This window comes from Streptomyces sp. NPDC041713, from assembly GCF_055591085.1.
On sequence record NZ_JBVIZY010000013.1, the window covers coordinates 55514 to 112518 of the forward strand.

At 71.8% G+C, this 57005-nt stretch carries 51 protein-coding genes and 2 pseudogenes (2 of these 53 running past the window's edge); 33 read left to right on the forward strand and 20 right to left on the reverse strand.

Annotated elements, in window-relative coordinates; genetic code table 11:
- The 8 genes from ACZ6CV_RS30830 to ACZ6CV_RS30865 form a co-directional block, all read left to right on the forward strand.
- On the forward strand, positions 1 to 1948 hold the 3' portion of the coding sequence (locus ACZ6CV_RS30830; RefSeq protein ID WP_469254296.1) for an NHLP family bacteriocin export ABC transporter peptidase/permease/ATPase subunit. It extends 338 nt beyond the left edge of the window; 1948 of the gene's 2286 nt are visible here — the last part of the coding sequence; the start codon falls outside the window, past its left edge; the stop codon is at positions 1946 to 1948.
- 1 nt (position 1949) lies between these two features.
- Positions 1950 to 4811 (forward strand): NHLP bacteriocin export ABC transporter permease/ATPase subunit, encoded by a 2862-nt coding sequence (locus tag ACZ6CV_RS30835; protein ID WP_469254297.1) that lies wholly within the window; start codon positions 1950 to 1952, stop codon positions 4809 to 4811.
- Positions 4812 to 5345: 534 nt separating this feature from the next.
- Positions 5346 to 6731, forward strand: a complete 1386-nt coding sequence (locus ACZ6CV_RS30840) for an ATP-binding protein (RefSeq protein ID WP_469254299.1) — start codon at positions 5346 to 5348, stop codon at positions 6729 to 6731.
- Between the two features lie 2 nt (positions 6732 to 6733).
- Entirely contained in the window at positions 6734 to 7150 is a 417-nt protein-coding gene (locus ACZ6CV_RS30845; RefSeq protein ID WP_362370573.1) for a roadblock/LC7 domain-containing protein, read from the forward strand.
- Positions 7147 to 7503: a DUF742 domain-containing protein gene (locus ACZ6CV_RS30850; protein WP_355814953.1), complete on the forward strand. Its 357-nt coding sequence runs from the start codon at positions 7147 to 7149 to the stop codon at positions 7501 to 7503. The genes ACZ6CV_RS30845 and ACZ6CV_RS30850 overlap by 4 nt, the downstream gene beginning before the upstream one ends.
- The gene (locus ACZ6CV_RS30855) at positions 7481 to 8092 is read left to right on the forward strand and encodes a GTP-binding protein (protein ID WP_469254301.1); all 612 of its coding nucleotides are present in this window, start codon (positions 7481 to 7483) and stop codon (positions 8090 to 8092) included. Before ACZ6CV_RS30850 ends, ACZ6CV_RS30855 begins: the two co-directional genes overlap by 23 nt.
- Complete coding sequence (locus ACZ6CV_RS30860) at positions 8089 to 9297, forward strand: cytochrome P450 (RefSeq protein WP_469254303.1); 1209 nt, start codon at positions 8089 to 8091, stop codon at positions 9295 to 9297. Before ACZ6CV_RS30855 ends, ACZ6CV_RS30860 begins: the two co-directional genes overlap by 4 nt.
- 13 nt (positions 9298 to 9310) lie before the next feature.
- The gene (locus ACZ6CV_RS30865) at positions 9311 to 10543 is read left to right on the forward strand and encodes a cytochrome P450 family protein (RefSeq protein WP_469254304.1); all 1233 of its coding nucleotides are present in this window, start codon (positions 9311 to 9313) and stop codon (positions 10541 to 10543) included.
- 81 nt (positions 10544 to 10624) lie between these two features.
- Here the strand turns inward: ACZ6CV_RS30865 and ACZ6CV_RS30870 are convergent, their stop codons facing one another.
- A complete protein-coding gene (locus tag ACZ6CV_RS30870) occupies positions 10625 to 10804 on the reverse strand; it encodes a hypothetical protein (protein WP_355814962.1) in 180 nt (59 codons plus the stop codon).
- A gap of 154 nt (positions 10805 to 10958) precedes the next feature.
- Between ACZ6CV_RS30870 and ACZ6CV_RS30875 the strand changes: the two genes are divergently transcribed.
- On the forward strand, positions 10959 to 11036 hold the full coding sequence (locus ACZ6CV_RS30875) for a 50S ribosomal protein bL37 (RefSeq protein WP_466231358.1): 78 nt from the start codon (positions 10959 to 10961) through the stop codon (positions 11034 to 11036).
- A gap of 119 nt (positions 11037 to 11155) precedes the next feature.
- On the opposite strand, the gene ACZ6CV_RS30880 is transcribed toward ACZ6CV_RS30875, so the two are convergent.
- Positions 11156 to 12004, reverse strand: coding sequence for a helix-turn-helix transcriptional regulator (locus ACZ6CV_RS30880; protein ID WP_469254306.1), 849 nt, complete (start codon positions 12002 to 12004; stop codon positions 11156 to 11158).
- A 210-nt stretch (positions 12005 to 12214) separates the two neighbouring features.
- Between ACZ6CV_RS30880 and ACZ6CV_RS30885 the strand changes: the two genes are divergently transcribed.
- Entirely contained in the window at positions 12215 to 12928 is a 714-nt protein-coding gene (locus tag ACZ6CV_RS30885; protein WP_469254492.1) for an SDR family oxidoreductase, read from the forward strand.
- A gap of 232 nt (positions 12929 to 13160) precedes the next feature.
- Positions 13161 to 13508 carry an STAS domain-containing protein gene (locus ACZ6CV_RS30890; protein WP_469254308.1) on the forward strand — a complete coding sequence of 116 codons (348 nt, stop codon included), beginning with the start codon at positions 13161 to 13163 and terminating at the stop codon, positions 13506 to 13508.
- Here the strand turns inward: ACZ6CV_RS30890 and ACZ6CV_RS30895 are convergent.
- The 6 genes from ACZ6CV_RS30895 to ACZ6CV_RS30920 form a co-directional block, all read right to left on the reverse strand.
- Positions 13466 to 14161, reverse strand: coding sequence for a hypothetical protein (locus ACZ6CV_RS30895; RefSeq protein ID WP_469254310.1), 696 nt, complete (start codon positions 14159 to 14161; stop codon positions 13466 to 13468). The genes ACZ6CV_RS30890 and ACZ6CV_RS30895 overlap by 43 nt on opposite strands.
- A 24-nt stretch (positions 14162 to 14185) precedes the next feature.
- Positions 14186 to 14872: a hypothetical protein gene (locus tag ACZ6CV_RS30900; protein ID WP_469254312.1), complete on the reverse strand. Its 687-nt coding sequence runs from the start codon at positions 14870 to 14872 to the stop codon at positions 14186 to 14188.
- 100 nt (positions 14873 to 14972) lie between these two features.
- Entirely contained in the window at positions 14973 to 16031 is a 1059-nt protein-coding gene (locus ACZ6CV_RS30905) for a vWA domain-containing protein (protein ID WP_362370550.1), read from the reverse strand.
- A 111-nt stretch (positions 16032 to 16142) separates the two neighbouring features.
- Positions 16143 to 16367 (reverse strand): hypothetical protein, encoded by a 225-nt coding sequence (locus tag ACZ6CV_RS30910; RefSeq protein WP_469254314.1) that lies wholly within the window; start codon positions 16365 to 16367, stop codon positions 16143 to 16145.
- Positions 16345 to 17481, reverse strand: coding sequence for an ACR3 family arsenite efflux transporter (arsB, locus tag ACZ6CV_RS30915; protein WP_469254315.1), 1137 nt, complete (start codon positions 17479 to 17481; stop codon positions 16345 to 16347). Before arsB ends, ACZ6CV_RS30910 begins: the two co-directional genes overlap by 23 nt.
- Entirely contained in the window at positions 17478 to 17891 is a 414-nt protein-coding gene (locus ACZ6CV_RS30920; protein WP_469254317.1) for an ArsR/SmtB family transcription factor, read from the reverse strand. Before ACZ6CV_RS30920 ends, arsB begins: the two co-directional genes overlap by 4 nt.
- Positions 17892 to 18012: 121 nt before the next feature.
- On the opposite strand from ACZ6CV_RS30920, the gene arsM reads away from it, so the two are divergent.
- Positions 18013 to 18819: an arsenite methyltransferase gene (arsM, locus tag ACZ6CV_RS30925; RefSeq protein ID WP_469254319.1), complete on the forward strand. Its 807-nt coding sequence runs from the start codon at positions 18013 to 18015 to the stop codon at positions 18817 to 18819.
- A gap of 131 nt (positions 18820 to 18950) precedes the next feature.
- Positions 18951 to 19871, forward strand: a complete 921-nt coding sequence (locus ACZ6CV_RS30930) for an NADP-dependent oxidoreductase (RefSeq protein ID WP_469254321.1) — start codon at positions 18951 to 18953, stop codon at positions 19869 to 19871.
- Positions 19872 to 19906: 35 nt separating this feature from the next.
- On the opposite strand, the pseudogene ACZ6CV_RS30935 reads toward ACZ6CV_RS30930, so the two are convergent.
- From ACZ6CV_RS30935 to ACZ6CV_RS30945, 3 genes and pseudogenes are all read right to left on the reverse strand, one after another.
- Positions 19907 to 20134: pseudogene (locus tag ACZ6CV_RS30935) on the reverse strand (LysR family transcriptional regulator); the annotation flags it as partial.
- 339 nt (positions 20135 to 20473) lie between these two features.
- Positions 20474 to 21346: an undecaprenyl-diphosphate phosphatase gene (locus ACZ6CV_RS30940; protein WP_362370536.1), complete on the reverse strand. Its 873-nt coding sequence runs from the start codon at positions 21344 to 21346 to the stop codon at positions 20474 to 20476.
- 240 nt (positions 21347 to 21586) lie between these two features.
- Positions 21587 to 22387 carry a TVP38/TMEM64 family protein gene (locus ACZ6CV_RS30945; RefSeq protein WP_469254323.1) on the reverse strand — a complete coding sequence of 267 codons (801 nt, stop codon included), beginning with the start codon at positions 22385 to 22387 and terminating at the stop codon, positions 21587 to 21589.
- 49 nt (positions 22388 to 22436) lie between these two features.
- Here ACZ6CV_RS30945 and ACZ6CV_RS30950 point away from each other — a divergent pair, with 49 nt between their 5' ends.
- The 3 genes from ACZ6CV_RS30950 (at position 22437) to ACZ6CV_RS30960 (ending at position 25815) form a co-directional block, all read left to right on the forward strand.
- Positions 22437 to 23147, forward strand: coding sequence for a DNA alkylation repair protein (locus ACZ6CV_RS30950; RefSeq protein WP_469254325.1), 711 nt, complete (start codon positions 22437 to 22439; stop codon positions 23145 to 23147).
- 387 nt (positions 23148 to 23534) lie between these two features.
- Positions 23535 to 24713 carry an elongation factor Tu gene (gene tuf / locus ACZ6CV_RS30955; protein ID WP_469254327.1) on the forward strand — a complete coding sequence of 393 codons (1179 nt, stop codon included), beginning with the start codon at positions 23535 to 23537 and terminating at the stop codon, positions 24711 to 24713.
- A 256-nt stretch (positions 24714 to 24969) separates the two neighbouring features.
- Entirely contained in the window at positions 24970 to 25815 is an 846-nt protein-coding gene (locus ACZ6CV_RS30960; RefSeq protein ID WP_469254494.1) for a spermidine synthase, read from the forward strand.
- Positions 25816 to 25893: 78 nt separating this feature from the next.
- On the opposite strand, the gene ACZ6CV_RS30965 is transcribed toward ACZ6CV_RS30960, so the two are convergent.
- The 3 genes from ACZ6CV_RS30965 to ACZ6CV_RS30975 all read right to left on the reverse strand — a co-directional run bounded on the left by ACZ6CV_RS30965 (position 25894) and on the right by ACZ6CV_RS30975 (position 29192).
- Entirely contained in the window at positions 25894 to 26988 is a 1095-nt protein-coding gene (locus ACZ6CV_RS30965; RefSeq protein ID WP_469254329.1) for a DUF8017 domain-containing protein, read from the reverse strand.
- Between the two features lie 110 nt (positions 26989 to 27098).
- Positions 27099 to 28112: a DUF8017 domain-containing protein gene (locus ACZ6CV_RS30970; RefSeq protein ID WP_469254331.1), complete on the reverse strand. Its 1014-nt coding sequence runs from the start codon at positions 28110 to 28112 to the stop codon at positions 27099 to 27101.
- A 57-nt stretch (positions 28113 to 28169) separates the two neighbouring features.
- Positions 28170 to 29192, reverse strand: coding sequence for a DUF8017 domain-containing protein (locus tag ACZ6CV_RS30975; RefSeq protein ID WP_469254333.1), 1023 nt, complete (start codon positions 29190 to 29192; stop codon positions 28170 to 28172).
- 96 nt (positions 29193 to 29288) lie between these two features.
- Here ACZ6CV_RS30975 and ACZ6CV_RS30980 point away from each other — a divergent pair, with 96 nt between their 5' ends.
- The 4 genes from ACZ6CV_RS30980 (at position 29289) to ACZ6CV_RS30995 (ending at position 35015) form a co-directional block, all read left to right on the forward strand.
- A complete protein-coding gene (locus ACZ6CV_RS30980) occupies positions 29289 to 29732 on the forward strand; it encodes a DUF4442 domain-containing protein (RefSeq protein WP_358708112.1) in 444 nt (147 codons plus the stop codon).
- Positions 29733 to 30102: 370 nt separating this feature from the next.
- On the forward strand, positions 30103 to 32589 hold the full coding sequence (locus tag ACZ6CV_RS30985) for a beta-glucosidase (RefSeq protein WP_469254334.1): 2487 nt from the start codon (positions 30103 to 30105) through the stop codon (positions 32587 to 32589).
- On the forward strand, positions 32586 to 34262 hold the full coding sequence (locus ACZ6CV_RS30990; RefSeq protein WP_469254336.1) for a carboxylesterase/lipase family protein: 1677 nt from the start codon (positions 32586 to 32588) through the stop codon (positions 34260 to 34262). Before ACZ6CV_RS30985 ends, ACZ6CV_RS30990 begins: the two co-directional genes overlap by 4 nt.
- Before the next feature lie 87 nt (positions 34263 to 34349).
- Positions 34350 to 35015, forward strand: coding sequence for a DedA family protein (locus ACZ6CV_RS30995; RefSeq protein ID WP_469254338.1), 666 nt, complete (start codon positions 34350 to 34352; stop codon positions 35013 to 35015).
- A 35-nt stretch (positions 35016 to 35050) separates the two neighbouring features.
- Here ACZ6CV_RS30995 and ACZ6CV_RS31000 read toward each other — a convergent pair whose 3' ends face one another.
- Entirely contained in the window at positions 35051 to 35584 is a 534-nt protein-coding gene (locus ACZ6CV_RS31000; protein ID WP_362370507.1) for a gamma carbonic anhydrase family protein, read from the reverse strand.
- 142 nt (positions 35585 to 35726) lie between these two features.
- On the opposite strand from ACZ6CV_RS31000, the gene ACZ6CV_RS31005 reads away from it, so the two are divergent.
- From ACZ6CV_RS31005 to ACZ6CV_RS31015, 3 genes are all read left to right on the forward strand, one after another.
- The gene (locus ACZ6CV_RS31005) at positions 35727 to 36464 is read left to right on the forward strand and encodes an acyltransferase (protein ID WP_362370504.1); all 738 of its coding nucleotides are present in this window, start codon (positions 35727 to 35729) and stop codon (positions 36462 to 36464) included.
- A 141-nt stretch (positions 36465 to 36605) separates the two neighbouring features.
- Complete coding sequence (locus tag ACZ6CV_RS31010; RefSeq protein WP_355815030.1) at positions 36606 to 37190, forward strand: helix-turn-helix domain-containing protein; 585 nt, start codon at positions 36606 to 36608, stop codon at positions 37188 to 37190.
- Positions 37191 to 37250: 60 nt separating this feature from the next.
- On the forward strand, positions 37251 to 37817 hold the full coding sequence (locus ACZ6CV_RS31015; RefSeq protein WP_469254340.1) for a YbaK/EbsC family protein: 567 nt from the start codon (positions 37251 to 37253) through the stop codon (positions 37815 to 37817).
- Between the two features lie 29 nt (positions 37818 to 37846).
- Here the strand turns inward: ACZ6CV_RS31015 and ACZ6CV_RS31020 are convergent, their stop codons facing one another.
- From ACZ6CV_RS31020 to ACZ6CV_RS31030, 3 genes are all read right to left on the reverse strand, one after another.
- Positions 37847 to 39019 carry an acyl-CoA dehydrogenase family protein gene (locus tag ACZ6CV_RS31020; protein ID WP_469254342.1) on the reverse strand — a complete coding sequence of 391 codons (1173 nt, stop codon included), beginning with the start codon at positions 39017 to 39019 and terminating at the stop codon, positions 37847 to 37849.
- Positions 39016 to 40218 carry a CaiB/BaiF CoA transferase family protein gene (locus ACZ6CV_RS31025; protein ID WP_469254343.1) on the reverse strand — a complete coding sequence of 401 codons (1203 nt, stop codon included), beginning with the start codon at positions 40216 to 40218 and terminating at the stop codon, positions 39016 to 39018. The genes ACZ6CV_RS31020 and ACZ6CV_RS31025 overlap by 4 nt, the downstream gene beginning before the upstream one ends.
- A 120-nt stretch (positions 40219 to 40338) precedes the next feature.
- Positions 40339 to 41397, reverse strand: coding sequence for a LacI family DNA-binding transcriptional regulator (locus ACZ6CV_RS31030; protein ID WP_469254345.1), 1059 nt, complete (start codon positions 41395 to 41397; stop codon positions 40339 to 40341).
- Positions 41398 to 41756: 359 nt separating this feature from the next.
- Between ACZ6CV_RS31030 and ACZ6CV_RS31035 the strand changes: the two genes are divergently transcribed.
- From ACZ6CV_RS31035 to ACZ6CV_RS31070, 8 genes and pseudogenes are all read left to right on the forward strand, one after another.
- Positions 41757 to 43031 (forward strand): extracellular solute-binding protein, encoded by a 1275-nt coding sequence (locus ACZ6CV_RS31035; protein ID WP_469254347.1) that lies wholly within the window; start codon positions 41757 to 41759, stop codon positions 43029 to 43031.
- Between the two features lie 20 nt (positions 43032 to 43051).
- A complete protein-coding gene (locus tag ACZ6CV_RS31040; protein WP_362370487.1) occupies positions 43052 to 44062 on the forward strand; it encodes a carbohydrate ABC transporter permease in 1011 nt (336 codons plus the stop codon).
- Complete coding sequence (locus tag ACZ6CV_RS31045) at positions 44059 to 44934, forward strand: sugar ABC transporter permease (RefSeq protein WP_469254349.1); 876 nt, start codon at positions 44059 to 44061, stop codon at positions 44932 to 44934. Before ACZ6CV_RS31040 ends, ACZ6CV_RS31045 begins: the two co-directional genes overlap by 4 nt.
- 57 nt (positions 44935 to 44991) lie before the next feature.
- Positions 44992 to 46641 carry a glycoside hydrolase family 13 protein gene (locus tag ACZ6CV_RS31050; RefSeq protein ID WP_469254351.1) on the forward strand — a complete coding sequence of 550 codons (1650 nt, stop codon included), beginning with the start codon at positions 44992 to 44994 and terminating at the stop codon, positions 46639 to 46641.
- Complete coding sequence (locus ACZ6CV_RS31055; RefSeq protein ID WP_469254495.1) at positions 46626 to 47693, forward strand: LacI family DNA-binding transcriptional regulator; 1068 nt, start codon at positions 46626 to 46628, stop codon at positions 47691 to 47693. Before ACZ6CV_RS31050 ends, ACZ6CV_RS31055 begins: the two co-directional genes overlap by 16 nt.
- Positions 47694 to 47791: 98 nt before the next feature.
- Positions 47792 to 49189: pseudogene (locus ACZ6CV_RS31060) on the forward strand (alpha-amylase); the annotation flags it as partial.
- 63 nt (positions 49190 to 49252) lie between these two features.
- Positions 49253 to 51979 carry a pullulanase-type alpha-1,6-glucosidase gene (pulA, locus tag ACZ6CV_RS31065; protein WP_469254353.1) on the forward strand — a complete coding sequence of 909 codons (2727 nt, stop codon included), beginning with the start codon at positions 49253 to 49255 and terminating at the stop codon, positions 51977 to 51979.
- Positions 51980 to 52148: 169 nt separating this feature from the next.
- Positions 52149 to 52289, forward strand: coding sequence for a hypothetical protein (locus ACZ6CV_RS31070; protein WP_469254354.1), 141 nt, complete (start codon positions 52149 to 52151; stop codon positions 52287 to 52289).
- Between the two features lie 286 nt (positions 52290 to 52575).
- Here the strand turns inward: ACZ6CV_RS31070 and ACZ6CV_RS31075 are convergent, their stop codons facing one another.
- Positions 52576 to 53625, reverse strand: a complete 1050-nt coding sequence (locus tag ACZ6CV_RS31075; RefSeq protein WP_469254355.1) for a chitinase — start codon at positions 53623 to 53625, stop codon at positions 52576 to 52578.
- Between the two features lie 219 nt (positions 53626 to 53844).
- Positions 53845 to 54300, reverse strand: coding sequence for an Lrp/AsnC family transcriptional regulator (locus ACZ6CV_RS31080; protein WP_469254356.1), 456 nt, complete (start codon positions 54298 to 54300; stop codon positions 53845 to 53847).
- A 141-nt stretch (positions 54301 to 54441) separates the two neighbouring features.
- Here ACZ6CV_RS31080 and ACZ6CV_RS31085 point away from each other — a divergent pair, with 141 nt between their 5' ends.
- Both ACZ6CV_RS31085 and aspA read left to right on the forward strand, forming a co-directional pair.
- Positions 54442 to 55479 carry an asparaginase gene (locus ACZ6CV_RS31085; protein ID WP_362370462.1) on the forward strand — a complete coding sequence of 346 codons (1038 nt, stop codon included), beginning with the start codon at positions 54442 to 54444 and terminating at the stop codon, positions 55477 to 55479.
- A 120-nt stretch (positions 55480 to 55599) separates the two neighbouring features.
- A protein-coding gene (gene aspA / locus ACZ6CV_RS31090) for an aspartate ammonia-lyase (protein WP_469254357.1) crosses the window boundary here: on the forward strand, positions 55600 to 57005 show its 5' portion. It continues 34 nt past the right edge of the window; the window shows 1406 of its 1440 coding nt (coding positions 1–1406); it begins with the start codon at positions 55600 to 55602; the stop codon falls past the right edge of the window.

The following is a 57005-nucleotide window of genomic DNA, read 5'->3' on the forward strand; positions in this document are numbered from 1 at the left end:
GCAGATGGAGCCCGCCGCGCTCGCCGAGGTCAAGGCGCCCGCGATCCTGTTCTGGGAGTTCAACCACTACGTCGTGTACGACGGCACGGGGCGCCGCCTCGGCCGCCGCGGCGTCTACATCAACGACCCGGACAAGGGCCGCCGCTTCGTGCCCGCGGAGGACTTCGACACCAGCTTCACCGGCGTCGTCCTGGTCCTCGAACCGGGCGAGGACTTCCGCCCCGGCGGCCGCAGGCCCGGCGTCATGAAGGCCCTACCGGCCCGGCTGCGCGGCACCACCGGCACGATGCTCGCCGCACTCCTGGCCAGCCTGCTGCTCGTGGCCGTCGGCGCGGCGCTGCCCGCGCTGAGCCGGACGTACATCGACCTGTTCCTGGTCGGCCATCAGACCTCGCTCCTCGGTGCGCTGTTCACCTCGATGGGCGCGATGGTGGCGCTCACCGTGGTGCTGACCTGGCTGCAACAGGCGAACCTGCTGCGCGGCCGCATCATCTCCTCCACCCTCGGCAGCGCCCGCTTCCTGCGCCATCTGCTGCGCCTGCCCGTCACGTTCTACGCCCAGCGCAGCCCCGCCGACCTGGTGCAGCGCCTCGCCTCCAACGACGCCGTCGCCGAGACCCTGGCCCGCGACCTCACGGCCGCCGGCGTCGACGGCGTCGTCGTGCTGCTCTACGCGGCGCTGCTGTGGACGTACGATCCGCAGCTCACCCTCGTCGGCGTCGGCATCGCCCTGCTGAACATCGTGGCGATGCGCGTCGTCATCCGGCTGCGCGCCACCGGCACCCAGAAGCTCCGCGCGGACAGCGCCAAGCTCACCAACACCTCGTACACCGGCCTGCAGTTGATCGAGACCATGAAGGCCACCGGCGGCGAGAACGGCTACTTCCGGCGCTGGGCCGGGCAGCACGCCACCACCCTGGAGGAGCAGCAGCGCCTCGGCGTGCCGAGCGCCTGGCTCGGGGTGGTCGCGCCGACCCTGGCCACCCTGAACAGCGCCCTGATCCTGTGGATCGGCGGCCTGCGCGCGGTCGAGGGCCACCTCTCCATCGGTCTGCTCGTCGCCTTCCAGGCGCTGGTCACCCGCTTCACCGCACCGATCACCCGCCTCAACGGCGTCGCCGGACGCATCCAGGACTTCGCCGCCGACGTCGCCCGCCTCAAGGACGTCGAGAACTTCCCCGTCGACACGCTGTACTCCCGCCCCGAACCGGCCGCGAGCACCCGCCGCCTCAAGGGTCACGTCACCCTGGAGGACATCACCTTCGGCTACAGCCCCCTCGACAAGCCGCTCCTGACCGGCTTCTCGCTGTCGGTCGGACCAGGACAGCAGGTGGCGCTCGTCGGCGGCTCGGGCAGCGGCAAGTCGACGGTCTCCCGGCTGATCTCGGGGCTCTACAGCCCCTGGGAGGGCACGATCCGCATCGACGGGCAGCGCCTGGAGGACATCCCGCGCGGCGCGCTCGCCGCCTCCGTCTCCTTCGTCGACCAGGATGTCTTCCTCTTCGAGGGCACCGTCCGCGACAACGTCGCCCTCTGGGACCCCTCGATCACCGACGACGCCGTGGTGGCCGCCCTCAAAGACGCCTGCCTGTACGAGGTGGTGGCCCGCAGACCCGGCGGCATCCACGGCCGCGTCGAGCAGGACGGGCAGAACTTCTCCGGCGGGCAGCGCCAGCGCCTGGAGATCGCCCGCGCCCTGGTCCGCCGCCCGAGCATCCTCGTCCTCGACGAGGTCACCAGCGCCCTGGACGCCGAGACCGAGCAGGTCATCATCGACAACCTGCGCCGCCGCGGCTGCGCCTGCGTCGTCATCGCCCACCGCCTGAGCACCGTGCGCGACAGCGACGAGATCGTCGTCCTGGACCACGGCCAGGTCGTGGAGCGGGGACGCCACGAGCACCTCGTCGCCGCCGGCGGTCCCTACGCCGACCTGGTCAAGGAGCACTGAGGTGACCTCGCCACCGGAGAGCCACGGATACTCCCACGACACGGCCGACACGGTCGCCGCCGCGTTCGGCGCCCTCGGCACACCGGTGGACTGCGCGGGGCTGCGCAGCGTGCACCTGGAGGGCCCGCAGGTGCTGTGGCTCGTGGTGGCCGGGGCCCTCGACCTGTTCGCCGTCGACGCCGTGCAGCAGGGCCACTGGCACTACCTCGGCCGCCTGGAACCCGGCACCCTGCTCCTCGGCCCGGTCGAGGGCCCGCAGCACACCCTCGTCGGCCGCCCCCTGCAGGGCTGCGTGCTGCGCCGCGTCCCGCTGCGCGAGCTGTACCGCCCCGACTACGGCGACACCTGGTCGTACGAGCAGCAGCACCCCAGCCAGTACGACACCCAGGACGCCGCCCTCAGCATCCTGGAGCACGCCTTCGCGCTCGGCATCGGCCGCGGCCACCGAGTCCTGTTCGAGGCGCCGCTGGACGGCCGCACCGTGGGCGACGAGGTGGTGGCCGACGACGACATCCTCTGGATGCCGGTGGCGCCGGGCAGCGTGCAGTACGGGTCCGCCTACAGCGCGGAGGCCGCCGGCGACCTGCTCGTCGACGCCGCCATGTGGCAGCGGATGGTCAACCAGCAGTACCGGCTGCTCGCCACCCTCGACCGCTGGATCGAACGCCTGGAGCGGGCCCACGAGGACCGTACGGCGGCCGGCATCAAGGCGGGCGAGAGCGTCCGCGAGCAGGCCGACCGGACCCTGATCGCCTCCATCGGCCGCTCCGGCAGGCGTGGCCCGCGGCGCGCGGAGGCCGCGGGACACGACGCGACGTACGCCGCGTGCCGACTGGTCGCCGAGGCGGCGGGCATCACCCTGGCCGGCCCGTCGGCGGGCGGCGCGGTGAGCGAGCGCATCGATCCGGTGGAGCAGGTGGCGGTGGCCTCACGGGTCCGCAGCCGCGCCGTCCGGCTCGACGGCCGGTGGTGGCGCGAGAACGCGGGCCCGCTGGTCGGGCACCGTGCCGCGAGCGGCGCGCCGGTCGCACTGCTGTGGCGGCGCGGCGGTTACGAGTCGGTGCACCCCACGTCCGGGCGGCGCACCCGCGTCGACGCCTCCAACGCCGACGAGTTCGAACCACAGGCCGTCATGTTCTACCGGCCGCTGCCCGACCGGCCGTTGACGCCGTGGCGGCTGTTCCGCTTCAGCCTGCGGGGCACCGGCGGCGACGTGCGCAACCTCGTGCTCGCCGGTCTGGTGACGGTCGCGATCGGCGCCCTGGTGCCGATCGCGACGGGGCAGGTGCTCGGGGTGTTCGTGCCGAACGCAGAGAAGAGCCTCATCGTCCAGGTCTCCCTGGCCGTCATGATCACCAGCATCGTCTCCGCGGCGTTCATGCTGCTGCAGAACCTCACCGTCCTGCGGATGGAGGGCCGCATGGAGAGCGCCCTGCAACCCGCCGTCTGGGACCGCCTGTTGCGGCTTCCCACCCGCTTCTTCGCGTCCCGTTCGACCGGCGAGCTGGCGAGCGCGGCCATGGGGGTCAGCGCCATCCGCCGGGTCCTCTCGGGGATCGGCCCCGTGGCGCTGCAGGCCGGTTCGGTGGGCGCGATGAACCTGGTCCTGCTCATGGTCTACAGCGTCCCGCTGGCGCTGGCCGCGCTCGGCATGCTGGCCGTCATCGCCGCCGTGTTCCTCTCTCTCGGGCTGTGGGAACTGCGCTGGCAGCGGCGGCTCGTGGAGCTCGGCAACAAGCTCAACAACCAGGCGTTCCAGACCCTGCGCGGCCTGCCCAAGCTCCGGGTGGCCGGGGCGGAGAGCTTCGCGTACGCGGCCTGGGCGGGGGAGTTCGCGCGCAGCAGGGAGCTGCAGCAGCGGGCCGGCCGCGTCAAGAACCTCACGACCGTCCTCAACTCCGTCTATCTGCCGCTCTGCACGCTCGTCATGTTCGTCCTGCTCGCGGGCCCGGCCCGGGGCAGCCTGACCGCAGGCGAGTTCCTCACCTTCTCCACCGCCGTGACCATGCTCCTGACCTCCGTCACCCAGCTGACCGGAGCGCTCATCTCGGCGGCCGCGGTGCTCCCGATGTTCGAACAGATCAAGCCCGTCCTCGACGAGGCGCCGGAGGTGCGCGCGGGCAGCACCCAGCCGGGCGAGCTGCAGGGCGAGATCGAGGCCCGCTCCCTGTCCTTCCGCTACACCGACGACGGCCCGCTGGTCCTCGACGACGTGTCGCTGGCCATCCGGCCGGGCGAGTTCGTGGCGGTCGTCGGCCCCAGCGGCTGCGGCAAGTCGACGCTCCTGCGCCTGCTGATCGGCTTCGACGAGCCGGTCTCGGGCAGCGTCCTCTACGACGGCCAGGACCTGTCGGCCCTGGACCAGTCGGCGGTGCGCCGCCAGTGCGGCGTCGTCCTGCAGAACGCGCAGCCGCTCACCGGCTCGATCCTGGACTGCATCTGCGGCGCCGAGTCGTTCACCCAGGAGGAGGCGTGGGAGGCCGCCGCGATGGCGGGCCTCGCCGAGGACATCAAGCGCATGCCGATGGGCCTGCACACGATGATCTCCGGCGGCGGAGCGGTCTCCGGCGGCCAGCGCCAGCGCCTGATGATCGCCCAGGCGCTGATCCGCCGCCCCCGCGTCCTCTTCTTCGACGAGGCGACGAGCGCCCTGGACAACGAGACGCAGCGCACGGTCATCGACAGCACCCGCGCCCTGAACGCCACCCGCGTCGTGATCGCCCACCGCCTCTCCACCGTCATGGACGCCGACCGGGTGATCGTGATGTCGGAGGGCCGCGTCGTCCAACAGGGCCCGCCCGCGCAACTGTTGGCGGACACGGGCGGCCGGCTGCACGAGCTGGTGCGGCGCCAGATGAGCTGAGGAACCGGACGGCCCGGAGCGGCTGATTCCGGCCGACTCGTCGGGCCGGTGGACGCGGTTCCCAGCGCTTTCCGGCTATTTCACCGACGGATAAACGGACGCGCGGCCTCGGGCGGTGGACACGACAAGATATCGTTGACGAGCCGTAACCAACTGGCTTCTTTCCGATGCCAGTTGGCCGAAAGTGTGCCATGCAAGCTCGTCGTGAACCGAGGGAAGCCAGAAGTGCTGATGCGTACGGTCAGACAGGTCGGGCCTCGCGGGCTGCCCCGACGCGCCCACCGGCGCGGCGCCCCCGCGACGCCCCGTCCCCGGGCCCACGGCGTCCTCCGCCGCCCACCCGTGCGGCACCTCCCCTAGCCGGCGCGGGACCGCGCCGCGGCGGATCCCCCCCCCCCGCCGATCGCGCGCGACCCACGCGCCACCCCGGACGGACGGGCGGCCGCACCGCGGCCCGCCCGCTCCCGCCGCAGTCACCCCGTCCAGCCGGCGGCACCAGCCGCCTCGCCCCCTTTGACACCTGTAGAGGACGTGATGACAGACCTGATACAGGCCACCAGCGTGGTGCCCTCGGTTCTGGCCCTGGCCGCCGGCGGTGCCGCCTGGCGGTTCTGGGACCAGTACCGCGGTGAGCGCGCCACCAGCGGCCGCCTCCGTGCCCAGGCCGAGGAGATCGCCGTCCGGCAGCGCGCCACCGAGGCCGTACTGGCGCAGCTCGCCGAGGGCGTGATCCCCCGCCTCGGCGCCGAGGCCGAGCGCCAGGGCACCGGCCACGGCGTCGACATCGAACTCCCCGAAGCCCTGGCCGACACGGCGCTCGCGGGGCGGCTCGCGCAGCTCGCCGACTCCGCCGCGCACACCGTGCGCAAGGCCCAGTACGACACCCAGGCCACCATGACCGCCCAGGTCACCGAGGCACGCGAAGCCGCGGCCGAGGAGGGCGCCCGCGCCCGGCAGGCCGCCGAGGAGTCCACCCGTGCGGCCGTCCGTGCCGTCTCCTCCGCGATGGTCGGCATGGCCTCCAAGCTGAGCCAGCGGGTCAGCCAGGGCGTACGGCGGCACGAGGGCGACGAGGCGTACGAGACGCTGGTCGGCATCGACCACCCCACCCAGCAGATGCTGCTCGTCGCCCAGAACTACGTGGTCCTGTCCGGCGGCAAGCTGTCGCGCCGGTGGCCCGCCACCCCGCTGACCGACGTGGTGCGGGCGGCCATGGGCAGCATCGAGGAGTACGAGCGGGTCGAGCACCAGGAACTCGGTGTCACGGTGACCAGCCGGGCGGTCGGACCCATCGTCCACGCCCTGGCGGTGCTCCTGGACAACGCGGTCCGCTACTCGCCGTCCTCCGCCCGGGTGCACGTGGCCTTCCAGGAGGGCCACCACGGCGTCTCGGTCATCGTGGACGACGCCGGACTGCGCATGAACGAGGAGCAACTGACCTGGGCCCGGCGCATCCTGACGGGCGACCAGCGCGACGACATCAACCAGCTCGGCGCGCACCCGCAGACCGGCCTGCGGGCGGCCGCCGCCCTCGCCGGCGACTACGGGTTCCGCATCGACCTGGAGGCCCCGAACCCGTTCGGCGGCACCCGTGTCTACATGTTCATCCCCAAGAGCCTGCTGACGGCGTCGGCGCCGACGCCCGCCCCCCGGTCCGTCCCGGCGCCCGCCCCGACCCAGGCCCAGGCCCCGGCTCCGGCCGCCGAGCCGGCCCCCGCACGGCGCACCACCGCCAGCGGACTGACGGTCCGTTCGCGGGCGACCGCGGGCGCCCCGCCGGCCGGCCGGGCACCGGCGGCCCGCACCCCGGCCGCCGACGGCCAGGCCGCGCCGGGCCGCCCCTCGATCGCCGCCGCCTGGGCCAAGGGGACGCGCAGCGCCCGTACCGAAGACCCGACCACCCCGCACGAAGGAGCCTGACCGTGACCACCGGCAACGAACTTGGCTGGCTGCTGGACCAGTCACTGGGGTCCCTCGACGGCGTCCGGCACGCGGTGCTGATGAGCTCCGACGGTCTGCTGCACTCCCGTACGGCCGGGATCGGACAGGACGACGCGGAGAAGTTCGCCGCGATCACCGCGGCCGTACGGGCCGCCGCCCTCGCCTACGACGAGGAGACCGGCGGCGGGGGCACCCGGCAGGCCCTGATCGAACTCACCAACCACGTGGGCCTGATCACCCAGGCCGGCGGCAACACCATGCTGTCGGTGCAGACCACGGGCCCCGACGCGGACATCGGCCTGATCACCCATCACATGCTGGAGCTGGCGCAGCGCGTCGGCCATGAGATGAAGGTCGCCCCGCGGCAGCCTTCCGGTCTCGGCCTGCCGACGACGTGAGCGGGCCGCGGCGAGACCCGGACCTGGTCAGACCCTACGTCCGTACCGACGGGCGGGTCCGCGCCGACCCGGACGTGCGCCTGGAGACCGTGGTGCTCGCCGCGAGCGGCCCGACCGAGGGCCTGGGCGCGGACGCCCGGCGCGTCATGGGCCTGTTCACCCACGCCCAGGGCGGCGGACTGGCGGTCGCGGACATCGCGGCCGCCCTGGAGTTCCCTCCCTCCACGGTGCGCATCCTCGTCTCCTCCCTCATCGACGAGGGCCTGCTGGCCCGCCCGGTCGCCGCCGGTGACGACCAACCCCAAACCGATCTGCTCCAGGAGGTACTGCGTGGTCTCCGCGCCCTCGTCTGACGGCCTCATCTATGTGCCACCCGGCGTCACCCGGTCCGCGAAGATCGTGATCTCCGGGAGCTTCGGCGTCGGCAAGACGACGTTCGTCGGCAGCGCCTCCCAGATCCCGCCGCTGCGCATGGAGGAGCGGATCACCCAGGCCAGCGCGGGCGTCGACGACCTGGCGCGCACCCCGCGCAAGACCACCACGACCGTCGGCATGGACTTCGGGCGCCTGCACCTCAGCGACGCCCTCGTGCTCTACCTCTTCGGCACCCCCGGCCAGGGCAGGTTCCGCCCCATGTGGGCGGGGCTGACCGAGGGGGCGCTCGGCGCGCTGGTCCTGGTCGACACCCGCAACCTGGAGGCGTCCTTCGAGATCCTCGCGCTGCACGAGGAACAGGGCACCCCGTACGCGGTGGCGGTCAACCTCTTCGACGGGGCACCCCGCTACGACCTCGGCGAGATCCGCCAGGCCCTCGACCTGGACGCGCACACGCCGCTGACGACCTGTGACGCCCGTGAGGGCACCTCCAGCGTCCTGGCCCTGATCACCCTCTGCGAGTACCTGTCCGACCTGCACGCACCCGTCTTGGAGCCCCGCCCGTGACCAGCCCGACCACGACCGACGCGACCCCCGAGCACCGGGTCGCCCTGTACGAAGCCGAGTTCGCGGCCGACCCGCACGCCGCCTACGCGCGGATGCGGGCCACGTACGGCCCGTTCGTCCCGGTGGACCTCATCCCCGACGTCCCGGCGACCCTCGTCATCGGATACGCCCAGGCCCGGCGCATCCTCAACGACCCGTTGCGGTTCCCCGCCGACCCGCGCACGTGGGAGCAGTCCGTCCCCGAGAGCTGCCCGGTCCGCCCGATGATGGAGTACCGCCCCAACGCGCTGCGCTCGGCGGGCCCCGCGCACACCCGCTACCGCTCGGCGAACACCGCCGCGATCGACGGCGTGGACCAGCACGCGCTGCGCACGGTCGTCGAGCAGGTGGCCGACGCGACCATCGCCGAGTTCCGCGACGCCGAGGGCGCCGACCTGCTCACCCAGTACGCCTGGCCCATCGCCTTCCGCGTCCTGAGCGCCCTGCTCGGCTGCCCGGACGAGATGGGCCGCCGGATCGCCGACGGCATGGCGAAGATCTTCGAGGGTGTGGACGCGGCCAGCGGCAACCAGATCCTCTCGCAGGCCGTCGCCGACCTGGTGGCCCTGCGGCAGCGCCGGCCCGGCGACGACGTCACATCCCGGCTCCTCGCGCACACGGCGGCCCTCGACGATGTGGAGATGGCCCACCAGCTCGTCACGCTCTACGGCGCCGGCATCGAACCGCTGACCAACCTCATCGCCAACACGGTCCTGCGGATCCTCACCGACGACCAGTTCTCCGGCGACCTGCACGCGGGCGGCTCCTCGGTCCGCGAAGCGCTCGACACGGTGCTCTACACCGACCCGCCGCTGGCCAACTACTGCATCAGCTACCCGCCGCACCCCGTCGACGTCGACGGATTCCTGCTGCCCGCGCACCAGCCGGTCGTCATCTCCATGGCCGGCTGCAACAACGACCCCGCCCTCGGGGACCAGCGCATCGCCAGCAACCGCGCCCACCTGTCGTGGAGCACGGGACCGCACGCCTGCCCCGCCCGGCCGCACGCGTATCTCATCGCCGAGACGGCCATCACCCACCTGCTCGACGCGCTGCCCGAGATGGATCTCGCCACCGCCCCCGAGGACCTGGTCTGGCGCCCCGGACCCTTCCACCGCGCGCTGACCGCTCTGCCCGTCCAGTTCCCCACCGCCGCGTCCGTCTGAAGGGACCCGCACCATGGACCTGTCCACGAAGCCGATCATCCTCGACCCCACCGGCGCCCGCGCCCACGACGAAGACCGCCGGCTGCGGGAGCACGGGCAGGCGGTCCGTGTCGACATCCTCGGCGTGACCGCCTGGTCCGTCACCGACCCCGTCCTCCTCAAGGAGCTGCTGACCAGCCCGAGCGTCTCCAAGGACGCCCGCGCCCACTGGCCGGAGTTCGCCGACGCGGTCCAGCGCTGGCCGCTCGCCCTGTGGGTCGCGGTGGAGAACATGTTCACGGCGTACGGCGCCGACCACCGGCGGCTGCGGCGCATGGTCGCCCCCGCCTTCAGCCACCGCCGCGTCACCGCGCTGCGGGCGAGCATAGACACGGTCGTCACCGACATCCTCGACCGGCTCGACGCCCTCCCGCCGGGCGAGACCGTGGACCTGCGCGAGCACCTCGCCTATCCGCTGCCCATCGCCGTCATCAGCCGGCTCATGGGCGTGCCCGCCGAGCGGCAGGAATCCTTCCGCCGGGTCGTCGACGGAGTCTTCGACACCACGCTGACCGCCGAGCAGTCCGAGGCCAACACCAAGGCGCTGTACGCGGCCCTGCACCAGCTCATCGCCGACAAGCGCACCGAGCCCGGCGACGACATGACCTCGCTCCTCATCACCTCGCGCGACGAGGACGAGGAGGGCGGCCTGACCGAGGACGAGCTCCGCGACACCCTGCTGCTGATGATCAGCGCGGGATACGAGACCACCGTCAACGTCATCGACCAGGCGATCACGCAGCTGCTCACCCACCCCGAACAGCTCGCGCTGCTGCGCTCGGGCGAGGTGGACTGGGCCGACGCCGTCGAGGAGACGCTGCGCCTCGAACCGGCCGTACGGCATCTGCCGCTGCGGTTCGCGGTCACCGACATCAAGCTGGCGGACGGCCAGACCATCGCCCAGGGGGAGGCGATCCTCGCCTCCTACGCGGCCGCCAACCGCCACCCCGACTGGCACGGCGAGAGCGCGGACGCCTTCGACGTCACCCGCACGGTCAAGGAGCACCTCGCCTTCGGTCACGGGGTGCACTTCTGCCTCGGCGCGCCGCTGGCCCGCCTCGAGGTCAGCACGGCCCTGAGCCTGCTCTTCGATCGTTTCCCGCAGATGGAACTCGGGGTGCCCGCAGGGGAGTTGCAGCCGTTCGGCTCGCTGCTCAGCAACGGTCACCGGACCCTGCCGGTGCGTCTGCGGCCCGAGTCCGCCTGAGGGAGACCGGGGCTGGCCGAGGGGCCCCGGGGGCTGTTCGAGGTGCCCCCGGTAGTCCCCGGCCTTCGTGGAAAGCCGCGGTTACGCGGCTTTCACCATCTCCTCGCGGACCGCGGCGGCCCACTCCGTCACCAGGTGCTCGTACTCCCGGCGTTGTTCAGGAGTGAGCCGGCCGCCGGTGCGCAGCCACAGGTCGCGGATCCGCTCGTTCAGTTCGACCGAAGACCGCGCGGAACCAGGGGGTGGAGGGGTTAAGGGCATGCCTCAACCCTAGGGGATGCCCACGACAATCGGAACTGTCAGCTACCACACACCTCCGCCACGTGATCACCGCGCCCGGTCGCCGGGCGCGGGCCCCTGTGGAACGGTGGAAACCGGCAGGAATCGCCTGTTCTCCACAGAAAGGGGTGGCGGCATGTCCTCGAAGCGACGCCGCAAGAAGAAGGCGCGCCGCAAGCACGCGGCCAACCACGGAAGCCGTCCGCAGTCCTGAGGCGGGGCCGTGGGGGCGCCGGGAGGCGCCGCCCGGCACGCACGCTGGACACCGGCACGCACGCCGGACACCGGCACGCACGCCGGACACCGACACGCACGCCGGACACCGGCGCGCGGCTACGAGGCCGCCGCCGGTGTTCCGCATGTCCCGCCGTCGCTCCGGCCCTCTTGGCCCGTGCCGACCTCGGTGTAGACGACGAGCGTCAGCTCCGGCTGTTCGGCCAGGTGGAACGCGGTGTAGGTGTACTCGGTGACCGCGCGCCCCGGTGGCCGCAGCCGTTTGCGTCCGCTCTGCCGGACCTGCACGTCGTACCGCGGCCACCAGTCACGTACGTACGCGCTGCCCGCGTGCAGCTCGTCGATCAGCCGCGCCCAGCGGGCGTCGCCCGGGTGGCGTCCGTGCAGCGTGCGCAGCCGGGCGAGCAGGCCGCGCGCCTCCGGCTCCCAGTCGACCACGACGTCCCGGGCGGCGGGTTCGAGGAACACCCAGCGGGCGAGGTTCGCGGGCCGGTCGGCGGTCGGGGCGAGGTCCGGGAACAGGGCGCTTGCCGCCTCGTTGCAGCTGAGCATGTCGTAGTCGCCGGCGATGAGGTAGGCGGGCCGCGGGTGGAGCAGGTGCGGGATCTCCGCCACCTCGGCGGCGAGCGGGGCGGGCTCGTGCGGCGCGGGCGCGGGGGCGTGGCCGGCGAGCCGGAGGAGGTGCTCGCGTTCGTGGCGGTCGAGACGCAACGCCGACGCGAGCGCGCCGAGCACCTGCGGTGACGCGCGGATGTCCCGCCCCTGTTCGAGATACGTGTACCAGGTGGCGCTGATCCCGGCGATCAGTGCGAGCTCCTCCCGGCGCAGGCCCGGGGTCCGGCGGCGGCCGGTCGTCGGCAGCCCCACCTGCTCGGGTGTGAGCAGGGCCCTGCGGCTGCGCAGGAAGGCGCCCAGTTCGCGGCGCTGCTCGGCGGTGTGCTGCGGCACGGGGTACCACCTTCAGTTCCAGAATAAACCGTCTCTGTATACCAGGCTGAGATTCCCGCAGGCTGGATCGGCAGGCCGCACGGGGAATCCCGGCGCGGCCGGTGCGACAGGTACGCCAGCGAGGGAGAACGAGCCGTGACGCAGACCGATGAGGCGAAGAAGAAGACGACGACGGACGGGGCGGGGGAGACCGGGACCGTCCGCGGCAAGGTGGTCGCCGTGACCGGCGCGAGCAGCGGCATCGGCAGGGCCACCGCGCTGGCCCTGGCGGAACGCGGTGCGCGCGTCGTCCTCGGCGCACGGCGGCAGGACCGTGTGGAGGCGGTGGCCGCCGGGATACGAGAACGGGGCGGCGAAGCCCTCGCCGTACCGACCGACGTACGGCGCCGCGCGGACCTGGTCCGGCTCCTCGACGCGGCGGTCACCGCGTTCGGCCGACTCGACGTGCTGGTCAACAACGCCGGCATCGGCCCCATCTCCCCTCTGGAGGAACTGCGGGTCGAGGAGTGGGACGACATGATCGACGTCAATCTGCGCGGCGTCCTGTACGGCGTCGCCGCGGCGCTGCCCGTCTTCCGCGGGCAGGGGGCCGGGCACCTGGTCACGGTGGGGTCGACCGCCGCGTACCGCACCGTCCCCGGGCAGGCGGTGTACGCGGCGACGAAGACGGCGGTGCGCACCGTCTGCGAAGGGTTGCGGCAGGAGGCGGGCGACGTGCGCGTCACCGTCGTGTCGCCGGGCTTCGTGCACACGGACTTCGTCGAGGCAGTGCCCGACCCCGAGGCTCGCGCGGCGCTGCGGGCCCGCCGCGACGCCATGGCGTTGGACCCCGAAAGGATCGCGGACGCCGTCGTGTACGCCATCGGCCAGCCGGACTCGGTGGACGTCAACGAGATCGTGGTCCGGCCCACGGCGCGGCGCTGACGGCGACGGGCGGGTGCGGGCGGCGTAGCGGCTCCGCGGCGTCAGTGGCGGGGCGCGGGACGCACCCCGTCCTGTGACGTCCCGGGGGCCCGACGGCCGCCTTTCGCGGGGCCGTTGAGACGATGGGGTGGCCGTCGCGCTTCCGGTCGTCCGCCGGGCGGCGGACGACCGGCGTCCGCGCGGGCGGTAACAATATGCGGGTGCCCTGCCCCCGTACGCCAGGAGTTGTTCAATGTCCGACAGTGCCCGCAGCCCCGACCCCTACGTGGAGCAGTATTCCAGGGACGGCAGTTGGGTCGTCGTCGCGCGCGGCGACCTCGACATGCACACCGTGCCGCCCCTGCGCCGCGCCATGGAGACGGCGGCAGTGGCCCTTCCGGTCCTGGTCCTGGACGTCGCCGAGGTGACCTTCGCCGACTCGTCCGCGCTGAACCTGCTTCTGGTGATCCATCAGTCCACGACGCTGCGCATCGCCGCCCCCCAACCGCAGCTGCTGCGCCTGTTCGAGACCACGGGTGCCGACGAGATCCTCAACATCTACCCCTCCACGGACCACGCCTGCGCCGCGACGGCTTCGTGACCCCGCTCGGCCCGGTCTTCCGTGGCCCACCGGCTCTGTGCCAGGTCGATCAGCCGGCGCATCGCTTTCGGGGGCAGTGCAGGGTTGCCCGCGGCGGCGGACGCGCTGTGCGGGAGAGTGAGCCGGCGCAGCAACTCGGCCCCGGGCAGCCGCGGGTCGCGTACCGCCCACTCCGTCACCTCCGGATCGTCGGCCAGCCGCAGCACCAACTCCGGGCCGGCGTCCGGGTCGTCCAACGCGGCACGGCGCAGCCGGGGGTTGGGGTCGTCCGCGTACCGGGCCAGGCCGGGCACGGCGAAGTTCCGGTGCAGCCGCGCCGCGGACCAGTCGCGGTCCTGCGCCGTCGCGTACCGCTCCAGGAGCAGCGCGTGCGGCGCGTCCGCGCAGAAGTCGCACAGGGCGCGCCGCACGCCCGGATCCTCGTCCGCGGCCAGCCGCGTCACCACGTCGGCCGGCAGGCGGGGTTGCGCGGCGAGGGCCCGCCGCAGTCCGGCGTGCGCCGACGCGGCGATCCGTCGTGCCGTCGCCGGATCCGTCGCGGTCCGCCGGATCCAGGGCGGCCACTGAATCGCGCCCGGCACCTCGTCCGCGTGCCGGACGGACGCGCGCTGCTCCTCGGTCAGGTCCTCCCGCAGGGAGAGGGCGAGCCGCACGGCGCCGTCGGGATCGTCGGCGAGCTACAGGGCGAGTGAGAGCGGTACGGACGGGTCCTCGGCGGCCCCGCGCCTGACGCGCGGATCGGTGTGCCGCACCCGCGCCTCGGCGTGCAGGGTCTCCGGCTCGGTCTCGGCGCGACACGGCTCGGTGAGTTGGGCGCGCACCTCGGGCGACGGATCGGCGCGCAACCGCTCCCTGACCGGCTCCGCGAGCCGCTCCCACAGGGCGGGGCCGAGCACGCGGGCCCGAACGCCCGGATCCTCGTCGCGAAGAAGACGGTCCTGCGTGGCCCGCGACAGCTCCGGCCGACCCGCGACCCCACGCCTCACCTTCGCGCCGGCGTCCCGCGCCAACACCTCTGCCACCCCGTCGGGGACCCGCCGCCCGAACTCCCCGAGCAGCACCGCGTACACGGACCGCACCCGTGGTTCCACGTCGTGCGCGAGGGCCGCGAGCACCTCGACGTCGGCGGTCGGATTCTCCGCGACGTCCATCCGGTACCGCATCCGCGACGACGCCACCGCGACGGCCGTCGCCTCCGCGTCGAGCTTCCGCCAGACGAGCCACGATCCGTGCACGGGCAACTCCGGGAGGGAGAGCAGCCGTTGCAACACCGGCGCCGGAAGGCCCGGATTGCTCGCCAGCCCCCGCAGCCACTCCCGTACGACACCCTCATCCGCACCGGCTCGCGCCAACCCGTCGTCCACGCCGGGTATCCGACCATCGAGATCACGACCGGTCAAGCGGACCGGGGGTGCGGTTGGCCCCGGTTTCGTACCCGGCGCCGAATCCGTCCCCGCGCCAAACTCACAACATGATGAGCAACCGCGTATTCGGCTTGAGTTTCCTGTTCACCGAGCGGCTCTGCACGTAGACCTCCAGCTTGGGATTGTTTCCCGCCTTTACCGAGACCGTGCCCTGAATTCCCGTACCGAAAAGGAGACTCCGTGCCGCGTCGCCCGTGTAGGCGCGGTCGGTGTCCTTTTCGACCACGATGACTTCCTTGTTGGGCTGGACCTGGGCGCGGGCGCCCAATTGGTAGTAGCAGGAGCCGCGTTCGTACGTCACGCCCGGGTGGGAATCGACGAAGGGGCGGATCTCGGCCTCCTTGTCGACCTTCAGGAGCCGGTACATGTTCGCCGGAATCGGTTCGAGATTTGCCCGCACCTCGTCGATGGATATGTCCTGGCCGACGGCGAACAGATTCTTCGTGCCGCGCACGCCCTGCTCGCGGGCGCGCAGGAAACTGGTGGCCGCGGCACGCACCGTGCCGATGGCCTCCTCGACGCCCTCCTGGGAGTCCGCGTCCCAGATGGCGATGTTGCCCGCCGGGAAGCCGTAGTTCTGGGCGGTGCGCTTGGCCAGGGAGTTCGGCACGAGGATCGCGGACGTCCAGTGGCCGGGGAGGCCGCCCATCTTCGCCGTGATCCGGTCGAGCCAGGGGCCGAGGATGGTCATGTCGCCGTCGTGCCTGCGGTCGCCGCCGGAGGCGTTCTCCTCGCCGTCCGTCACGACGATCTGCAGGAAGCTGTGCTCGCCGTACTCCTCCCATATGTGTCCCAGGTCGTCCAGGGACTTCAGGGAGGCCTCGATGAGAGCGGTCGCGCCGTTGTTGACCTGATACAGGCCCCGCATGGACGGGAGGTGTTTCACGTCCATGTCCCACACCAGGTTCTCCACCCGGTGGTCGAAGGAGTAGAGGCTTATCCGGGTCTCGTGGCCGAGGCTGTCCGATTCGGCTTTGAGACCCGCCACGAACTCGTCCACGACACGCACGAGTTGATGCTGATGCGGACGCATGGAACCCGAACAGTCCACTACCAGCGCGACGTGATTCACCTTGTGCTGGATCCTTTTGGCGGACATGCTGCTGCTCCTTCTCCCGAGACTTGCCGAGTGATTTCACTCTATGGGGAGGCACTGACAACGGCCCTTGATGAGCCGTCACCGGCGCCTCCCCACCCGGCAGAAGCCGCGCTAGGCGCGGTCGGAGTGGGACCCCGGCTGCAGGATCTCGTCGAGGACGACGCAGATCGAGCGGAAGACCCGGGCGTCCACGTCCGCGTCACCCGCCTCGGTCTGCCGGTCCTCGCTCCGCAGGGTCCGGGTCAGGTCGGTCTTCCGCTCCGCCTCGCGCGCCGCCCAGTCGCGGGCTCCGCGCATGCGGGTCAACAGTTCGTCAGCGTCCACAGGTTGCGTCATGCGCGCTGTCTACCCCGACGTTCCCCGCCGCACCCTCGGCGACTTGCCCCTGGTCCCCGAAGCAACGGCGGGCGGCGAGGGCGACATGGACCAGGCCGATCAGCACCGGCACCTCGATCAGCGGACCGACGACACCGGCCAGGGCCTGTCCGGAGGAGGCGCCGAACGTCGCGACGGCGACCGCGATGGCGAGCTCGAAGTTGTTGCCCGCGGCGGTGAACGCGAGGGTGGTGGCCCGGGGATGGTCCAGGCCGACGGCCCTGCCCAGGGCCATGGAGCCGGTCCACATGACGGCGAAGTACACCAGCAGCGGCAGCGCGATCCGCAGGACGTCCAGGGGCCGTGACGTGATCGCGTCGCCCTGCAGGGCGAACAGCACGACGACGGTGAACAGCAGTCCGTAGAGGGCGAACGGGCCGATCCTGGGGATCAGTTCCGCCTCGTACCAGGTGCGGCCCTTGGCCCTCTCGCCCAGTCTGCGGGTGAGGAACCCGGCGGCCAGGGGGATGCCGAGGAAGATCAGCACGCTGCGGGCGATCTCCCACACCGACACGTTCAGGCCGGTCGTCTCCAGGCCGAGCCGGCCGGGCAGGACGGAGAGATAGAACCAGCCGAGCAGGCTGAACGCGACGACCTGGAACAGGGAGTTGAGGGCGACCAGGACGGCCGCGGCTTCGCGGTCGCCGCAGGCCAGGTCGTTCCAGATGATCACCATGGCGATGCAGCGGGCGAGCCCGACGATGATCAGGCCGGTCCGGTATTCCGGCAGGTCCGGGAGGAGGAGCCAGGCCAGCGCGAACATGAGGGCAGGCCCAAGGACCCAGTTCAGGACCAGGGAGGGGATCAGCAGGCGGCGGTCGCGGGTGACGGAGTCGAGCCGGTCGTAGCGGACCTTGGCCAGCACCGGATACATCATCACCAGCAGGCCCAGCGCGATCGGCAGCGAGACGCCGGTGACCGTCACCTTCGCCAGCGCGTCCCCGAGCCCAGGAATGAGACGGCCCAGGCCGAGACCGGCGGTCATCGCGACGAGGATCCACACCGCGAGGAACCGGTCCACGAGCGAGAGCCGGCCCGCGACCGGCCCCGTCGCGGCGGAGGTCGTTTCGCTCACGAGGCCGTCCCCGCCGGAGTCTCCACGGACGCATCGGGTCGGACATCCGGGGCGCCCGGGCGGGTCAGGGCCTGGGCCAGCCCGTCGGTCATCGCGGGCAGCAGCCGGTAGTACACCCACGTCCCGCGCCGTTCGGAGGCGATCAGCCCGGCCTGCCTGAGCAGCTTGAGGTGGTGGGAGATCGTGGGCTGGGACAGGTCGAAGGCCGGGGTCAGGTCGCACACGCAGATCTCCCCGCCCTCCCGCGAAGCGATCATCGACAGCAGCCGCAGCCGCACCGGATCACCCAGGGCCTTGAACACCTTCGCCAGCTCGACGGCCCGGTCCTCGTCCATGGGGGCGGTCAGCAGGGTCGGGCAGCACCCCTCGGCGCCGTCCTGGCCGAGCACGACCAGCTCTTGTTTCGACATGCGTCTATGTTGACATTCTTCGATTCAGGTCGCAACGTTGCATCGATAAACGTCAATGCAAGAAGCATGGACGCAAGTCGATCCGGGCCCCGCCGGGCCCTGTCATCGAGAGGTGAAGGTCATGACCGAGCAGACAGACGACCTGCGCGAAACCGTCCGTAGGCGCTATGCCGCGGCCGCCGTCCAGGTCACCGCGGGCGGCACCACCTGTTGCGGACCGGCCGCGATCGAGGTCGACGAGAACTTCGGCGGCACCCTCTACGCCGCCGACGAGCGCGACCAGCTGCCCGCCGAGGCGGTCGCCGCCTCACTGGGCTGCGGCAACCCCACCGCCGTCGCCGATCTGCGGGAAGGCGAACGCGTCCTGGACCTCGGCTCCGGCGGCGGCATCGACGTCCTGCTCTCCGCCCGCCGCGTCGGCCCCACCGGCAAGGCCTACGGCCTCGACATGACCGAGGAGATGCTCGCCCTGGCCCTCGCCAACCAGAAGAAGGCCGGCGCCACCAACGTCGAGTTCCTCAAGGGCACCATCGAAGCGATCCCGCTGCCCGCGAACACCGTCGACGTGATCATCTCCAACTGCGTGATCAACCTGTCCACCGACAAGCCCGCCGTCTTCGCCGAGATGCTCCGCGTCCTCGCCCCCGGCGGCCGGATCGGCATCTCCGACGTCGTCGCCGACGACACCCTCACCCCGGCCCGGCGCGCCGAACGCGGCGACTACGTCGGCTGCATCGCCGGCGCCCTCTCCTTCGCCGAATACCGCGAGGGCCTCGCAGCCGCCGGATTCACCGGCATCGAGATCAGCCCGAACCACTCCGTCGCCGACGGCATGCACTCCGCCATCGTCCGCGCCGTCAAGCCCGCCGCCGCCAAAAGCGTGCTCGCCTCAGAGGCTCCATCGAGTACCCGCTCTGCGCGGGGGTGACCGGGCGGAACTGGCCCAGTCAACTGGACCGCCATTGGCCCACGTGTCCGGGCCGCATCACCTCTAGGGTCGGATATGCACCGGCAGTGTTACCTCGTCAGCAAATGTCCGCCCTCCCGAGGAGCACCGGCATGCAAGCCATCACCGTCCGCGACCGTGAAGCCGGCATCTCCGGTCTCGCCCTCACCGACCTTCCGGACCCGCACGCCGCGGAGAACGACGTCATCGTGCGCGTCCACGCCGCCGGATTCACCCCGGGCGAGCTCACGTGGCCCGGCACGTGGACCGACCGGGCAGGCCGGGACCGTACGCCCAGCGTGCCCGGTCACGAACTGTCCGGCGTCGTCACGGAACTGGGCTACGGCACCACGGGCCTGAGCGTCGGGCAGCGCGTGTTCGGCCTGGCCGACTGGACGCGCAACGGCACGCTCGCCGAGTACGTCGGCGTCGAAGCCCGCAATCTCGCTCCGCTGCCGGCCGACATCGACCACGTCACGGCCGCCGCTCTGCCGATCTCCGGACTCACCGCCTGGCAGGCCCTGTTCGACCACGCCCACCTCACCACCGGTCAGACGGTGCTCATCCACGGGGCGGCAGGCGGCGTGGGCTCCCTGGCCGTGCAACTGGCCCGCGAAGCCGGGGCCCGGGTGGTCGGTACCGGCCGGGCCGCCGACCGCGACACCGCCCACGGCCTGGGCGTGGACACCTTCGTGGACCTCCAGGCCGAGCGCCTCGAAGACGTCGGAGACGTCGACGTGGTGTTCGACGTGATCGGAGGCGAGGTCCTCGACCGGTCCACCGCCCTGGTACGCCCCGGCGGCACGCTGGTCACCATCGCCGGTCCCGTCACCGTCCACCCCGCGGACGGGCGAGCGATCTTCTTCGTCGTCGAGCCCGACCGCGCCAGGCTGGCGGAGCTCGCCGCCCGCGTCCGCGACGGCCGCCTCAAGCCGATCATCGGCTCCGTACGTCCACTCGCCGAGTCCGCGGACGCGTTCGCGCCGGGCCGGCGCACTCCCGGCAAGACGATCATCCGCGTCACGGAGGACTGAGCCTGATCGGGCACCGTGCGGCCGGCGAGGTCCTCCAGGCCGACGCTGTCCCGCCCGGCGAGTTCGCGCCCGCTCCAGACCGCCAGCGCCCGGCCCTCGGTCAGCAGCACCGGGCCGACGGTCAGATCCGGCTCGTCGACGGGGAGCCAGAGGAGCACGAGGTCGGCGGAGCCGTCGCGCGGCGGCCCGAACGGATCCGACAAGTGCACTTCGGAGAAGCGGACTTCACGGCCGGGGTGCTCGGCGCGGAATCGGTCGACCACCTCGCGGATCTCGTGCCCGAGCGCGCCGATGACGCCGATCGACAGCGTGCCCGACAGGCTCCGAACGCGCCGCAGTCGCAGGCCGTCTCCCTGGCCCGGTACCGGGCCGGGGGCCGTGCTCCGGGCGGTCGCCTCCCGCCCGTTTCCTCCGGCCGTATCCGGTCCGCCCTTCCACGAGCACGCCCATGTCCACCACCGCAGTCGTCCTCACCGTTCTGACCGCCGCCTGGGTCACCTTCTCCGGCGTATCCCTGCTGGAAATGGACGACCAGGCCGATCGCGGCCACCAGGCCGACGGCGGTCACCGCCAGGCCGGCCAACAGGCCCGCCGCGCCCCGGCTATCCCGCCGACTCACCCGCATGAGGGCTCAGCGAGCCCGCCCCCACCAGGGCGAACAGCACGATTCCCAGCAGAATCCGGTAGTACACGAACGGCATGAAGCTCTTGGTGGTGATGAACTTCATGAACCAGGCGATGACCACGTAGCCGACGATGAAGGCGATGATCGTGGCGAAGATCGTCGGGCCCCACGCGACGTGCCCTTCGCCCGCGTCCTTCAGCTCGTACGCACCGGACGCGAGGACCGCGGGGATCGCGAGCAGGAACGAGTAACGGGCCGCGGACTCGCGGGTGTAGCCCATGAGGAGGCCGCCGCTGATGGTGGCGCCCGAGCGCGAGACGCCGGGGATCAGGGCCATCGCCTGGCAGATGCCGTAGATCAGGCCGTCCTTGACGCCGAGCTCCCGCAGGTCCTTGCGGCGTCGTACGGCGCGGTGCTTGCCGCCCGTCTCGTCGCGCGCCGCGAGCCGGTCGGCGACGCCGAGGACGACGCCCATGACGATCAGGGTCGTGGCGATCAGGCGGAGGTCGCGGAAGGGGCCCTCGATCTGGTCCTTGAGCGTGATGCCGAGGACACCGATGGGGATCGAGCCCACGATGACGAGCCAGCCCATCTGCGCGTCGTGGTCGGAGCGCGGCACCCTGCCGACCAGCGAGCCGAACCATGCCGACAGGATGCGCGCGATGTCCTTGCGGAAGTAGATCAGCACGGCGGTCTCGGTGCCGATCTGCGTGATCGCCGTAAACGCGGCCCCGGGGTCGTGCCAGCCCGCGAACGCCGCGGTCAGCCGCAGGTGTGCGCTGGAGGAGATCGGGAGGAACTCGGTCAGTCCCTGGACGAGTCCGAGGATGAAGGATTCAAGCCAAGACATGAAACTGCGCCGTCCAAGTACTGATCATCGGACCGCGGATGCGGTCGAAGCGGTCATAGCGGGGCGTGGCTGAGGCTGGCTGAGGCGTGGGAATGCTGGCTGTGGCGTCGCCGGGATCGGGGGCGGAACGCCGGAGTTCGAGGGGTGATCATGTCGATCATGTCCCTCGTCGGGGGGCAGCGTAGCGGGCCCGGGTTACGGGACGGTGCGAGGGCCGCCGGCCGGGCACGGCACCAGCGGTCAGACCGCACGGTCACGGTCGCGGTCCTGCTCCCGGTCCCCGTCCCGCCCTTGCGCTCGGTCCCTGTCCCCGTCCCGCCCTTGCGCTCGGTCCCTGTCCCTGTCCCGGAAATGGTGGCGCTTGAACCACGCCACCGCCGCCCCGCCCACACCCGTCACCACGATGAACCCCATCGCGATCAGGAAGACCGGCGACGTCGGCGTCGAGGCGCGGGCGCCCGCGATGACGTACGCGGCCGTGTTCGGTATCGAGCCAAGCCCCGTGGCGATCAGGAACGGCAGCCAGCCCATGCGCGACACCGCCGCACAGTAGTTGGCCGCCGCGAAGGGCACCCCGGGGAAGAGCCGCACCGCCAGCATCGAGCGGAAACCGTGCCGGCTGAGCTGGCCGTCCGCGGCCTTCAGCCAGCGGCCGCGCAACAGGGGCCGCAACGCGTCCTGCCCCAGCATCCGGCCGAGCCCGAACGCGATCCCCGCGCCGAGGACCGTACCGGCGATCGCCGCGACGAGCCCCGCCTGCGAGCCGAAGAGCGCCCCCGCCCCCAGATTGAGCAGGGGACGTGGCACGAACGCCGCGGTGCACACGCCGTACGCCGCCGCGAACAGCAGCACCGCCGTGACGCCGCCCAGCTGCGCGGGCCAGCCGTCGGAGAGGATCCGCTGCGGCTCGAAGACCAGCACACATGTGCCCGCCGCGGCCAGCAGCACCACGAGCAGCGAGAGCCGCGACCACGGCGAGAGCAGGGCTCTGGCGCAGCGCATGGCGAGGCCCTGCGGACGGGTGGCGGCGGTTTCGAACATTCGGGCAGCGTAACCGGGTCAGGTGTCTGATCGCCGTATGGTGCGTCTCATGAGCGTCACAGTCCCGCGCCGGGCGCCGCGCAGTGCGCTGGCCGACACGGTCCTCGAACGGCTCGTCACCGGCTACGCGGAGGCGGCCGATCCGGAGCGGTCCGCGCAGATGAGGGCGTACATGAAGGACGTCGCGCCCTTCCTCGGCCTGACCTCTCCGGTGCGCCGTGAACTGTCCCGCACCGTCCTGGCCGGCACCCCGCTTCCCGACGAGAACGACTGCACGGCGATCGCACTGCGGTGCTGGGAATTGCCCGAACGCGAGTACGCCTACTTCGCCGTCGACTATCTGCGCCGCCACGTGAAGCGCTGCACGTCCGGCTTCCTGCCCGTGGCCCGGCACCTCGTCACCACACACCCCTGGTGGGACACGGTCGACGCGCTCGCCGCGCACGTGGTCGGCGGACTGGTCGCGGCCGACCCGGCGCTGCGGCGCGACATGGACGCGTGGATCGAGGACGAGAACCTGTGGGTGGCCCGCACGGCCCTCCTCCACCAGCTCCGCCACAAGTCGGCGACCGACACGGAACGGCTCTTCGCCTACTGCGTACGGCAGTCCGGGCATCCCGACTTCTTCATCCGCAAGGCGATCGGCTGGTGTCTGCGCGAGTACGCCAAGACCGATCCGGCGGCCGTGCGCGCCTTCGTCGAGAGGGAGCGCGGGCGGCTCTCACCGCTGTCGGTGCGCGAGGCCCTCAAGAACCTCTGAGCCCGTGCCGCCGCGCTGCGTCGGTAGCGCGGCCGGCCGCGCAGGCGGGGGGGGGAGGGGGGCAACTCCGCCGCACGGCCGTACCGTTCGGCCCGCGCCCTATGCCGGGTTCGCGCCCATAAATCATTCGACGTGGGGCTTTCCTTCGGTGAGGATCGGACCCATGTTCCGGTACGCCTTCCTCGCAGCAACGCCCGCAGTCGCGGGCGTTGCGAAGGCTGCCGTCCTCGCACCCGTCGCCTTCGACGGCGCCCGAAGCTGACCCTCCCCGGACACCCCGGCGGACCCCCGAGGGGGAGGGTCGGTCGGATCCCGGGGTCCCCGTCCCGGCCGCGCGCGAAGCGCGGGCCCGTGACCACAGCTTCGAGTTCCGGAGAAGGAACCACCATGTCCAAGATGGCTTACGTCCGCACGAAACCGCACCTGAACATCGGCACCATGGGCCACGTCGACCACGGCAAGACCACCCTGACCGCCGCCATCACCAAGGTCCTCAGCGAGCGCGGCACCGGCGGCGCCACCCAGTACGTGTCCTTCGACCGCATCGACCGTGCCCCGGAGGAGGCGCAGCGCGGCATCACCATCAACATCGCGCACGTCGAGTACGAGACGGACACCCGGCACTACGCGCACGTGGACATGCCGGGCCACGCCGACTACGTCAAGAACATGGTCACCGGCGCGGCGCAGCTGGACGGCGCGATCCTCGTCGTGTCGGCGCTCGACGGGATCATGCCGCAGACCGCCGAGCACGTGCTGCTCGCCCGCCAGGTCGGCGTCGACCACATCGTCGTCGCCCTCAACAAGGCCGAGGGCGGCGACGAGGAGCTCATGGACCTCGTCGAGCTCGAGGTCCGCGACCTGCTCTCCGCGCACGGGTACGGGGGCGACTCGGTGCCCGTCGTACGGGTCTCGGGGCTCAGGGCGCTGCAGGGCGACCCGCGGTGGACGGCGGCGATCGAGGCGCTGCTCGACGCGGTGGACACGTATGTGCCGATGCCCGAGCGCTATCTCGACGCGCCGTTCCTGCTGCCCGTGGAGAACGTGCTCACCATCACCGGGCGCGGCACCGTCGTGACCGGCGCCGTCGAGCGCGGCACCGTCCGCCTCGGGGACCGCGTGGAGGTGCTCGGCGCGGAGACGGAGACGGTGGTCACCGGCCTGGAGACGTTCGGCAAGCCGATGGAGGAGGCGCAGGCGGGGGACAACGTCGCGTTGCTGCTGCGCGGGCTGCCACGCGACGCCGTACGCCGCGGGCATGTCGTCGCGGCGCCCGGCAGCGTCGCCCCGCGGCGGCGGTTCACCGCGCAGGTGTACGTCCTCGCGACGCGCGAGGGCGGGCGCAGGACGCCGATCGCCACGGGGTACCGGCCGCAGTTCTACATCCGCACCGCTGATGTGGTCGGCGACGTCGACCTCGGTGCGGCGGCCGTTGCTCGCCCCGGCGACACGGTCACGATGACGGTCGAACTCGGCCGTGACGTACCGCTGGAGACGGGGCTCGGCTTCGCGATCCGCGAGGGCGGCCGCACCGTCGGCGCGGGCACGGTGACCCGGGTCGCCTGACGGGACGTTCTCGGCCTTGTCCGCCTTCGGGGGAGTCACCTCCGGGGGCGGCCGGTGAGTGCGCCGGTCGGCATCGTCGCCGACCGGCGCGCTCGTGTGGCACGGACGTACGCAACGGCGCAGTGCCGCCGCACACCGAAGCCGGCTGTCCCGCCGCCGACCGGCCACGGGCAGTGGACGTGGGCAGCGCCCACGGGCGGGCGGGCACGGGCGGGCGGGCACAATGGACGGCGTGGACGAGCAGGAGTTCGAGGACATGCCGGAGCCGGTCGCGGTGATCAGGGAGGTCGATCACGGCACCGCCAAGCTCATGCCCGACGTCGACCGGCCGCGCGCCTGGCTGCTCACCGTCGACGGGGCGCCCCAGTCCTACGTCGACCTGGACGAGCCCACCCACCTGGAGTTCGAGTACGCACGCAGGCTCGCGCACGTCCTCGACGTCGCGGCCGACCCCGAAGCCCCGCTCGACGTCGTCCACCTCGGCGGGGGAGCCCTCACCCTGCCCCGCTACGTCGCCGCCACCCGGCCCGGCTCCCGGCAGCACGTGGTCGACGCGGACCGGGGGCTGCTCCAACTGGTCGCCGAGTGCCTGCCGTTGACCGAACCGAGCGGGATCGAGGTGCACGGCGCGGACGCCAGGCAGTGGCTCGACGCGGCGCCCCGGAACAGCGCCGACATCCTGGTCGCCGACGTCTTCGGCGGCTCACGCGTCCCCGCACACCTCACCACCGTCGCCTACGCGCGCGCCGCCGACCGGGTGCTGCGCCCGGGCGGGCACTACGCTGCGAACCTCGCCGACGGCGCGCCCTTCACCTTCCTCCGCTCCCAACTGGCCACCTTCGCCGAGGTGTTCGCGGAGGTCGCGCTGATCGCCGAGCCGTCGGTACTGCGCGGCAGGCGCTTCGGGAACGCGGTGCTCATCGCCGGGCACGCCCCGATCGACGTCGCCGCGCTGGCCCGCCGTACGGCCTCCGACGTCTTTCCCGCCCGGGTCGAGCACGGCGACGCGCTGCGCCGCCTCATCGGGGGTGCGCGTCCGGTGCACGACGGGGACGCGGTGGCCTCACCCGAGCCGCCCGACGGCGCCTTCTCCATCGGGTGAGGGCCGCCTGGGACGGCAGCGTCCGCGCGGCGGCCGCGCGTCCCGAACCGTGTGTCGCCGTGCCCCGGGCGCGGCGGCTCAGTCCTCCGACGCCGCTTCGCTCCAGCGGACCGTGCCGAGGATCTTCTTCACCGTGGCGTCGGGCACCTCTTCCTTGACGCCCTTGGCGCCGTAGAGGGTCCAGGCCACGTACTCGCCGGACTCGTTCTTGAAGCCGAACGTGGTGGCCTTGCCCTCGGAGTCGCATTTGGCCGAGGTGGCGGCGCCGGACGTCGTCGACGTCACGAGACTGCCCTTGACACCGGACTTGGTGGTGTAGTCCTCGACCTTGCCGATCTTGATCTTTTTCTTGTCGGCCTTGGTCTGCTCGGTGTAGCCGCCGTAGACCCACCAGGCCGAGTCGTTGCGCGCGACGTCCTGGGTGTTCTTCGCGCCGTTCTGGCCCTTGGTGCCGACCGCGGCGAGCGAGGTGTCGTCGGGCTCGCCGTCCTTGTCGTCGTCGGACGTGCACCACTTCTCTTTGAGCACCGCGGGCGCGGACATGATGATGATCGACTTCGCGCCGTCGTCCTTGCGGTCGTCGAAGCCGATGAGGGTGTCCGGCGTCTTGACCTGCCAGTCCGGCGGTACGTCGAAGGCGGTGCCCCACTTGGGGTTCACCACGACCTGCCAGCCGGGGATCGTCGGCTTGTCCTCGCCGCCCTCACCGCGCGCGTTGCCGTCGTCGCTGGGCTTCGGGCTGGGCTTCTCGGACTTCGACTTCGACGCGGACGGCTTCGCCGGGCCCGCCTCGTCGTCCTTGTCGCCGCCGAGGACCAGGAAGCCGGTGACGCCGGCGGCCGCCACCACGGCGAGCGCGGCCACGATGGCGGTGATCTTCGTCTTGTTGCCGTTGCCGCCACCCGGGCCGCCCGTCTGCTGCGGCGGCGGCATGGGCGGCGGCGTCGGGGTCGACCACTGCGACGACTCGGGCTGCGAGAAGCCGCCCGAGTGCGGCTGCTGGTAGCCCCCTGGAGACGGCGGCGTCTGCTGGTAGCCCCCCGCAGGCGGTGTCTGCTGGTATCCCGGCTGCTGATACGGGTTCGGCTGCTGGTACCCCGGCTGCTGGTACGGGTTCTGATTCTGGTCCTGCGGGTTCTGCTCGCCCCCGGGCGGCTGATTTTCTGGCCACATGGCCAGTAACCATAGAGGTGCCGGGGGCCCGGTGCCATGCGCGCCCCCTGTGGCACGGGCACCGGGCCCCCGGCGGTGTGGAGATCGTGCGGAGAAAGCGGCGATACGGGTCAGGACTCCGTCGGGTCTTCGTGCGTACGCACCGTGCTGAGGATCTTCATCACGGTCTTCTCGGGGATCTCGTCCGGTACGCCCTTGGCGCCGTAGAGGCTCCAGGAGACGTACTCGCCTTCCGCGTTCTTGAAGCCGAACGTGATCGCCTTGCCGTCCGTGGCGCACTTGCCCTGCTGCGGCGTGTTCGTGGACCGTGCCCGGGCGATGCTGCCCTTGATGCCGGACGCGGTGGTGTACGGCTTGGCCTTGTCGTCGTTGGTGAAGCTCTTCTTGTCCGGCTGGGTGTAGACGCCGTAGACCCACCAGCCGACCTGGTTGACCGCGACCTCGGCGGTGTTCCGCGCGCCCTTGGCGCCCTTGGTCCCCACGGCGGCGAGCTCGTGGTCCTCGGTCCTGCCGTCCTTGTTGTCGTCGGCGACGCACCAGGCGGGCTCCAGGTACGCGGGCGCCGACATCGTCATCATCGGCTTGCCGGTCTTGATGTCCTCCAGCGCGATCGCCGAGCCCGGGTTCTGCACCTCCCACTCCGGCGGTACGTCGAAGGCGGTGCCCCACTTCGGGTTCACCACGACGCGCCAGCCCTTGATGGTCGGCTTCAGATCGTTGCCCGCGTTGCGTCCGCCGTCGCTGTCAGCGGTGTCGGAACCGTCGGAATCGTCGTCCGCCGTCGCACTCGGCTCGTGACGAGCGGGGCGCTCCGGGGAACCCGCCGCCGTGTCCTTGTCGCCCCGGCCGCCCTCGTCGTCCTCGCCGCCCAGCAACATGAAGCCGGTCACTCCCGCGGCCACGACGACGGCGGCCGCCATCACCAGCGAGACGACCTTCGCGCTCCCACCGCTCCCACCGCTCCCGCCGTCACCGCGGGGCGCCGGCTGCTGGTACGGGTTGGGTGCCTGGTATCCCGGCTGCTGATACGGGTTCGGCTGCTGGTATCCCGGCTGCTGGTACGGGTTCTGACTCTGGTCCTGCGGGTTCTGCTCGCCCCCGGGCGGCTGCGTTCCTGGCCACATGGCGGGAAACGATACGGGGGCCGGTCGTACAAGATCACAGCCGCCCCGAGCGGCCGCTCAGTTCTTGTCGGCGTCGTACTCGCGCACGGTGCCGGCCATCTTCTGGACGGTGGCGTCCGGGAGTTCGTCCTTGACGTCCTTGGCGCCGTGGAACGACCAGGAGAGGAACCGCCCTTCGGAGTTCTTGAAGGCGAAAACCGTCGCCTTGCCGTCCGAAGCGCACTTGTCCGTCGTGTCGGCGCCGGACGAACTGGCGCTCACCAGGCTGCCCTTGAGGCCCGACTTCGAGGTGAACGCCTCGGTCGGCCCAGTGGTGACCCGCTTCCGGTCCGGCTGCGTGTACACGCCGTAGACCCAGTTGGTCGCGTCGTGCCGGGCGGCCTCCTCGGTGCTCTTGGCGCCGCGGTTGCCGCGTGTGCCCGCGACCGCCAACGGCGTGTAGTCCTCGACGCCGTCCTTGTCGTCGTCGCTCGCGCACCACTTCTCCTTGAGGTAGGCAGGGGCGGCGACCGCGGCGAGGAACTCCGCGTTCTCGTCGTCGGCGTCCTTTTTGTCCACCACGCCGCCCGCCCAGTCCCGCGACTCCAGCGACCAGTCGGCGGGCGCGTCGAAGGCGAGGCCCAGCTTGGGGTTCACGACCACCTTCCAGCCCGGCACGGTCGGCTCGGGCATGCCGTCGCCGGTACGGGCGTGGGCGTCGTCGTCCGCGGGGTCCGCCGAGGCGGAGGCGGACGTCGTCGGGTCGGGTGCGGCGGCGTCGTCCTTGTCGCCGCCGAGGAGTACGACGCCGGTGACGCCCGCGGCGACCACGACGGCACCCGCGGCGGCCATGGCGATCAGCTTGGTGCGGTTCCCGCCGCCGCGCGGTGGCTCGGGCGGCGCCTGCGGCGTACCCCCGGCCCCGCCGGGCATGGTCGGCGCGTTCCACGGGGCCTGCTGCCCGTAGGGGTTGGGCTGTTGGTACCCGGGCTGCTGGTACGGGTTCGGGCCCGGCTGGTTCGGGCCCGGCTGGTTCTGACCCTGCTGGTTCGGGCCCTGCTGATTCTGCTCGCCCCCGGGCGGCTGCTGTCCTTGCCACATGGGCGTCAACCCTAGGTGACGGTGATCCGCGCGGAGACAGGTCCTGGCCAAGGAACGCTACCGGTGGGTAACATCTCGGGCATGAGCGCAGACCAGATGTCGATCGGCGAGATGCTCGCCGCCACGGTTCCGATGGCCAGGACCCTGAACCTCGAGTTCCGGGAGACCGCGCCGGACAAGGCCGTGGTCGCCCTGCCCGACCAGAGCGAGTACCACAACCACGTCGGCGGCCCGCACGCCGGCGCCATGTTCACGCTGGGCGAGTCCGCGAGCGGCGCCATCGTCCTCGCCGCGTTCGGCGCGGAGCTGTCGCGTGCCGTGCCGCTCGCCGTCAGCGCCGAGATCGCGTACAAGAAGCTGGCGATGGGCCCGGTGACCGCCACGGCGACGCTCGGCCGCCCGGCCGCCGACGTGATCGCCGAGCTCGACGCGGGCGAGCGCCCCGAGTTCCCGGTCGCCATCGAGATCCGGCGCGAGGACGGCGCGGTGACCGGTGAGATGACCGTCGTATGGACGCTGCGGCCCAACAACCCCAGCTGACCCGGGCCCGGCGGGGGCCGGGAGCGCGAACGGAGCGGGAGAGGCCCGCGGTTGTGTCCTGAGGACACCGCCGCGGGCCTCTGCCGTGCGTCCCCGTGCCCCCGCTGTCGTGCGTCCCGTGCCCCCGCGGGGTGCACCGTCCTTCCTCGTGCCGCGTGCTGCCGATTCCCGCTTCTTGTTCAACTCATTGACACGAGTCATCCCCGGCCATAGTTTTCCCGCCGCCACACGTGGTGTCTCACGGTGTGTCAAGTCCGTCCTGGCGCATAGTGCGTTCAAAGGCCGAACGACGATCCACCAGTGGCACGTGTACACGCTTCGCTTTGCACAGTCGTGTTCGCGCACCAGGCACAGAAGGAAGTGACGGCTCATGTCCGACTCCGTGTCCCGGCGGTCAGCCCTCAGACTGGTCGGCGGTGCGATCACCGTGGCCGCCGCGGCCACCGCCGGCGTGGCGGTGCCCACCTACGCGGCCGGCCGCGCCAGACAGGGGCCCGGCGCCGGCCCCCGCGTCGAATCCCTCATCGGCAGACTCACCCTCGACGAGAAGATCTCCCTGCTGCACGGCGCCACCGACCCCAAGAGCCTCGGCCAGGCGGGGTACGTCCCCGGCGTGCCGCGCCTGCGCATCCCGCCGCTGCGGCTCGCCGACGGACCCGCGGGCGTCCGCGTCACGGCCCGCGCCACCGCCCTGCCCGCCCCCGTCCTGCTGGCCTCCGCCTTCGACCCGGCGCTCGCCCGCCGCTACGGCCAGGTCATCGGCCGCGAGGGACGCGCCCTGAAGCAGGACGTGCTGCTCTCGCCCATGGTCAACCTCATCCGCACCCCGTACGCGGGCCGCAACTTCGAGACCTTCGCCGAGGACCCGCTGCTCGCCGCCGACCTGGTCGCCGCGGAGATCGAGGGCATCCAGGGCGAGGGCCTCATCGCCACCGTCAAGCACTTCGCCCTGAACAACCAGGAGAAGGACCGCATGTCCGTCGACGTGCGGGCCGACGAACGGACCATGCACGAGACGGAGCTGCGCGGCTTCGAGGCCGCCGTCGGCGCCGGAACCGGCGCCGTCATGGGCGCGTACAACAAGGTCAACGGCACCTTCGCCTGCGAGAACAAGACGCTGCTCGACGACATCCTGCGCGAGCGCTGGGGCTTCGACGGATGGGTGATGACCGACTGGTTCGCCCAGCACAGCACCGCCGCCTCGCTCGCCGCCGGACTCGACATGGAGATGCCCGACGACGCCTACTACGGGGCCGCGCTGAAGAAGGCCGTCAAGAACGGCAGCGTCCCCGAGGCACACGTCGACCGTTCGGTGCGCCGGATCCTGCGCGTCATGGACCGGTTCGGGCTCCTCGACGGGAGCGCGCCGCCGCGTCCCCGGCGCGACCCCGAGGCCGGCGCGGCCGTCGCACGGGAGGTCGCCGAGGCGGGCGCGACCCTGCTGCGCAACGCGCACGGAACCCTGCCGCTGACCGGCCGCGCCGCCCGCGACATCGCCGTCATCGGCCCCACCGGCCGCTACCCGTTCGTCAGCGGCGGCGGCAGCGCCCACGTCGTCCCCGACCACGCCGACAGCCCGCTGCACGCCATTACCGCACGCGCGGGCCGGCACGCCGACGTCCGTTACGCGCTCGGCGAGGACCTCTACGGCAAGGCCATCCCGAAGCGCGCCCTCACCCCGGGCCTCGACGCGGAGGGCCAGCGCGTCGGCGCGGGGAAGACCTGGACGTACGAGGGGACGCTGACGCCCGGGGAACCGGACGAGTGGACGCTCGTCATCCACTACTCCGGCGAGCGGCCCACGGTGGAGCTGGACGGCACCGAGCTCTACCCGAAGCTGCCCGGCGTGGGCGAGTACTTCTCCGGCGGCCTCGTCTCCACCGCCCCCGACGGACTGAACGTGCGCCGCGCCACCCTGCAACTCGGCCCCGCGGGACACCACCTGCGGATCACCGCCAAGGGCGGGGACACCGGCCAGACGTTCCGGCTCCGCCGCGTCACCGGGGCCACCCGCGCCGCCGATGTGGCCAAGGCGGTGCGCACGGCGCGCGGCGCGCACAGTGTGGTGCTCTTCGCATACGAGGACGCGACCGAGGGCCAGGACCGCACGACCGTCGCGCTCCCCGGCCACCAGGAGGCGCTGATCCGCGCGGTGACCGCGGCCAACCCCCGTACGACCGTGGTCCTCAACACCTCGTCCGCCACCTCCATGCCGTGGCTGGAGCGGACCGCCGCCGTGCTGCAGATGTACTACCCCGGCCAGGAGGGTGCGGCCGCCACCGCCGCCGTCCTGTTCGGCGACAGCGACCCCGGCGGCCGGCTCACCCAGTCCTTCCCGGTCGACGACGACCGCCACCCGATGGCGGGGGACCCGCGCCGCTACCCCGGCCTCGACGGCGTCGAGGAGTACTCGGAGGGCATCCACGTCGGCTACCGCTGGTACGACGCCGAGGACGTGCGGCCGCTCTTCCCGTTCGGGCACGGCCTCTCGTACACCACGTTCTCCTACCGGGACCTGACCGTCCGCAGGTCGGGCCGGGGCGTGGACGTCGGCTTCACCGTGCGCAACACCGGCAGGCGGGACGGCGTCACCGTCGCCCAGGTGTACGTCGGCCCCTCGCCGGACCTGGAGCTGTCGCAGGCCGAGCGGGCGCTCGGCGGCTACCGGCGGCTCGCGCTGCGCGCGGGGGAGCGGCGGCGCGTCACCGTCCACGTCGAGGGCCGGGCCCTTTCGGCGTGGGACGTCGAGCGGCACGGCTGGGTGCGCGGCACCGGGCGGCGCGGCGTGCACGTGGGCACCTCGGCACGTGACGTGGTCCTCTCCACGACCACCGTCGTCGAGGGGGCCGGCTCATGAGGGCGCGCGGCGGGAGCCGTCGCGGGCGGGGGAGCGGCAGGGGCGTCGGCGGTCCGATACGGCGCGCCGCGTCGGTCGCCGTCGTCCTCGCGGCGGCCGTCGCGGCAGCCCTCGTGCCGCTGCCGGCCCAGGCCACGGGCGGGCCGGCCGGCACGGGCGGCGCGAACGGCACGCTCGTGCGCACCGACGCCGGCTGGATCCGCGGCCAGGCCACCGCCGAGGGGCGCCAGTTCCTCGGTGTCCCCTACGCGGAGCAGCCCGTGGGCCGCCTCCGCTGGAAGGAGCCGCGGCCCGCGAAGGCCTGGCACGGGGTGCGCCGGGCGACGGAGTTCGGCAACCGCTGTGTTCAGACGTCGAGTTGGGACCCCGGCTACGAGAAGCCCTCGCACACCGAGGACTGCCTGGACCTCAACGTCTATACGCCCGGCGGTCGTTCCGCGCAGCGCCCCGTGATGGTGTGGCTGCACGGCGGCGGGCTCACCGCGGGCGCGGGTGAGGACGTCGTGCCCGACACCTTCGCCCGCCGCACCGGCACCGTCGTCGTGACCGTCAACTACCGCCTGGGAGCCATGGGGTTCCTCGCCACCGGTGGGCTCGACGGCGAGGCGTCCGACGGGGTCTCCGGCAACTACGGGCTGCTCGACCAGCAGGCCGCGCTGCGCTGGGTGCGGGCCAACATCGCCCGGTTCGGCGGCGACGCGCGCCGGATCACCGTCGCGGGCGAGTCCGCCGGCGGCCGCTCCGTGTGCACCCAGCTCGCCTCGCCGACCGCGCGCGGCCTGTACCGCGCGGGCATCGTGGAGAGCGGGGCGTACGGCGACTGCGCGGCCCGCGAGCGGCGGCAGGCGGTCACGGACGGCGCGGCCTTCGCCGAGAAGGCGGGCTGCCCCGACCCGAAGGCCGCCCTCGCCTGTCTCCGGGCCAGGCCGGCGAAGGAGATCCTCGCGGCGCAGGCAGGCTTCGACTGGGCCCCGGTGGTCGGCGGCGCGTTCCTGCCGGTCCAGCCCGAGGAGGCGTACGAGAACGGGAGCGCGGCCCGCGTACCCGTGCTGAACGGCGCGAACAGCGACGAGGGGCGCCTCTTCGCCTTCGGCCAGTTCGACGGGCAGGGCGAGCCGCTCACCGCCGAGCGGTATCCGGCCGCGCTCACCGAGGCGTACGGGGCCGAGCTCGGCCGCCGGGTGCTCCGGCGCTACCCGCTCGCGGCGTACTCCTCGCCCACGCACGCCTACGCGGCCGCGCTCGGGGACCGTATGTTCGCCTGCTCGGCCCTGCGCATGAACACGGCGCTGGCGGGGCGCGGCCCCGTCTACGCCTACGAGTTCGCGGACCGCACCTCACCGCCGTTCGCGTCGCTGCGCGACCTCGGCACCGACTTCGACTTCGGCGCGACCCACGTCAACGAGGTCCAGTACCTGTTCAAGCACTTCGGCCTGGTCACCCCGCTCGACGCCGAACAGCGGGCGCTGGCACGGCAGATGGTCCAGTACTGGGGTTCCTTCGTCCACGGCGGGGCGCCGCGCGCCGACGGCGCACCCACCGCTCCCGACCAGCGCACCCAACCGGGGCGTGTGCTGTCCCTGCGCACCGCGTCGGCGGGCGGCACCGGGATCAGCGCGACGGTGCACGCCGAGCACCGGTGCGGGCTCTGGGACGCCGTTCCGGCCGGGTGAGCCCGTCCGGGTAGGCTGCCCGGCGTGCGCGTCCGTGGGGGGAGCGCGCGCCGGGCACACACACTTGGACCACGGGAGGAACCGGCGTTGCACGTTCAGGAGTGGCTGGAGCAGGTACCAGCCGTCAGCATCTACGCGCTGGTGGGCCTCGTCATCGGACTGGAGAGCCTGGGCATTCCGCTGCCCGGTGAGATCGTCCTGGTCTCGGCGGCGCTGCTGTCCTCCCAGCACGGCGACCTCAACCCGGTGATCCTCGGGGCGTGCGCCACCGTCGGCGCCATCATCGGCGACTCCATCGGGTACGCGATCGGGCGCAAGGGCGGCAGACCGCTGCTGGCCTGGCTGGAACGGAAGTTCCCCAAGCACTTCAGCGCCGCCCACGTGGCGAGCGCCGAGCGGTCGTTCCAGAAGTGGGGCATGTGGGCGGTCTTCTTCGGCCGCTTCGTCGCCCTGCTCCGCATCTTCGCCGGGCCGCTCGCGGGCGTCCTGCGCATGCCGTACTGGAAGTTCCTGATCGCCAACGTGCTCGGCGGCATCGTCTGGGCGGGCGGCACCACCGCCGTCATCTACTACATCGGCGTGGTCGCCGAGGACTGGCTCAAGCGGTTCTCGTACGTGGGACTCGGCATCGCCGTCCTGATCGGCATCGGCTCGATGCTGCTCGTCAAGCGCCGGGCGAAGAAGGCCGCGGCACAGGCCGAGGCGGCCGACGCCACGGCGTCCGAGCCGCGGGCCGTACCCGCGGCCGACTGACCGGGGCGCGGGGGGTCGGGGGGTCGGGCAGGCTGTCAGCCCGCCGCGTGCGCGTCGCGGTGGGCCTTGGCCAGCTCCACGTACATCGTGCCGTTCAGGGAGATGCCCGCCCGCTCCTCCTCGGTGAGCGGCCTGCGGACCTTGGCGGGCACCCCCGCCACCAGCGACCCCGGCGGCACCCGCATGCCCTGCGGCACCAGGGCCTGCGCGGCCACCAGGGACCCGGCGCCGATCACCGCGCCGTTGAGGACGGTGGCGCCCATGCCGACCAGGCAGTCGTCCTCGACGGTGCAGCCGTGCAGGACGGCGTTGTGGCCGACCGAGACGCGCTCGCCGACCGTGATCGGGAACCCGGGGTCGACGTGCAGGCTGCAGTTGTCCTGGATGTTGCTGTCGGCGCCCACCACGATGGGCCCGCAGTCGGCGCGCAGCACCGCGCCGTACCAGGCGCTCGCCCCGGCGTGCAGCGTCACGTCGCCGAGCACCACGGACGTCGGCGCGGTGAAGGCGTCCTGATCGATCTGCGGGTCCTTGCCGCCGATGCCGGTGATGAGTGCCTCGTGGCCCATCGACTCGCTCCCTCTTCGTCACATCCGTGTGGTGTCGCGCCTGACGGCACGGTACGGGACGCGGGTGCGGGAGTCGCCGCGTGGGGTGAAGATCACAGGCCGGGGGTGCCCGGGGCCCGGTGCCACTGAGTAACGTGAGCCCGTGCCGAAGAACAGGAACACGTTCTCATCCCTCGCCGCCGCGCCGCGCCGGCTGGCGCAGCGCGCCGTCCACGCGGGCTGGGAGTGGGTGCAGCGCACCGGCGCGGTGACCGCCGCGCACCCCGGACGGCTGCGGTTCGGCGCGATCGGCGAGGGCACCCGGCTCGCCTTCCCGCAGGGCACGGTCTTCGGTGAGCCGTGGATCAGGCTCGGCGACCACTGCATCGTCGGCCAGCACGTCACGCTCACCGCCGGCATGATGCCGGACCTCGACCTCGGCCCCGACCCGATCCTGCGCATCGGCAACGGCGTGGTGCTCGGCCGCGGCAGCCACGTCATCGCGGACACCACGGTCTCGATCGGCGACGACTGCTACTTCGGCCCTTACGTGTACGTGACGTCCACCAACCACTCCTACGACGACCCGCACACGCCCATCGGCAAGCAGTGGCCCCGGATGGACCCGGTGGAGATCGGCCCCGGCTGCTGGATCGGGACCGGCGCGGTGATCCTGCCGGGCGCCCGGATCGGCCGCAACGTGGTGGTCGCCGCGGGCGCGGTCGTCCGGGGCGAGGTCCCCGACCACGCCGTGGTCGCGGGCGCGCCCGCCCGGGTGGTCCGCACCTGGGACGCCGACCAGGGGTGGCAGCCCCCGCTGCGCACGCCCGCACCGGTGCCGATACCCGACGGCGTCACGCCGGAACAGCTCATCGCCCTGGGCGAGTTGGGCGAGGTCTGACGGGCGGGGTCCGGGGCCGCGCGCAGGGCCGCGCCGACCGCACCCCGCGCAGTACAGTGTGGTGGACCGTCTGGGATGATCGGGTGCACCTCACCCCAGTTCAGTGCCGTGAACCATGTCATCCGGAATATTGGACGGAACGTGTCGGACCTCGACCAGCTGACCCAGTCGCTCGCGCGCAATCTCAAGCGGTACCGCACCGAGCGGGGCTTCACCCTCGACGCCCTGGCCGCCCGCGCGGGAGTGAGCCGAGGCATGATCATCCAGATCGAGCAGGCCAGGACCAACCCGAGCGTGGGCATCACGGTGAAGCTCGCGGACGCGCTGGGCGTCAGCATCACCACCCTCCTCGACCACGAGCAGGGACCGCATGTCCGGCTCGTGCCGCCGGAGCAGGCGGTGCGGATGTGGTCCACCGAGGCCGGCAGCAGCACCACGCTGCTCGTCGGCGCCGAGGCCCGGGGACCCTTCGAGCTGTGGTCCTGGCGCCTGGAGCCGGGTGAGGGCACCGACTCCGACGCGCACCCGGCGGGCACCGTCGAGCTGCTGCACGTCTCGCGCGGCGCGCTGACGCTCGTCGTGGACGGCGTCGAGCATGTGGTGCCGGCCGGGTCGGCCGCGTCCTTCGAGGCCAATGCGGCGCACGGCTACCACAACAAGGGCGACGAACCGATGGAGATGACGATGTCGGTGTCGGTGCCGCCGGCCCACGCGGCCTCCCACTGACGGCAGTCGGTGACCCACGGGGTTCGCCGACCGGGGGACGGCGGCTGCTAGCGTGCCGCCATGCGCGCTCCTCTCGGTGATTTCGACGTCGTCCGCCCCGCCCCCGAAGCCCTCGACCTGCTGGTGCCCGCCGTCGTGGACGCCGTACGCGGCTGGAGCGGTCCCGTACCGGCCGACGAGCTCGTCCATGTCGACACCGAGCCCGAATGGGCCGACACCGCGAGCTTCTTGGAGCACTACGGCCCCGAGCTCCTGGAGCAGTCCGCCAACTGTGTCGTCGTGGCCGGCAAACGCGGCGGCGAGACCACACTCGCCGCGTGCCTCGTCCTGTCCGGCACACGTGTCGACGTGAACGGCGTCGTCCGCCGCCAACTGGGCGCCCGCAAGGCCTCGTTCGCGCCGATGGAGACGGCCATCGGCGAGACCGGCATGGAGTACGGCGGCATCACGCCGATCGGACTGCCCGCCGCGTGGCCGCTCCTCGTCGACGCCGCCGTGGCCGATCTGCCGTACGTCCTGGTGGGCAGCGGCAGCCGGCGCGGCAAGCTCATCGTGCCCGGCAAGGCGTTCCCGGGGCTGCCGAACGCGGTCGTCGTCGAGGGGCTCGGTGTCACCGCCGACGGCTGACGGATTCCGGCGGCACCGGGGCTTACCGGTCACTCCTCCAGGCCGCCCCGCGCGATGAGTTGACGCACGATCACATCGCGCTGGATCTCGTTGGTGCCCTCGCCGACGATCATCAGCGGGGCGTCGCGGAAGTAGCGTTCGACGTCGAACTCCGTGGAGTAACCCTGGCCGCCGTGCACGCGCACCGCGTCCAGGGCGATCCGCATGGCGGTCTCCGACGCGAACAGCTTGGCCATGCCCGCCTCCATGTCGACGCGTCGCCCCGCGTCCGCCTCGCGGGCGGCGTGCAGGGTGAGCTGGCGCGCGGCGGAGAGCGAAGTGGCCATGTCGGCGAGGTAGTTGCCAATGGACTGGTGCCGCCAGATCGGCACGCCGAACGACTCGCGCTCCTGGGCGTAGCGCAGCGCGTCCTCGAATGCGGCGCGCCCCACGCCGAGGGCACGGGCCGCGACCTGCAGCCGGCCCGTCTCCAGGCCCTTCATCATCTGCCGGAATCCGCGACCCTCGACGCCCCCGAGCAGCGCGTCGGCCGGGGCGCGGTAGCCGTCGAAGGTGAGCTCGCAGCTCTCCACACCCTTGTAGCCGAGCTTCGGCAAGTCACGCGAGACGGTCAGGCCGGGACCGTGCTCGACGAGCAGCACGGAGATCCCGCGGTGCCGCGGCTCGGCGTCGGGGTCCGTCTTGCAGAGCAGCGCGATCAGGCCGGAGCGGCGGGAGTTGGTAATCCACGTCTTCGCGCCGTCCACGACGTACCCGTCGCCGTCCTCGGCCCGCCGCGCGACCGTGCGCAGCGCCTGCAGGTCCGAGCCGCCCTCCGGCTCGGTCAGCGCCATCGTGGCGCGCACCTCGCCGGTGGCCATCCTGGGCAGCCAGCGGCGCCGCTGGCGCGGGGTGCCGAAGTGCACGAGCAGCTTGGCGACGACCGTGTGGCCGCCCATCGCGCCCGCCAGACTCATCCAGCCACGCGCCAGTTCCTCGGTGACCAGGACGTAGCAGGGTGTGGAGACGGGCGTCCCGCCGAACTCCTCGGGCACGGCGAGACCGAAGACGCCGAGGTCCTTCATCCGCGCGATGAGGGCCTCGGGGTAGGTGTCCGCGTGCTCCAACTCCCGTACGACTGGCCGTACTTGACGGTCGACGAAGTCCCGTACCGTCATGACGATCAGCCGCTCCTCGGCGGTGAGCTCGTCGAGGGCGCTCACCGGCAGACCCCGTCCGCGCAGAGCCGCGCGATGGCCTCCGGGCCGTGTCCCAGCTCGGCGAGGATCGACGCCGTGTGCTCACCCGCCTCCGGCACCGGCCCCATGCGCGGGGTGACACCGGAGAGCACGGCGGGCGGGAGCAGCGCCTGTACGGGCTCGGCCGTGCCGGGCACCTCGATGTCCTGCCAGCGCCCGCGCTCGGTGAGCACGGGGTGGTCCAGGAACTCCTGGACCGAGTTGACCCCGGCGTTGGCGATGCCGGTGCGGTCGAGCAGCTCCATGGCCGCGGCGCTTCCGAGTTCGGCGAAGCGTACGGAGATGATCGCGTCGAGCGCGTCGCGGTGCACCACCCGGTCGGATCCGGTGGCGAACCGCGGGTCGTCGATCAGCTCGGGGCGGCCGATGAACTCGCGGCACAGCGCCGCCCATTCGCGCTCGTTCTGCACCGAGAGCAGGACGTCCTTGCCGTCGGACGCGGTGAACGTGCCGTACGGCGCGATCGTCGCGTGGCGGGCGCCGACGCGCGGCGGCTGACTGCCGCCGTACCGCGTGTAGTAGGCGGGCTGGCCCATCCATTCGGCCAGCGCGTCGAAGAGGGACACCTCGACCGTCGGCGCGCGCCCCGTCGTCGCGCGCGTGAACAGCGCCGAAAGGACGCCGCTGTACGCGTACATCCCGCCCGCGATGTCGGCCACCGAGATGCCGGCGCGCGCGACCTCGTCCGGCGTCCCGGTGAGCTGGAGGAGCCCGGTCTGGCACTGCACCAGCAGGTCGTACGCCTTGCGGTCGGCCCAGGGCCCGTCTGTGCCGTACCCGGTGACGGTGCAGGGGATCAGCGAAGGGTGGCGCTTCTGCAGCGCGTCGGCGCCGAGGTCCAGGCGGGCGGCGGCGCCCGGGGCGAGGTTCTGCACGAACACGTCGGCGTCCGCCAAGAGTTGCTCCAGGATTTCCCTGCCCTCGGGCGACTTGAGGTCGAGGGTGAGCGATTCCTTGGACCGGTTCAGCCAGACGAAGTAGCTGGCCTGTCCGTGCACGGTGGTGTCGTAGCGGCGGGCGAAGTCACCGCCGCCGGGACGCTCGACCTTGATGACGCGGGCGCCGAGATCGGCGAGTTGGCGGGTGGCGAAGGGCGCGGCGACGGCCTGCTCCAGGCTGACGACGGTGATGCCTGCGAGGGGGAGGGGCGAGGGTGAGGGCATGCCGCGTTTCTACGGTCCGTGGCCGGGGGCGTCAATGAAGCCCCTGGTACACGGCGGGGGCGCGGACTCGTTTTGAGCGGACCGGAACGACCTGCTGAGAAGCGGACCGGAACAACCTGCTCAAGAAGCCGCCCGCTGCTCGGCCCGCTGCTCCGTCCGCCGCTCCGCCCGCCCGGACCCCGTGGAGCCCCGCACCACCAGCTCCGGCATGAAGACGAACTCGCCGTGCGGGGCCGGGGTGCCGCCGATCTCCTCCAGGAGCGCCCGCACCGCCGCCTGGCCCATCGCCTGCACCGGCTGGCGGATCGTGGTCAGCGGCGGGTCGGTGAACGCGATGAGCGGCGAGTCGTCGAAGCCGACCACCGAGATGTCCCGGGGGACGGCGAGCCCCAGGTCGCGGGCGGCCCGGACGGCGCCGAGCGCCATCATGTCGCTGGCGCAGACGACGGCCGTGCAGCCGCGGTCGATGAGGGTGGCGGCCGCGGCCTGCCCGCCCTCCAGGGTGTAGAGGGAGTGCTGGACCAGCTCCGCCGACTGCTCGTCCGTCAGCCCGAGCCGCTCGCGCATCCCCAGCCGGAAGCCCTCGATCTTGCGGACCACCGGGACGAACCGTTTGGGTCCGACCGCGAGCCCGATCCGGGTGTGGCCGAGCGACGTCAGATGCGTGACCGCGAGGCGCACCGCGGCGCGGTCGTCGGTGGAGACGAAGGGGGCCGCCACGTCCGGCGAGAAGCCGTTGACCAGGACGTACGGGACGCCCTGGCCGCGCAGCGCCTCGTAACGCGACATGTCGGCGGTGGTGTCGGCGTGCAGCCCGGAGACGAAGATGATCCCGCTGACCCCGCGGTCCACGAGCATCTCGGTGAGCTCGTCCTCCGTGGAGCCGCCCGGCGTCTGGGTCGCAAGCACCGGCGTGTAGCCCTGGCGGGTCAGCGCCTGAGCGATCACCTGGGCGAAGGCGGGGAAGATCGGGTTGTCCAGCTCCGGCGTGATCAGCCCGACGAGTCCCGCGCTGCGCCGGCGCAGCCGCACCGGGCGTTCGTACCCGAGGACGTCGAGGGCGGCGAGCACCGCCTCGCGGGTGGCCGCGGCCACCCCGGGCTTGCCGTTGAGGACGCGGCTCACGGTCGCTTCGCTGACCCCCGCGTGAGCTGCTATGTCGACAAGCCGTGCGGTCATGGCACTGGACTGTACCTGTCCGCCCGGGGATTGCACACCGCCCGTGACGGCTTGCGGAAAGTGCTGTCCTGCAAGAGTCTTGCAGCCGGATTCCAGGCCGACCGCGGTGCCGTCGTCGCAGGACCGCGCTGGTCGGGAGGGCGAGGGGCGCCGCCGAGGGTGGTGTCAAGCGCGGTGGCGGCAACGGTCCGGACACGCAGATGTAACGATCACCAGGACTTGCAGAAATTTACCGCAAGCTCTTTCGGTGGCATTCCAACGCTGTTACGTTCCTGGCAACCCGGCGCCGCGTCCAGTGCGGCCAGCAGGAGGCACCTCTGCGTCTCCCCGTGATTCCGGGATCAGTTGAAGGAGTTCACATGCGGCGTGGCATAGCGGCCACCGGGCTGATCGCGGCCCTGGCCCTGACAGCGGCAGCGTGCGGGGGCGACGACGGGGGCAGCGGTGGCAAGAAGGGCTCGGGGGAGCTCTCCGGCACCGTCACCTTCTGGGACACCTCGAACGACGCCGAGAAGGGCGCGTACGAGAAGATCGCCAAGGGGTTCGAGAAGCTCCACCCGGACGTCGACGTCAACTATGTGAACGTCCCGTTCGGCGAGGCCAACGCCAAGTTCAAGAACGCCGCGGGCGGCAACTCCGGTGCCCCGGACGTGATGCGCACCGAGGTCGCCTGGACCCAGGACTTCGCCTCGCTCGGCTACCTCGCCGCGCTCGACGGCACCGTCGCGCTCGACAAGCCGGACGACTACCTCCCGCAGGCCGCGGCCAGCACCAAGTTCAAGGGCAAGACCTACGCCGCGCCGCAGACCATCGACACCCTCGCGCTCTTCTACAACAAGAAGATGCTGAAGGACGCGGGCGTCGGTGTCCCGAAGTCCTTCGACGAGGTGAAGTCGGCCGCGAAGAAGATCAGGGCGAAGTCCGGCAAGACCGGCCTCTATCTGCGCGGCGACGACCCGTACTACTACCTCCCGTACCTCTACGGCGAGGGCGGTGACCTCCTGGACACCAAGAACAAGAAGGTCACCGTCGACGACCCCGAGGGCGCCAAGGCCTTCTCGGTGATGAAGGACCTGGTCGACTCCAAGGCGGCGGTCACCGACGCCAGCGACGGCTACAACAACCAGCTCAACGCCTTCAAGGACGGCGACGTCGCGATGGCGCTCGACGGCCCCTGGTCCATCGAAGGCGCCCTGAAGGGCAAGGAGTTCAAGGACGACAAGGGCAACCTGGGCGTCGCCCCGGCCCCGGCCGGCAGCGCACGCCAGGGCGCACCGCAGGGCGGCTGGAACCTCGCCGCGTACGCCGGTTCCGGCAACCTCGACGCCTCGTACGAGTTCATCAAGTACATGAGCTCCGCCAAGGTGCAGCAGCAGACCACCGAGCAGCTCAGCCTGCTGCCCACCCGCACCTCCGTCTACGACGCGAAGTCCGTCAAGGACAACCAGATGGTGCAGTTCTTCAAGCCCGCCGTCGCCAAGTCCGTGCAGCGCCCGTGGATCCCGGAGGCCAACGCGCTCTTCGAGCCGATCCGGCTGCAGTTGGAGAAGGTGCTCAGCGGCAAGTCCTCGCCCGAGGAGGGCGCCAAGGGCATCGGTGACGCCTACCGCAAGCTCCTCAAGGGCTACAAGTAAGAGGGAGGGCCGACCGACCCATGGCTGTCGAGACCGGCCGGGCGGTGGCGAAGGCCGCGGACGCGAACAGCGTCCGCGGCCGGGGCCGCCGGCCCGCCAAGAACCCGGGCAGGCTGCGCAGGGCGCTGGCCACCCACTGGTACGCGTGGGCCATGGTCGCCCCCGTGGTGATCGTGATCGGCGTGATCGTCGGATACCCGCTGGTGCGCGGCGTGTATCTGTCGACGACGGACGCCGACGAAGCCAACGTCGAACGGCACATCGGCGTCAACGACATCCCGGCGACGTACAAGTCCGTCGGCCTCGACAACTACACGTCGATCCTCTCCGACGGCGTCTTCTGGGACCGGCTCACCTGGACCGTGGTGTGGACCGTCTCCTGCGTCGCGCTCTCCTTCGCGCTCGGCCTCGCCCTCGCCACCATGCTCAACCGCAGGATGGCGGGCCGCTCCCTCTACCGGATGGCGCTCATCCTGCCGTGGGCCGTGCCGGCCTTCGTCTCCGTCTTCACCTGGCGGCTGCTCTTCAACGAGAAGAAGGGCCTCCTCAACAAGATCCTCGAAGGCGGCGGCATCGACGCGATCCCGTGGCTGAACGACCCCACCTGGGCCAAGATCTCGGTGATCACCGTCAATGTCTGGCTCGGCGTGCCCTTCATGCTGGTGGCGATGCTCGGCGGCCTGCAGTCCATCCCCGGTGAGCTGTACGAGGCCGCCGAGATGGACGGCGCCAACGCCTGGCAGCGCTTCCGCCACATCACCCTGCCGGGGCTGCGCACCGTCGCCGCCACGGTGATCCTCATCAGCGGCATCTGGACCTTCAACATGTTCCCGGTGATCTTCCTGCTGACCAGGGGAGGGCCGGGGGACGCCACCGAGATCCTGGTGACGTACGCCTATCGCCTCTCGTTCGTCGTCAGCCCCCGCGACTTCGCGGGCTCCGCCGCCTGGGGCGTGCTCATCCTCGCCCTCCTGTCGATCATCGCGGTGGCCTACCGCCGCGCGCTCCGCAAGCAGGGAGAGGTGTGGTGACCGCCGTGCCGAACGAACGCAAGGACGGGCAGCGGAAGACCAGGGGGCGCGACGAGCGCGGACCGCTCGCCTCGGTCGCCCTGCACCTGACGCTGCTGCTCGCCAGCGCCGTCGCGGTGCTGCCCCCGCTGTGGCTCCTGGTCACCTCGTTCAAGCCGGAGAGCGAGGCCTTCTCCACCGACCTGGTGAAGGACTTCACCCTCGGCAACTACGACCACGTCCTCAACGACACCGAGTTCCCGAACTGGCTCCTCAACTCCCTTGTCGTGGTGGGCCTGACCACGGTGATCGGCGTCGTCATCGCGGCGACGACCGGCTACGCGGTGAGCCGCTTCAAGTTCCCCGGCATGCGGCCGCTGATGTGGCTGCTCCTGATCACCCAGATGTTCCCGGTCGCGGTGCTGATCGTGCCGCTGTACAACCTGCTCGCCAACCTCGGCCTGCTCAACCAGCCCATCGGCCTCGTCGTCACCTATCTGACGATCGCCGTGCCGTTCTGCGCCTGGATGATGAAGGGGTACTTCGACACCATCCCGGTCGAGATCGACGAGGCGGGACGGGTGGACGGGCTCAACCCGTTCGGCACCTTCTGGCGGCTCATCGTGCCGCTCGCCAAGCCGGGCCTCGCCGTCACCGGGTTCTACAGCTTCATCACCGGCTGGGCCGAGGTCGCCTACGCCTCGGCGTTCATGACCGGCGAGGAGAACCTCACGCTCGCCGGCGGCCTGCAGACCTTCGTCAACCAGTACACCAGCGACTGGGGCTCGCTGACCGCGTCCGCGGTGATCGTCGCGGTGCCCGCCGCGATCATCTTCGGCTTCGCCCAGCGCCACCTGGTCTCCGGCCTGACCGCGGGCGCGACGAAGTCCTGAGGCGTCCCGTCGCCACCCCGCACGATCCCCAGCACCACACACGATCCCAGGGAAGACATGACCCAGCATCTCGCTGCCCCTGCCGCCCCCACCACCGAGACGCAACCGGACTGGTGGCGCGGCGCGGTGATCTACCAGGTGTACCCGCGCAGCTTCGCCGACTCCGACGGCGACGGCATGGGCGACCTGGCGGGCATCCGCAGCCGGCTGCCGTACCTCAGGGACCTCGGCGTCGACGCCGTCTGGCTCAGCCCCTTCTACGCGTCCCCGCAGGCCGACGCGGGGTACGACGTCGCCGACTACCGGGCCATCGACCCGATGTTCGGCAGCCTCTTGGACGCCGACGCCGTCATCCGCGACGCCCATGCCCTCGGCCTGCGCATCATCGTGGACCTGGTGCCCAACCACTCCTCCGACCGCCACGACTGGTTCCGCCGCGCCCTCGCCGAGGGGCCGGGGTCCCCGCTGCGGGAGCGCTACCACTTCCGCCCCGGCAAGGGCGTCGACGGCGAACTCCCGCCCAACGACTGGGAATCCATCTTCGGCGGCCCCGCCTGGACCCGGGTGCCCGACGGCGAGTGGTACCTGCACCTCTTCGCGCCCGAGCAGCCCGACTTCAACTGGGAGCACCCCGCCGTCCGGGACGAGTTCCGCTCCATCCTGCGGTTCTGGCTCGACATGGGGGTGGACGGCTTCCGCGTCGACGTGGCGCACGGCCTGGTCAAGGCGGCCGGGCTGCCCGACATCGGCAGCGGCGACCAGCTCAAGCTGCTCGGCAACGACGTGATGCCGTTCTTCGACCAGGACGGCGTGCACGAGATCTACCGCAGCTGGCGGCAGGTCCTCGAGGAGTACGAGGGCGCCCGCGTCCTCGTCGCCGAGGCATGGACCCCGACCGTCGAGCGTTCCGCCCACTACGTGCGCCCCGACGAGATGCACCAGGCCTTCAACTTCCAGTACCTGGGCACCTCGTGGGACGCCGATGAGCTGCGCGCGGTCATCGACGTGTCGCTGGCCGCGATGCGTCCGGTGGGGGCGCCCGCCACCTGGGTGCTCTCCAACCACGACGTCACCCGGCACACCACGCGGTTCGCCAACCCGCCCGGTATGGGCACCCAGTTGCGGACGCCAGGCGACCGCGAGCTCGGCCTGCGCCGCGCCCGCGCCGCGACCCTGCTGATGCTGGCGCTGCCCGGCTCCGCCTATCTGTACCAGGGCGAGGAGCTCGGCCTGCCCGACGTCACCGACCTGCCCGACGAGGTGCGCCAGGACCCCTCGTTCCTCCGGGCCGCGGGGCAGGACGGCTTCCGGGACGGCTGCCGGGTGCCCATCCCGTGGACCACCGACGGCTCGTCGTACGGCTTCGGCACGGGCGGCAGCTGGCTTCCGCAGCCGGCCGGCTGGGGCGAGCTGAGCGTGCAGGCCCAGACCGGCGACCCCGGCTCGACCCTGGAGCTGTACCGCAGCGCGCTCGCCGTGCGCCGCACGGAGCCGGGGCTCGGCGCGGGCACCGCCGTCGAGTGGCTCGACGCCCCCGCGGGGGTGCTCGCCTTCGCCCGCGAGGGCTTCGTGTGCACCGTGAACACCACCGGCGAACCCGTACGGATCCCTGCCCCCGGCAAGGTCCTGCTGGCCATCGAGGAGCCGGAGGTCGTGGACGGGACGGTGGTCCTGCCCGCCGACTCCACCGTCTGGTGGACGGTGTGACGCTGCCCGGCACGTCGCGGGACGCCCACCGGGGCGCCCCGCGGCTCCGGGACATCGCCGCCCAGGCCCAGGTCAGCGAGGCCACCGCGAGCCGGGTGCTCAACGGCAAGGCGGGGGTGGCGGCGGACACCCGGCGCCGGGTCCTCGCCGCCCTCGACGTCCTCGGCTACGAGCGCCCCACCCGGCTGAGACGGCGCAGCGCCGGCCTGGTGGGCCTGGTCATCCCCGAGCTGACCAACCCGATCTTCCCCGCCTTCGCGCAGGTCATCGAGCAGGTCCTGGCCGGCCACGGCTACACCCCGATGCTCTGTACGCAGATGCCGGGCGGCGCCACCGAGGACGAGCTGGTCGAGCAGCTGGAGGACCGCGGGGTCAGCGGCATCATCTTCCTGTCGGGCCTGCACGCCGACCTGACGGCCGATCCCACGCGCTACCGCGAACTGGCCCACCGCAAGGTGCCGTTCGTCCTCGTCAACGGCTACAACGAGGACATCCCGGTCTCCTTCGTCTCACCCGACGACCGCTCGGCGGTGCGGATGGCGGTACGCCACCTCGTCGACCTGGGGCACGAGCGGATCGGCCTGGCCATCGGGCCGACCCGGTACGTGCCCTCCCTGCGCAAGGCGGAGGGGTTCACGGCGGCGCTGCACAGCATGCTCGGGGTGGCGCCGGCGGCGGCCGAACAGCTGGTGCAGCGCACGCTGTTCACCGTCGAGGGCGGCCAGGCCGCGGCCGGCGCGCTCCTCGACCTGGGCTGCACGGCGATGGTCTGCGGCAGCGACCTGATGGCGCTGGGCGCCGTCAGAGCGGTGCGCGCACGCGGCCTCACCGTGCCCGGTGACGTCTCCGTGGTCGGCTTCGACGACTCCCAGCTCATCGCCTTCACCGATCCGCCGCTGACCACCGTGCGCCAGCCGGTGCAGGCGATGGCGACCGCCGCGGTGGGTGCGCTCCTGGAGGAGATCGACGGAAATCCCGTGCAGCGCACGGAGTTCGTCTTCCAGCCGGAGCTGGTGGTGCGCGGGTCCACCGGGGTGTGTCCAGAGGGTTGACCTCGCCCTTGAGGGGCCATACGGTCCAACCCGCAACAACTTGTGCAGACTTGCTGCAAGAAGTTGCCGCAGGTTCCCCCAACGCGCAGGAGGCCCCCATGACCGGTCGGATCGTCAAGCGCCGCAGGCCCCTCGCGGCCGCGGTCGCCCTGATGGCGGGGGTGGCGGGCGGCCTCGTCGCCGGGGCCCCCACCGCCCAGGCCGCCCCGCCCGGCACCAAGGACGTCACCGCCGTCCTCTTCGAGTGGAAGTACGCCTCGGTCGCCAAGGCCTGTACGACCCAACTCGGCCCGTACGGCTACGGATACGTGCAGGTGTCGCCGCCGCAGGAGCGCATCCAGGGTGACGCCTGGTGGGCCGCCTACCAGCCGGTCAGCTACAAGATCGGCACCCGGCTCGGCAACCGCACCGACTTCGCGCGGATGGTCGACACCTGCCACTCCGCCGGGGTGAAGGTCCTCGCCGACGCGGTCATCAACCACATGACCAACGCCTCGGGCACCGGCTCGGCGGGCTCCCGCTTCACCAAGTACGACTACCCCGGCACCTACTCCGCCGCCGACATGGACGACTGCAAGGCCCCCATCGGCGACTACCAGGACCGGTGGAACGTCCAGCACTGCGAACTGGGCGGTCTGGCCGACCTGGACACCGGTGAGGAGTACGTGCGCGGCCGCATCGCCGGCTACCTGAACGACCTCCTCTCCCTCGGCGTGGACGGCTTCCGCATCGACGCGGCCAAGCACATGCCCGTCGAGGACCTGAAGAACATCAAGTCGCGGCTGAGCGACCCGGGCGTCCACTGGAAGCAGGAGACCCTGTACGGGGCGGGCGAGCCGATCTCGCCGAGCGAGTACACCGCCACCGGCGACCCCCAGGAGTTCCGCTACGGCTGGGACCTGAAGCGGGTCTTCAAGGACGAGAAGCTCGCCTACCTCAAGAACTTCGGCGAGGGCTGGGGGTACCTGCCGAGCGGCTCGGCCTCGGTGTTCGTCACCAACCACGACACCGAGCGGCACGGCCAGACCCTCTCCTACAAGGACGGCGCCGACTACACCCTCGCGCACGTCTTCATGCTGGCCTGGCCCTACGGCTCGCCCGACGTCCACTCCGGATACGAGTTCAGCGACATCGACGCCGGGTCGCCCGACGGCGGGTTCGTGAAGGCCTGTTACAGCGACGGCTGGAAGTGCCAGCACGCGTGGCCGGAGATCCGTTCCATGGTCGGGCTCCGCAACACCGCGCGCGGCGCCGCCGTCACCGACTGGTGGGACAACGGGAACGACGCGATCGCCTTCGGCCGGGGCAACAAGGCGTACGTGGTCATCAACCACGAGGGCTCCACGGTCGAGCGCACCTTCCAGACGTCCCTGGCGGCGGGCACGTACTGCGACGTGCAGAGCGGCAGGAAGGTCGGCGTGGACGGCTCGGGCCGGTTCACCGCCTCGGTCGCGCCGAACACGGCGCTCGCGCTGCACACCGGCGCCAAGAGCTGCTGACCCCGCCCCGTCGGCGTATGCCCCCGACCCCCTCCCCGACCCCCTCAAGGAGAAGCTGACGTGACCGGCTCCCCGCGCCGCACCGCCGTCACCGTGGCCGTCGCCCTGCTCGCCGCCTGCGTGCCCCTGAGCGCGTCGGCGGCGGCCCTGCCGCTCGCGCCCGCCGCACCGAACGCACCGAACGCGGCGGCCGAGCCTGCCGACGGCCTCGACCTGGCGAAGTCCAGGGCCCAGTGGATCGACCGGTCCACACTGGTCTGGGGCGGCGCCACGGGCACCGAGCACGAGCTGTGGTACGCGCGGCACGGGGGCCTCACCCTCAAGGACGGCGAGCTGAGCGGCGCGGCCCAGCGGCTGCGCCTCACCGCGGTCGAGGGAGGCCTCACCGACGCCCAGAAGGCACGGTTCCCGCACCTCAAGGACTACGCCGCCTTCACCGTCGATCGCCGGGACCGCGACCGGGTCCGCGCCGCCCTCACCGGCCAGCTCGTCGCCGCCGGGCGCGCCGCCGACGGCAGCCTGCGCGCCGCCACCGGCGTCCAGACCCAGGGTGTCCTCGACGACCTGTACGCCGCCTCCGCGGGCACGGCGCGGCTCGGCCCGCGCTTCGCTCACGGCCGGGTCACCCTCGCGGTCTGGGCGCCCACGGCGCAGCACGTCGCGCTGGACATCGGCGGCCGCACCGTCCCGATGCACCGGGACCGCGCGTCCGGGGTGTGGTCGGTGACCGGCCCCGGCAGCTGGCAGGGCAAGGCCTACCGGTACGTCGTGCGGGTGTGGGCGCCGAGCCTACGGAAGGTCGTCACGAACGAGGTCACCGACCCGTACTCGACCGCCGTGACCAGCGACTCCCGGCGCAGCCTCGCCGTCGACCTCGGCGACCCGCGGCTCGCCCCCAAGGGCTGGTCGGGGTTGCGCAAGCCGAAGGCGACCCCGCTGCGCGACGCGCAGATCCAGGAGCTGCACATCCGCGACTTCTCCGTCGAGGACCGCACGTCGGACCATCCCGGCCGGTACCTGGCCTTCACCGACGAGAACTCCGACGGCATGCGGCACCTGCGCGGCCTCGCCCGCGCCGGAACCTCGTACGTGCATCTGCTGCCGGCCTTCGACATCGGCACCATCCCCGAACGCGCGGCGGACCAGGCGACTCCGGACTGCGACCTGCCGTCGTACGCGCCCGACTCCGACGCACAGCAGGCCTGCGTCTCCAAGAGCGCGGCCGGGGACGCGTACAACTGGGGCTACGACCCGCTGCACTACACCGTCCCGGAGGGCTCGTACGCGAGCGACCCCGAGGGGACCCGGCGCACCGTCGAGTTCCGCAGGATGGTGCAGGGGCTCAACGGCGCGGGACTGCGCACGGTCATGGACGTCGTCTACAACCACACCGTCGCGAGCGGCCAGGCCGACAAGTCCGTGCTCGACAAGATCGTGCCCGGCTACTACCAGCGCCTGGACGCCGACGGCACCGTCGCCACGTCCACCTGCTGCGCCAACACGGCCCCCGAGAACGCCATGATGGGCAAGCTGGTCGTCGACTCGATCGTCACCTGGGCCAGGGAGTACAAGGTCGACGGCTTCCGCTTCGACCTGATGGGGCACCACCCGAAGGCGAACATCCTCGCCGTCCGCAAGGCCCTGGACGCGCTGACCGTGGCGAAGGACGGCGTCGACGGCAAGAGCATCGTCCTGTACGGCGAGGGATGGAACTTCGGGGAGGTCGCCGACGACGCGCGCTTCGTGCAGGCCACGCAGCGGAACATGGCGGGCACCGGCGTCGCGACCTTCTCGGACCGCTCCCGCGACGCGCTGCGCGGCGGCGGCCCCTTCGACGAGGACCCGCGCGTACAGGGCTTCGCCAGCGGCCTCTACACCGACCCCAACTCCTCGAAGGCGAACGGCACTCGGGCTGAACAGAAGGCCCGGCTCCTCCACTACCAGGACCTCATCAAGGTGGGCCTGTCCGGTAACCTCGCCGGCTTCACCTTCCGTGACTCGGCGGGAGCGACGGTCACGGGCGCGGACGTCGACTACAACGGCGCGCCCGCCGGTTACGCGGCGGCCCCCGGCGACGCCCTCTCCTACGCCGACGCGCACGACAACGAATCCCTCTACGACGCGCTCGCCTTCAAGCTGCCCGAGGGCACGTCGGCGACCGACCGCGCCAGGATGCAGGTCCTCGCGATGGCCACCGCCACCCTGTCCCAGGGCCCCGCGCTCTCCCAGGCCGGCACGGACCTGCTGCGCTCGAAGTCCCTGGACCGCAACTCCTTCGACAGCGGCGACTGGTTCAACGCCATCCACTGGAACTGCCGGGCCGGCAACGGCTTCGGCCGCGGGCTGCCACCGGCCGCCGACAACCAGGCCAAGTGGCCTTACGCGAAGCCGCTGCTGGCGTCGTCACCATCACTGACCCCCGGCTGTGCGCAGATCAACGGCGCGTCGGCCGCGTACCGGGATCTGCTCGAGATCCGCACCACCGAGCCCGCGTTCTCCCTCGCGACGGCCGGACAGGTCCAGTCGGCGCTCTCCTTCCCGCTCTCCGGCACCGAGGCCGAGACGCCGGGCGTCATCACCATGAAGCTGGACGACCTGGTCGTCGTCCTCAACGCGAGCCCGCGGACACAGCGGCAGCGCGTCACCGCCGTGCATGGCGCACGGTACGCCCTGCATCCGGTGCAGGCGTCCGGGGCCGACGCGAGGATCAAGTCGGCGTCCTACGACCGGGGTTCGGGCGACTTCACGGTCCCGGCCCGCACGGTGGCCGTCTTCAAGCGGCGCTGAGCGGGGGAGGGGCACCGGCACCGCTCAGCACAGCAACAGCGCTGCCTGCCACGGTAGTTCGCCGCGCGGCGCGTCCGGATCCCTTGCGTCGCGCAGTGCGGTGATTGGGCAGGTTCCACTGGTTCCACAGGGTTTCCAGGTTCGACTGGTTTCCGAGGAAGGAATTCCCATGTCCGAAAACACGTCGCAGGACCTCTTCGACATCGACCTCACCGAAATGGCCATCCAGGACGTCGACGCCGACAGCGCCGCGGGCGGCTTCTCCGACGACACCTGCTTCCGTACGTGTACGACCTGCGCCGTCTGCTGACAGCGGCCGGGCCCGGCAGGCGCCGTGTCACGGGTGCCCCCGCCGACGGCGCACATGGCCCTTTCGGGCAACGCCGTTTGTGCGGTCGGGCAGGATCGCGGCGATAGATGGCGACATTGACGCGGCGCGCGTTTGCGGGTCACGCTTTCCTGACGGACTCCGTCGAGTCGAATTGATACGAGCTGGTCTTCATGCGGCCTGGTCTTCTTTCGGACCTGAAAAGCGAAAAGCCGACGCCTGTGGAAGAGGATTCCGGGCGTCGGCTTTCAGAAGATGGGCCGACCGGCTATGTGAGCCGGCCGAAGTTGTCCCCGAAGGTCCACCCCTTCGAACCGTCCCAGTTGATGGACCAGGTCATCAGGCCCTTGAGGGCGCCGCCGTAGTGGTTCCAGGCCTGGGCCACCAGGCTCGGGGACATGTAGCCGCCGCCGGCGCCCGGCTGGGCGGGGAGGCCCGGAACCTGTTTGTCGTAGGGGACCTTGATCGTGGTGCCCTGGATGACCAGGCCCTTGTTGAGGCAGTCGGTTTGCGCGGTGAAGCCCTGGACGGTGCCGGCCGAGTAGGAGTCGCCGGAGCAGCCGTACATGCTGCCGTTGTAGTACTGCATGTTCAGCCACCACAGGCGGCCGTTGTCCGCGTACTTCTTGATGATGGGGAGGTACGCGCCCCAGATCGATCCGTAGACCACGCTGCCGCCGGTCACGTACGCCGTCTCGGGCGCCATCGTGAGGCCGAAGCCCGCGGGCATTTTCGCGAGCACTCCGTCGATGATGCGGATCAAGTTGGTCTGTGAGGGGGAGAGTTGGCTGATGTTTCCGCTGCCCACCAGACCGGTCTCGATGTCGATGTCGATGCCGTCGAAGTTGTACTTCTTCAGGATCGGCACGATCGTCTCGACGAAGCGGTCGGCGACCTTGCTGTTGCTCAGGTCGATCCCGGCCGCCGCGCCGCCGATGGACATGAGGATGGTCGCGCCGTCCGCCTTCGCCTGGCACATCTCGGCCGGGGTGGCGACCTTCACGGTGGCGTCCATGCCGTCCTCCCACAGGACGGTGCCGTCGGAGCGGATGACGGGGAACGCCGCGTTGATCACGTTGTAGCCGTGCTGGCGCATCCGTGGGTCGGTGATCGGGGTCCAGCCGAAGGGCGGGTGCACGCCGTTGGACGCGCCGTCCCAGTTCTCCCAGTACCCCTGGAGCACCTTGCCGGCCGGTTTCGGCTTCAGCGCGCAGGTGTCTGCTCGGGGCGCGGCGGCCGCCGAGGCGACGGCCGGCAGTTGTGCGACACAGGCCAGTGCCAGGGCGGACCCCAGCAGGCGTAACGTCCGACCGATCACGCTGTGCTCCCTGGGTGCGGAGGGGACCTGGAGGCGTGCCTGGTGCGGTGCGTCAACTTAGGCTGGACCAGACCAGCCGTCAATAGGTCTGTACCAAAGGGGAGTTGGCCGGACGGCGAGCGGGAACGGTCGCCGTCAGCCGTCAGCCGTCACCCGTCACCCGTCAGCCGTCAGCCGTCACCCGTCACCCGTCACCCGTCAGCTCTGAGCCATCAGCCCTCAGCCGTCCACCGGCAGCCCCTGCGGCTCCTTGATCCGCTTCATGATGATCTGCGAGTTGACCTCCGTGACCCCCGCGAGCGCCGTGAGCCGCTCGATCCAGAGGCGCTCGTACGCGGCGAGGTCCGCGACCGCGATGCGCAGCAGGCAGCCGGGGCTCCCGAACAGGCGGTACGCCTCGATGACGTCCGGGATCTCCTGGAGCGCCGCCTCGAACGCCTCGACCGTCTCGCGGTCGCGCCGCACCTCGATGGAGACGAGCACCTCGAAGCCGCGGCCGACCGCCTCCGGGGCGACGACCGCGCGATATCCCTGGATCACCCCGTCCAGCTCCAGCTGCCGCACCCGCCGCATGCACGGCGACGGGCTCAGGCCCACCCGCGCGGCCAGCTCCTGGTTGGTCAGCCGCCCGTCGTTCTGCAGCTCGCGCAAGATGTTGCGGTCGATCTCGTCCATGGCGCAATTATCCACCACGTATATTGCGAGAGCGCCTGAATTTGGCAAACACATTGCGCTCTGTTCGACCTATCCTTGCGCCGAGGCTGCCCCACCACTCGGGGGCTGATGGTCCTCAGGATCCCCGGGAGGTACGCAGACGTGGAAGCACAGGCGCGACGGATCGTCGTCATCAGCACCGGCGGGACGATCGCCAGCCGCTGGCAGGGGGCCGGCTTCGCCGCCGACGCCCCCGGCCGCGAGGTGCTCGCCACCGCCTCGATACCGCACGGCATAGCCTCCGAGGTCATCGACCTGTTCAACGTGAACAGCCCCCGGCTGACCTCCGCCCAGCAGCTCACCCTGCTGCGCACCGTGCGCGAGGTCTTCGCCGACCCCGCCGTCGACGGCATCGTCGTCACCCACGGCACGGACACCCTCGAGGAGTCCGCGTACCTGCTCGACCTGCACCACGACGACCCCCGCCCGGTCGTCTTCACCGGCGCCCAGAAGCCGCTCGGCGCCGAGGGCGGCGACGGCCCCGGCAACCTCTACGACGCGCTGCTCACCGCCGCCACCGTGCGCGACCTCGGCGTCCTGGTCGTCTTCGACGGCAAGGTGCACGCCGCGCGGGGCACCGTGAAGACCCAGACCCTCGCCGCCGACGCGTTCGCCGACCCGTCCCGGCCGCCCGTCGGCAAGGTGGGCTTCGGCAAGGTGTCGGTCCTGAACCGCCCGGTGCGCCCCGAGCCGCTGCCGCTGCCCCCGGCCGTGCCCACCGGATCGCTGCCGCGCATCGACATGGTCATGCACCACGTCGACGCCGACCCGCTCTTCCTGGAGACCGCGGTCGAGGCCGGCGCCGAGGGCATCGTGCTGGTCGCCACCGGCGCGGGCAACGCAACCCCCGAGTTCGTCGGCGCCGTCACGGCCGCCATCGAGCGCGGCGTGGTCATCGCCCTCACCACCCGCGTCCAGGCCGGCCCCGTCACCGAGATCTACACGCACGGCGGCGCCGTCGACCTCTCGGCCGCCGGGGCGGTCCTCACCGGTACGCTGCGCGCCGGGCAGGCGCGGAGCGCGGTGCTCGCCGCCCTGCTCTCCGCCACCGGACCGGCCGAGCGCACGGCTCAGCTGCGTCGCATCGTCGGTGAGCCGGCACCCGCGGTCACGGGCGACGCCTCCGGCCGGGCCGCCTGAGGCTGCCGCCCGAGCCTTCAGCCTCGAAGGACCGATGAAGATGCTGCGGGCCGGCTGTGGCTGGTCGCGCAGTTCCCCGCGCCCCTGACGGGGCGCCCCGCGCCGGAAGAGAACAGCACCATGAGCCCCACCCCTCCCCCTACGCCCGCCCCCGACCTCACCTCCACAGCCGCCGTCCGCCGCGAACACGATCTGCTCGGTGACCGGGACGTCCCCGCCGACGCCTACTGGGGCATCCACTCCCTGCGCGCCACGGAGAACTTCCCCATCACGGGCATCCCGATCTCCGTGTACCCGCAGCTGATCGACGCGCTCGCCGCGGTCAAGGAGGCCGCCGCCCGCGCCAACGAGGAGCTGGGGCTGCTGCCGAAGGCCAAGGCCGACGCGATCGCCGCCGCCTGCCGGGAGATCCGCGCCGGACACCTGCACGACCAGTTCGTGGTCGACGTCATCCAGGGCGGCGCGGGCACCTCCACCAACATGAACGCCAACGAGGTCGTCGCCAACCGGGCGCTGGAACTCCTCGGGCACCCCAAGGGTGCGTACGACCACCTGCACCCCAACGAGGACGTCAACCTCAGCCAGTCCACCAACGACGTCTACCCGACGGCCGTGAAGATCGCGACGGTCAGCGCGGTGCACGGGCTGCTGCGTGCGATGGCGGTCGTGCAGGACGCGTTCGCGGCGAAGGCGCTGGAGTTCCGCGACGTCCTGAAGATGGGGCGCACCCAGCTCCAGGACGCGGTGCCGATGACGCTGGGGCAGGAGTTCTCCGCGTACGCCGTGATGCTCGACGAGGACCGGATGCGGCTCGCCGAGGCCGTCGAGCTGGTCCACGAGATCAACCTCGGCGCCACCGCCATCGGCACCGGCCTCAACGCCCCCGCCGGGTACGCCGAGACGGCTCGCCGTCACCTCGCCGGGATCACCGGGATGCCGCTGGTGACCGCCGCGAACCTGGTCGAGGCGACGCAGGACTGCGGGGCGTTCGTGCATCTGTCCGGCGTCCTGAAGCGGATCGCGGTCAAGCTCTCCAAGAGCTGCAACGACCTGCGGCTGCTGTCGTCCGGGCCGCGCGCGGGGCTGAACGAGATCAACCTGCCGCCGGTGCAGGCCGGTTCGAGCATCATGCCGGGCAAGGTCAACCCGGTCATCCCCGAGGTGGTCAACCAGGTCGCCTTCGAGGTGATCGGCAACGACGTCACCATCACCATGGCCGCGGAGGCGGGCCAGCTGCAGCTCAACGCCTTCGAGCCGATCATCCTGCACTCGCTCGCGAAGAGCATCACCTCGCTGCGCGCGGCCTGTCTGACGCTCGCCGAGCGGTGCGTGACGGGCATCACCGCCAACACCGAGGTGCTGCGTGCCTCGGTGGAGACGTCCATCGGCCTGGTCACCGCCCTCAACCCGCACATCGGCTACACCGCCGCCACGGAGATCGCACGCGAGGCACTGGCCACCGGGCGCGGCGTCGCCGAACTCGTCCTGGAGAAGGGCCTGTTGCCGCCCGAGCGGCTGGCGGAGCT

Bases quoted from the DNA above. Each gene is read 5' to 3' on its own strand.
- ACZ6CV_RS30840 (WP_469254299.1), top strand. From the start codon at position 5,346: ATGACAGACCTGATACAGGCCACCAGCGTGGTGCCCTCGGTTCTGGCC.
- ACZ6CV_RS30865 (WP_469254304.1), top strand. From the start codon at position 9,311: ATGGACCTGTCCACGAAGCCGATCATCCTCGACCCCACCGGCGCCCGC.
- ACZ6CV_RS30870 (WP_355814962.1), bottom strand. From the start codon at position 10,804: ATGCCCTTAACCCCTCCACCCCCTGGTTCCGCGCGGTCTTCGGTCGAA.
- ACZ6CV_RS30875 (WP_466231358.1), top strand. From the start codon at position 10,959: ATGTCCTCGAAGCGACGCCGCAAGAAGAAGGCGCGCCGCAAGCACGCG.
- ACZ6CV_RS30890 (WP_469254308.1), top strand. From the start codon at position 13,161: ATGTCCGACAGTGCCCGCAGCCCCGACCCCTACGTGGAGCAGTATTCC.
- ACZ6CV_RS30905 (WP_362370550.1), bottom strand. From the start codon at position 16,031: ATGTCCGCCAAAAGGATCCAGCACAAGGTGAATCACGTCGCGCTGGTA.
- ACZ6CV_RS30910 (WP_469254314.1), bottom strand. From the start codon at position 16,367: ATGACGCAACCTGTGGACGCTGACGAACTGTTGACCCGCATGCGCGGA.
- ACZ6CV_RS30920 (WP_469254317.1), bottom strand. From the start codon at position 17,891: ATGTCGAAACAAGAGCTGGTCGTGCTCGGCCAGGACGGCGCCGAGGGG.
- arsM (WP_469254319.1), top strand. From the start codon at position 18,013: ATGACCGAGCAGACAGACGACCTGCGCGAAACCGTCCGTAGGCGCTAT.
- ACZ6CV_RS30930 (WP_469254321.1), top strand. From the start codon at position 18,951: ATGCAAGCCATCACCGTCCGCGACCGTGAAGCCGGCATCTCCGGTCTC.
- ACZ6CV_RS30940 (WP_362370536.1), bottom strand. From the start codon at position 21,346: ATGTCTTGGCTTGAATCCTTCATCCTCGGACTCGTCCAGGGACTGACC.
- ACZ6CV_RS30945 (WP_469254323.1), bottom strand. From the start codon at position 22,387: ATGTTCGAAACCGCCGCCACCCGTCCGCAGGGCCTCGCCATGCGCTGC.
- ACZ6CV_RS30950 (WP_469254325.1), top strand. From the start codon at position 22,437: ATGAGCGTCACAGTCCCGCGCCGGGCGCCGCGCAGTGCGCTGGCCGAC.
- tuf (WP_469254327.1), top strand. From the start codon at position 23,535: ATGTCCAAGATGGCTTACGTCCGCACGAAACCGCACCTGAACATCGGC.
- ACZ6CV_RS30960 (WP_469254494.1), top strand. From the start codon at position 24,970: ATGCCGGAGCCGGTCGCGGTGATCAGGGAGGTCGATCACGGCACCGCC.
- ACZ6CV_RS30965 (WP_469254329.1), bottom strand. From the start codon at position 26,988: ATGTGGCCAGAAAATCAGCCGCCCGGGGGCGAGCAGAACCCGCAGGAC.
- ACZ6CV_RS30970 (WP_469254331.1), bottom strand. From the start codon at position 28,112: ATGTGGCCAGGAACGCAGCCGCCCGGGGGCGAGCAGAACCCGCAGGAC.
- ACZ6CV_RS30975 (WP_469254333.1), bottom strand. From the start codon at position 29,192: ATGTGGCAAGGACAGCAGCCGCCCGGGGGCGAGCAGAATCAGCAGGGC.
- ACZ6CV_RS30980 (WP_358708112.1), top strand. From the start codon at position 29,289: ATGTCGATCGGCGAGATGCTCGCCGCCACGGTTCCGATGGCCAGGACC.
- ACZ6CV_RS30985 (WP_469254334.1), top strand. From the start codon at position 30,103: ATGTCCGACTCCGTGTCCCGGCGGTCAGCCCTCAGACTGGTCGGCGGT.
- ACZ6CV_RS30990 (WP_469254336.1), top strand. From the start codon at position 32,586: ATGAGGGCGCGCGGCGGGAGCCGTCGCGGGCGGGGGAGCGGCAGGGGC.
- ACZ6CV_RS31000 (WP_362370507.1), bottom strand. From the start codon at position 35,584: ATGGGCCACGAGGCACTCATCACCGGCATCGGCGGCAAGGACCCGCAG.
- ACZ6CV_RS31015 (WP_469254340.1), top strand. From the start codon at position 37,251: ATGCGCGCTCCTCTCGGTGATTTCGACGTCGTCCGCCCCGCCCCCGAA.
- ACZ6CV_RS31025 (WP_469254343.1), bottom strand. From the start codon at position 40,218: ATGCCCTCACCCTCGCCCCTCCCCCTCGCAGGCATCACCGTCGTCAGC.
- ACZ6CV_RS31030 (WP_469254345.1), bottom strand. From the start codon at position 41,397: ATGACCGCACGGCTTGTCGACATAGCAGCTCACGCGGGGGTCAGCGAA.
- ACZ6CV_RS31035 (WP_469254347.1), top strand. From the start codon at position 41,757: ATGCGGCGTGGCATAGCGGCCACCGGGCTGATCGCGGCCCTGGCCCTG.
- ACZ6CV_RS31040 (WP_362370487.1), top strand. From the start codon at position 43,052: ATGGCTGTCGAGACCGGCCGGGCGGTGGCGAAGGCCGCGGACGCGAAC.
- ACZ6CV_RS31050 (WP_469254351.1), top strand. From the start codon at position 44,992: ATGACCCAGCATCTCGCTGCCCCTGCCGCCCCCACCACCGAGACGCAA.
- ACZ6CV_RS31070 (WP_469254354.1), top strand. From the start codon at position 52,149: ATGTCCGAAAACACGTCGCAGGACCTCTTCGACATCGACCTCACCGAA.
- ACZ6CV_RS31080 (WP_469254356.1), bottom strand. From the start codon at position 54,300: ATGGACGAGATCGACCGCAACATCTTGCGCGAGCTGCAGAACGACGGG.